Raw genomic sequence first — 57,671 nt, 5'->3', positions numbered from 1 at the left:
GCACTTTTTCAATTTGGCAGCACCTCGTGTTACGAGTTGTTGCCAAATTGGAGACTAGAGCAATTCCCCTATCAACGCCGCGTGCGACTTAAACGCTCCACTACCGACACCAATAAATCAATTTCTTCACAGGTGTTGTAGAAAGCAAAACTTGGGCGCACGGTAGTTTCCAAACCAAAGCGACGCAAAATCGGTTGTGCGCAGTGATGCCCGGAGCGTACCGCAATACCTTCGCGATTTAATTCAGTACCCACCTCTTCGGTTTTATAACCCGCCAACACAAACGATAAAACGCTGGCTTTATTCGCCGCTGTGCCCACCAACCGCACACCGGGAATCGGTTGCAAGCGCTGGGTGCCGTAGGCAAGCAAATCGTGTTCGTAACGCGCGATACGATCCATGCCGACACGCTCGACATAATCAATCGCCGCACCTAAGCCCACTGCATCGGCGATATTGCCGGTGCCCGCTTCAAAACGGTTCGGTGGATCTTGAAAGATAATGCGATCAAAAGTCACATCGGCGATCATATTGCCACCACCCTGCCAAGGCGTCATTTTTTGCAAGTGTTCGGCTTTACCGTAAACCACACCAATACCGGTAGGGCCAAAAACTTTGTGACCGGAGAACACAAAAAAATCGGCATCCAGCGCCTGCACATTCACGCGCATGTGAGATACCGATTGCGCACCATCTACAACCACTGGCACACCATTGGCGTGGGCGATATCGATAATATCTTTAATCGGCGTCACTGTACCGAGCGCATTGGATACTTGCGTCACCGATACCAATTTAGTGCGGCTATTAATTAATTTGCGGAACTCTTCCAACAAAATTTGGCCAGTATCATCAACAGGAATTACGCGCAGTGTAGCGCCTACACGTTTTGCCAGCATATGCCAAGGCACTATGTTGGCGTGATGCTCCAATTGTGAAACGATAATTTCATCACCCTCGCCCACGTGTTGTTGGCCAAAAGTATTCACCAATAAATTGATACCTTCGGTCGCACCGCGCACAAAAATAATTTCATCGGGTGATTTTGCACCGAGGAATTTTGCCACTTTATTACGCGCACCTTCATATGCATCAGTCGCACGTGCTGCCAGTTCATGCGCAGCGCGATGGATATTGGAATTTTCGTGTTCGTAAAAATAACTCACGCGATCAATAACACTTTGCGGTTTTTGGGTGGTGGCGGCGTTATCAAACCATACTAGCGGTTTGCCATTCACACGTTCTGCCAGAATTGGAAAATCGCGGCGAATCGCATGCACATCAAAACCGGAATTTTCTGCTGCAAACTGGCCAGTTTTGGGAGAATTTCCAAATACTGGTTGCGCGCCTGAATCGAGAAAATAAAAGCGCGAATCCGGTGCTGGTGATGCTGACGTTGCCGGTGCATCAAATTTGGTAAAACGAAATTCAGCTGCGAGTAACTGTTGGATATCCGGCTCACCCGGTAAATGTGCCGCACTAGGTGATACGCGATCTGAACTGGCTTGCGGCTGGTGATAATTATCCGCATTGGATTCGAGACTATGCGGCACTTTTAATTCCTGGTTTGCTGGTACTGGCGCCGGTGCTTTGGTCACAAAGCGATTATCTGCCAATAAATCGCGCAGGTCGCTTTCATCCGGCAAGCCAAATGCGTGCGGTGAAACCTGTGTCGCCAACTGATCAATCTGCAAATTTGCGAGCGGATAATTGCTGGCGTTATCCGCGAAATAATAAGTCGGTGCAGGAACAGCGGCGGCATGTTGATCAATCGTTGGCGAGGTAAACGACGGCGCTTCACTGGTGCGCCCAAGTTGTGGACGCTGTTGGCCATTCGCAAAACCTGCCGCCGGGATGCTGGGCTGCAAGCCAGATACAATCGGTAGCGCTGCCGTGGGCAGCGACTGAAATATTTCGTTGGCCATAGCGGCAAGAGATTGGAGGTCAGGCAAACCTGGATGCTCGGACATATCAGCACTCTTGTAAATGTTCGCAAGTTCGCGGTACAAAAAATCTGCACCGCACACTAGTATCGATTGTTAAACCAGCGGTTAAACTGCTTGGTGAAATCGAATTATTGTTTGTAGGTGTCTGGACTATTTATAAGTGTCGGGGTAGTCGTGATACTTACCTACTTCAACATCTTCCAATACCGCAACTGCATCTTCAGTGAGAATGGCGAGCGAGCAGTAAAGTGAAATCAAATAAGAGGCGATAGCATTGCGGCCGATGCCCATAAAACGCACGGATAAACCAGGGCTTTGCTGACCAGCCAAACCGGGTTGATAAAGACCGACCACACCCTGGCGTTTTTCACCCACGCGAATCAATAAAATTTTGGTTTTGCCATCTTCATCAATCGGTAATTTATCCGAAGGAATCAGCGGCACACCGCGCCAGGTAATAAATTGTGAGCCAAATAAACTCACAGTAGGTGGCGGCACACCACGGCGGGTGCACTCACGGCCAAATGCGGCAATTGCTAACGGATGCGCAAGGAAAAAGCCCGGCTCTTTCCACACTTTCACCAACAGTTCATCCATATCATCCGGCGTAGGTGCGCCAGTGAGTGTAGAAATGCGTTGGGTTTCATCAACGTTTGCCAACAAGCCGTATTCAGGGTTGTTGATCAGCTCACTTTCCTGGCGCTCTTTGATCGTTTCAATCGTCAGGCGCAATTGCTCTTTGATTTGGTCGTGCGGGCTGTTGTACAAATCCGATACACGCGTATGCACATCAACCACACTGGTCACTGCATTTAAAAAATATTCACGCGGCTTATCTTCGTAATCAACAAAAGTGGGTTTGATTTCCGATTCATCGCGCTGGGAGCAAGTCACAGTTACCTGGCGCGGATTTTTAACGCGGTTCAAACGAAAGATACCCGCCTCAACCGGAACCCATTGTAGAAAATGTACTAACCAGCGCGGTGAAATAGTCGATAGTTGCGGTGTGGTCTTGGTGGCATTGGCAAGCTGGCGCGCAGCATTATCACCCAGCGCCAATTGGACTTCATTTTCGGTAGACATCCCGAGGCTCCTTTATAAATTCGTGTCGGCAGGATAAAAAATAAAAACAGTAGAATAAAAATTCATATAAGAAAAAACACTAAGCTAAGATCGCATCGATCTAAGAAGCGCTCAACCGGCTATGGCCATCAAAGCCTTCCACTGCAAAAAACGAAAAAAGTATCGCTGGAAATTGCGTAGCAACTGTTGATTAAACAACAGCGGCCTGTAAGGATTTTTCTTGCGGAGTAATATGCAGTTGCTGTTGCCGCTCACTGAGGGCAATAAGTTCTGATGCGGAAATATTTAATGCACTGGCAATTTTGGCAATCGTCGCCAGCGATGGCACAGCCACGCCGCGCTCCACTTCACCGAGATAAGTGCGGTTAAGGCTGGCGCGATCAGCAAGCGCCTCTTGTGAATAGCGATGCTCTTCGCGCAATTGTTTTACCACGCGGCCAAAATAAATTCCGATACTCATAAATTAGCCTCTTGTGGAACCAGATTGCGTGAACTTGCTTGGGTAATACTGCTGCCGGCTTGCACACTGCGGGTCAGCCACACGTTGCCGCCAATGATGGATCCCTTGCCGATAGTGATGCGGCCAAGCACGGTGGCGCCGGCATAAATCACCACGTCATCTTCCACAATAGGATGACGCGGCAAGCCTTTTTGCAAATGGCCTTTTTCGTCAGTCGGAAATGTTTTTGCTCCGAGCGTAACCGCTTGATAAATACGCACCCGCTCGCCAATCACTGCCGTCTCACCAATCACCACACCTGTGCCGTGGTCAATAAAAAATCCGCTGCCGATTTCCGCCCCCGGGTGAATATCAATTCCCGTCAACGAATGCGCCAGCTCTGCAACGATACGGGCGAGCAAAGGCACATCCAGTTGATAGAGCGTGTGAGCCAACCGGTGATGGATAATGGCGAGTACGCCGGGGTAGCACAGCAACACTTCATCCACGCTGCGCGCAGCAGGATCACCCTGGTAGGCCGCCTGAATATCCACATCGAGGATGCGGCGCAAATTGGGCAGCGCCGCAGCAAATGTGCGCACAATGCTATTAGCTTGGGCTTTTAACGCAAGATCATGGCCGTTATTGCCCTGTTGGCGCGCCACATAAAATAATTCCAGTTGTACTTGTTGCAATAATTGGTTGAGCGCGGCATCCAAGGTGTGGCCAACATAATAGTCCTCACTCTCTTCGCGCAATTCTTGTGGACCGAGGCGCATCGGGAACAGTGCACCGCAGAGATCGCGAATAATTTGCTGCAGTAGATCGCGCGAAGGTAATTCGCGCAAACCCGGTTCACGGGTCCGGCCGCGCAGGCTGCGCCAATCATTGCGCGCGTTGCGCAGCTCCTGCACGATTTTATCCAACTCCCAATTCGCCGCAGTGGCCGAGTGAAATTCAGATTCACTATTGATTTTGATCGTCATTGTTATTCTCTGAGATTGCCGCATGGCCAAAGTGGTTAAATTTCAACAGCCCGGTTTTTAGTCCTGTACCCAAGGCAAACCGCGCTGGCGCCAACCGCCATTTGTGCCGCGCTGCTGGCGATCATCCAAATCCCCTTCAAATCCCTCACGCACGTTGAATACATTTTTAAAACCTGCCGTTGTTGCATTGGCGGCCGCAGCAGCTGAGCGTTTGCCACTTCTGCACAACAACAGAATCACCGCATCTTTTGGTAATTTATTTTCCAGCTCGCGTACAAAGCGCGGGTTTTTAATCAATGCCGGGCCAGTCTGCCAGGCGACATGCAGGGTGTTGGGCACATGGCCAACAAACTTGCGCTCTTCCGCCGCACGCACATCCACTAAATGTGCCTGGCCATTGATAAACAACTTCCAGGCATCGTCCGGCGCAACAATCCCTGCATAAGCTAATCCCTCTGCCTGAGCTTCATCTTTTGCGATACGCAATACATCCGGCAAGTCCACCGCAGGGTTGGGGGCGCTGCTGGTGTTCAATTGAATAACTGTCATAGACATTCCTCGATATCACTAGCTGTTTATTTTTAAACAGTTAATGTTTGCACTGCTTATGAATTGGTTGTAATCAACTGTGCAAATCACAACGTATTGAAGGCAAATATAGAGATGGCTTTAGGCAATTGGAAAGAATATATCCGTATATCCTTATAATCGATCAGAGACTCCGGCTCATTTGGCTGATGTTATAAGCTGAGAATATTTAATTCTTTTATAAAAAAAATTCTTCTCTCTATGATGCGCTGCATTAACCGTTTACTTTTATCCTATGCAAGGCCGCACCATGCCACTCACAGAATTGATGAATTATTTTAATGACCAGCTGCAAACCCAGGCGCGCACCAAGTCATTACCCAAAACCGGATTTTTTAAAGCCGACAATAGTTATTGGGGGCGCTTCGGTAATTTGATTTTAGGTAGCCGCTTCCAGGCCATCCACACCTTTGCAGACGATGCATTGATTGGTTACAACAGCGACTTGCTAGTGCGCTCAGCAACAGGCAATTCGCTCAATATTGATAGCATTTTTAATTCGCTGGATAGCACAGACCAAATCATTCACCTGGATCGGCTGGTGCGCACCCTGCACTCATTAAATTATTTGCAGCAATTTGACGGACGCAAAGATTTGTTATCGCTGCAAGTGCAACCGCGCCACATCATCAGTGTGGTGAGCGACCACGGTAAAACCTTTGAAAAAATACTCAGCGATTGCGGCCTCGGGCCCGAGCGAGTGTTATTGCATACCCGCTTGCGGGATAACGCCACTCTGCCCCATTTTCAACAGGCGCTGGCGAGTTATCGCCAACGCGGTTACAAAATTGGACTTCATTTGAGTGAAGCAGGCGATTTGGATCTATTATTAAAACTTGGCTTAACACCGGATATTATTTTTGCTGATCACCCAGCGTTAACCACACTGCTGATCGATGCACCATTACCTTCGGAATTTGATCCAAGCCTACGCATTCTGGTAGCAAAAAAGCCTGGGATAGATGCAAAGACCAGCAGTGCACTGGATGGTTATTTTTTTAATACTGAAGACACGCTTGTGTTGCCGCAATCGGCAATTTCCTAACGATGAATGAGTGATTAAAACCAGCATGTGCCAGCTATTGGGAATGAGTTGCAAAAAACCGACAAGCATTGGTTTTTCGTTTGAAGGCTTTCGCGCACGCGGTGGTTTGACCGATGAACATAAAGACGGTTGGGGTATCGCCTTCTTTAACGATAACAGCGTCGATATTTTTGTGGATCACGAACCTGCAGCCGAATCAAAATTGGCAGAACAAGTGCATCGCGCCGATATCAAATCCAAAACCATTATTGCGCACATCCGCAAAGCCACAGTCGGCGAAGTTAAACTTACCAATTGCCATCCATTCCAGCGCAACCTTTGGAATAGCGAATGGGTGTTTTGCCACAACGGTGATTTAAAAAAATTCACTCCAGAGCTTAATGGACAATTCCAGCCACAAGGTGAAACGGACAGTGAACTTGCATTCTGCTATCTGCTGCAACAACTGCAACAACATTTTCCTGCAGGAGCGACAGATGCGGCCGAGTTGTTTTCCGTATTGGATAAGCTCAGCCGTGAGATTGCAACCTATGGAACATTTAATATCATCTTGTCCAATGGTGAATGGCTTTACACCTACTGCTCAACCAGTTTGGCATATGTAGAACGTAAGTATCCCTTTACCACTGTGACATTAATTGACAGGGATTTATCGTTGGATTTAAGCCAACATACCACAAGCGAAGACAAGGTTATCCTGATTGCGACCAAACCACTGACAGTGAATGAAAACTGGAAAGTCTACGCCGAACATGAATCACGCTTGTTTAAAGATGGCGAGTTGTTATTGGAGCGAAACCAGGAGGGAATTTTGTAACGCAGTTAAATACTAAAAACCGGCGGATTTGCAGCATTGCCGTAAATACGCCGGTTTTTTATTGGATATAAAGATCAATAACCCAAATCCAAACTGGCCTCAGGCGCGGCCACTATGATCCAGGCCAGCAGCGCCGAAATAACCACAATCAACACTAATGCCAGCCAGATCCGTGAAGATTCAATCGCTGTGGCTTGGGCTAAATTATGCGCCGGTTTTTTTCCGGTGATCATAGCCTTGATCAAATTTTCGCGCTTGACGAATACATAAAAAAATACCGCGCCGACATGAATGACTACTGCGCCCAAAATCCAATAAAATAATTCTTTGTGCACGGCAGTGAGCTTTAAACTTAATTCGTGGGTAATGTAACCATACAGCGGGCCAATATTGAATATTTCGTCGTTGGCGAATAATCCGGTAACGGCTTGTAACAGCAATACCAACAACAAGGTAAGCACCATTAACGCACCCAATGGATTGTGTCCAGGATAGGATTTCGCTTTACCTCTGGTGAGATGAAGTGCGTATTTCACACTCTCTACAGGGTGACGTACAAAATTGACAAACTGCGCGTGATGGGTACCGACGACGCCCCAGACAATCCTGAAAACTAAAAGGATAACAACAAAATACCCCGCCCATAAATGATAGGCAAAATAACTGACACCTAACCAATTTGTGACATAGGCAGCAATAAAAGAAACCACTAATAACCAATGGAAAACCCGGGTAGGCAAATCCCATATTTTTAACTGGGATCTTTCAAGATTATTATCATCTTCTAGGGCAATGGTATTTTCAGCAGCTTCGACAAGTTGTTCAGTCATAGTCAGGCCTGTCAGTTATTTCAATTAACATCTCAGCTATTCAAAACAAATCGCTCTTGCTGCATAACACAGCAAGAGCGATATGATGAGCGCTATTTCAAACCGGAACCCTTACACCGCTATTACTTTGCTTTGTACGCATCGTGACAGCCTTTGCAACCTTCAGCGACGGCTTTTGCAGCTGCTTTAAACGCATCTGACGCGGTTGATTCTTTGGCAGCAATCTCGGCGAGCGCCGCAGCGTTTACCTGAAACTCTTTAATTTGTTTATCAAAGTCTGCTTTTTTCGCCCAAATTTCCGGCTTGGATTTAGTGGTAGGTTCCCCGAGGTTAGACGCATCCGGGAAAGTGCCATCCAACAATAAACTCAGGAAGGCAACGCGTTCAGAACGCTTAACAATTTCTGCCTGATTGTAAGTTGCTTTACCTTGCAACACTTCACCAATTGGCTTGAAGTTATTAGCAATCAAAACGAATGCTGCTTTGCGAACAGCAACCGCTTGTTTTGCTGCAGCAGCAGGATCAGCTGCAGGTTGTGCGGCTGCATCCGCCACGTACAAACCCGAACTCAAGGTGACCAACAATGTTGCACCCAGTAATTTCAACGATCTCGCCACTTTTGATACATGAGTCATTAACGCCTATCTCCTAATCACTATTAATTTTCGTTACGGTTAACTGGTTGTGTAAATCCGAGGTCATTATACAAGTTCTTTCAGCGGCCTCGCTATTCATTGAGGACAATGAGAACGACACATAGGCTAACAGGATAAGTGCAGATACAATCCAACGTCGCCTGCTTAATGAAATATTTTTCCCCATTAACGTATTCATACAACCCTCCAAAAAAGTCAAATCACTATCCACAGGATACACACCAATTGTTGGGAATTTCAGTATTCAACGGCTTGGGATGCACGCACATCCAGATAAATCCAGCCAGGTGAATTAACCCATGTTTTCTTGGTGGTTTCACTCTTCAGTTCGAAAGGTTTTTGTGCATCAAATTCAGCAGAAAATGCAAGATGCGCCGTAGCTGCAGTAGCACTTAAAAACCAAAGTAGACTGACCAAAAAGCCTAAGGTTTTTTTTGATGGGAGTGACATATTTATTTTCCTTCAAACAGTTAGCTTTAAATTAGAAAAATTATTTAATCTAATTTAGTAGATAGCAAACACCAGGCCAACTCATGAATAATTTAATATAACGTCATATCCACTTAAAAAGTGCTGAAATATGAACAAAAAACCATCATCCATGTTTTGTTTTACACAGGAAATCATTGTTGACAGTCAACATACAACAGCCATTACCTGTACTGAATGATAGTGAGCAAACCGATGGGTTAATTGCTGTTGATTTTTAAACAGCCAATCAACAGCAAATATACTTATTGTGGTTTTTTGAACATCTCTTTTTATAGATATCATTTCATCATACCCGCGAATGCGGATATTTATTAAAGGACAACTTAGCCAGAGTTAACGCGCGGAAAGTTGCTGAACTTTTTCAAGCGCCGTTTTTACGTTCTCTGCGGGTGTTACACCACCGATAGTAGCTGCGATTTTGCCATCAGGTGTAATGATAAAGGTAGTGCGTTCGGCAAAGCCGTGGTCAATAGCCTCACCGCGTGAATCCACCTTCCCTTCTACCGCTTCACGTACATTTAATTCGAACGCTTTGGCGATCTTGCCATCCGCATCCGAACCCACCGCGAATTTTCCAGCACAGTATTCCGGATCAGCGGAAAAATCGTTGAGACGCTCAATACTGTCGAGCGAAACACCAATGACCGTTGCACCTGCAGAAGCAAATTTTTCACTGCTGACGGAAAAAGTATGCGCCTGGATATTGCAGCCGCCGGTGTAGGCTGACGGATAAAAATACACGACCACAGGGCCTTTCTTCAGGCTTTCTGCGAGCGAAAATTGAAAGGGTTTTCCTGCCAGTGATGCTTCCAGATTAAATAGGGGAGCTTTATCCCCCTCTTTCAACGCTGCAAATGCCGGACTCATTAAACCCATAGACAAATCTGCCACAACACCGAAAGTTAATAAACGTTTCATAAACTATTTCCAATAAGGGTTAAAGACTTAAAACTGGTTAAAGACGTGAAATATAATCGGTTAATGCCTTGATCTCATCATCGCGCAAATTGGCGGTGACGTTATTCATGATGCCTTCACTGCTATTGGTGCGCTCACCACTGCGCCAATCGCGCAATTGCTGATCCAGATAGTGCCAATCCTGCCCACCGATAATGGGAATAAACTCCAAATCTAAACCTGCAACAGGCGATGGATGGTTTGGCGCAAGACCGCGACCATCGATACCGTGGCAAATGGCACAGGCTTGAATCTGTCTGGTGCCGTCACCTTCAAGGTATAACTTTTTACCTAAAAGATTATCGTCTGTACCGCTACCCCGCATAACTGGCTGTGCGGCATAGTGCGCAAATATATCTGCGGCGGTTTCATCATCCACTGTTCTGGCCATCATCGCCATGAAATCGTGGTGGCGGTCGCCGCTGCGGAAATCATTAAATTGTTTTAACAAATAGGCCGGGTGCTGCCCTGCCAGCTTGGGGATTTTACCGGCTTCGTTGTTCGCGTGAATATTGCCATCAACACCATGGCATTCCTGGCAGCGTTCATCATTGGATAATAATTTACCATTGTCCGCGCTAGCAGAATCAAGCAGTGAATAATCGGGCTCTTGTGCGCCAACCGACAGGCCGGCACACAAGCACAACAATACCAAAAGCTGCGCCAGAGCAATACGACTGCGCAATAACATATGCTTAGTCTTCTTTATAAAAATTGTGGCAGGTTTTGCAAGTGCGCGCCAAATCGGTTGCGGTATTGGCTGCACTTTCAAAATCATTCTGTCCAAGAAACGTTATTATTTCACTGGAAAATTTCACACTTTTTTTGGTTAAATCCACAGCCTCTGCAACATCCTTACCAGCTGCCAACTCTTTGGAGTAATGTTCTTCAACAACGGCAAACAGCTCGTTCAGTGTTTGTGCATCGGCAATAGCAGACTCTGCATTTTCCAGGGCGATGTTAGAGGAGAGATTATCATTGGTACTTTCAATGGTCTGCATCAGATCCATATCCATTTCAGCCTCTTGGGCAAAACTGGTAAAACTGATTAACAAACTACTCCCAATTACGACAGCAACAAAACGTAAAGCAACAACTAGATTACGCATAAGTGTAAACAACATGCCCCAAACAATAATTTATGAAACAGGGGTAGCACGGCTACCCCACAAGATTGCGGATATAAATCAAGCCAAAATATCTTTAACCACTTTACCGAACACCACTGTTGGTCGCTCAGAGCGGCCATTGTTAATGAAGGTGGTTTTCAGGTGATTCAAACCTAACAGGTGCAATACGGTTGCATGCAAATCGTAGGTGTCAACGGCGGTGTCTTTATCGGCAACCTGCACTCCCAATTCATCCGTACCGCCGTAGGTGAAGCCCGCTTTCAAGCCGCCACCCGCCATCCACTGGGTGTAACCCCATGGGTTGTGGTCGCGACCAGTACCGCTTTCACCCCAAGGCGTGCGGGAGAACTCGGAAGTCCATACCACTAATGTAGATTCCAACAAACCGCGCGATTTCAAATCTTCCAACAAACCGGCGATTGGCTTATCGACCATTTTTGCCATAAGGCCGTGGTTTTTATCCAGATCATCATGCGCATCCCAACTGGTGATTTCGGTTTCGCCATCAGGCGCACCGCTCACGACTTGAATAAAACGCACACCGCGCTCTACCAAACGGCGCGCGCGCAGTAGGCTAGTGCCATAGCTGCCGGTGATCGCATCGTCAATGCCATACAATTTTTTGGTCGCGTCGGTTTCTTTGGAGAGATCAACGGCTTCCGGTGCAGCAACTTGCATACGGTCAGCCAAATCGTAAGAGCGTAACCGCGCCTTCAATTCGGTATCTAAGGGGCGATTTTCCGCATTTAATTTATTCAAGCGATTCAACAAATCCAGTGAACTGCGTTGTTGCAATGCAGAGCGCAATTCCGGGCGATCCAGATAATAGATTGGTGAATCACCAGGACGGAATGCAGTACCTTGATAAACCGCCGGCAAGAAACCTGAGTTCCAGTTTACCGAACCTGCACGCGGTTCCGAGGCGCCGTTATACAACACAACATAGGGCGGCAAATCCGGATTGGCAGAACCCAGTGCGTAAGAAATCCAGGCACCAAGCGATGGGCGGCCGGGGTTAAGGTCACCGGTATTCAATTTCAAAATAGAAATATCGTGAGTTGCACCAATAGTTACGCTGGATTTGATAAATGTCAGCTTATCAGCGTGCTGTGCAAGGTTAGGCAACAAATTGGAGAACCATGCGCCGCTTTCGCCGTATTGTTTCCAACTTCTGTAATTGGAAACAAATAATTCATTTACGCCACCTTGCGTACTGGTCTTGATGCCTTTCAGGAATGAATCAGGTACGCCTTTGCCAGCTTGCTTTACCAACTCCGGTTTGTAGTCGTACAAGTCCAACGTACTCGGGGCACCGTTCTGATGCAGCCAGATAACCGATTTAATTTTCGCCGGAAAGTGCGGATCTTTCGGTGCAAGTGGATCGATTAGCTCAGCAGCTGATGCGGCAGAAATATTGAACCCAGGGATAGCGCCAGCCAGTGCAACACCACCCACTCCCAAACTGCTGTTCTTTAAAAAATCGCGACGTGATTTGTTGTCCATTTTTTTAATCTCTTAATAAGTTAAAAATAATAATCAGTAAGTAATTTTCTCTCACCCTACCCGCTTATGCAGGTAGGGCTAAACAAGTCATACATTAAAAGCGATACGCGAATTCGTTGGAGTTAGCCACTGCATGCACCAGATCAACAAATGCTGCCGCCTTGAATGGATCAAGATTTTTGGTGTCCTTCAATCCAGTCGGTACAGCGACTTCAAATTTGTCAGTCCAGGCTTTGCTCTCTACCAATTTCTCCTGTTCTTTGAGGAAACCTTTCAGCGCTGATTTCTCTTCGCGCGTTGGTTTACGTGAGAACAAAATTTCATAGAGCGTATCCAATTGCGCATTTTCATTTGCACCGGCTTCTGAAATGACGCGACCAGCCAGGGCTTGTGACCAACCAAAGACCACATCGCTGTTAAACAAAGTCAGCGCCTGCAATGCAGTTGTACTGACGTCGCGCTTGTGGTGCGGTTTGGATGGATCAGCCGGATCAAAGGATGCGGTTAATGGATAAGGCAAACTGCGGCGCACAAAGGTGTAAATACTGCGGCGCTTATGATCGTTAGGATCTTTCGCATCTTCCCAGAGTGCACCGCCCTGGCCATTGTTCAGCACATTTCCCGCAACCAAACTACTAGGCACTTTCGGGAACACCGCAGGGCCGCCAATGGTTTCGTCCAGCTCGCCGGATGCATAGAGCAATGAATCGCGCAGTTCTTCCGCTTCCAAACGTTTGCGTGGATAAACCGCTAACAATTTATTGGCGGGGTCAACAGCAACTACATCGGCGCGCTCTTCAGATGACTGGCGATAAACAGCCGACAAAACAATTTCACGCTGCAGTTTTTTCGGGCTCCAACCGTTTTTCACAAAATCAGCAGCGAGATAATCCAACAACTCCGGATGGGTTGGCTTTTCACCGGCGCGACCAAAGTCCTCAACAATACCGGCAATTCCCTTGGCAAATAATTGAGCCCATACACGGTTGACATACACACGGGTAGTTAATGGATTTTCTTCACTCACCAACCAATTAGCGAGAGCAGTACGGCGACCCGTTGATGTCGCAGTGGGCGTAATTTGCAACTGGGTATTATTGCCAGCCCAGAGTTTTGGCAAACCAGGTTCAACCGCTTCTAACGGACGCTCATGGATACCATTGAACCGCACATGAGTAGCAGGCGCTTCTGTACCTAACTCAGTCAATGCTGTGTAAGTTTTAGAACCGCGGCGTGGGCGCAGGTTGTCGTACTTTTTCAACTCTTCAGTGAGCTTTTCATACTCAGCCCAACGCTCAACATTCGCAGGATCATATTGCGAATGCCCCTTCTGTGATGTTTCGCGTAAATAGCCCGCAATATCGCGCTCGGACGCCACTGCATTCAAACGCGCATTGACCCACTTATCCAAGGGTGTCCACTGCTCTTTCGGTTTGAAAATTGCCTCACGGCTATCCGTTAAGTATCGTTCGTTGTGATATTTACGTCCCTTTTCACGCACTTGGTCGAGAATGGCTTTTTGTTGATCGGTAATCGGTTTGATCGCCGCTTGGTACACCGACTGCGCGGTAATAAAATCGATATCCCATTGCGTTTCACTGCCTTTCGCTAACTCAATCCGCTCATTGTTAAAGGTGTTAGCAAAAAAAGCTTGCAGCTGGAAATATTCGACCTGGCTAATCTTGTCGATTTTATGATTGTGGCATCTTGCACAACCGATAGTAGATGCGAGAAAAGTTTCGCCAACCAGATCGGTCATATCGGTAGCAATTTGGTAATGACGCTGAACCAAATCGCGCGAGTTAAAATTATCCGGGTAGCCAGCCAACAATCCGGTGGCGATTTTTGCTTCCTGGCTATCCGGCCAAATCTCATCACCGGCGATTTGCTCACGCACAAATTGATTGAATGGCTTGTCATCATTAAAAGACTTGATCACATAGTCGCGATAGCGCCAGTTATTAGGACGCGTCTGGTCATTCTGAAAACCGGCGCTGTCTGCATAGCGAGCCAAGTCCAACCAGCGGCGTGCCTGACGCTCGCCGAAGTGTGGTGATGCCAACAAACGATCCACTAATTTTTCATAGGCATCGGGGGATTTATCTTTTTCAAAGGCTTCCACTTCGGCTGGGGTTGGCAACAGCCCCAACAAATCCAAGGTGACGCGGCGGATATAAGTTGCGCGATCCGCTTCTTCCGATGGTTTTAAACCATATTCATTCAACCGCGCTAACACAAAATTATCGATCGGTGAGCGCACCCACTTGCTGTTGCCCGCATCCGGTACCGGAACGCTGGTATTGACTGGCAAATACGCCCAATCCTTAGCAGCAGTACTAGTGATGGGTTTAACAGATTCTTTTTTGGCAACCGCCGGCGATTTTTTTTCGGGTGCTGACTTGGTATCGCCCGCTGCCCAAACCGACGTAGATGCCGCAAGGATCAGCCCCCACAATAACGTTTTCTTTTTCATTAATTCACTCCTGAACTTGCACTCTAACAGGGGCAGGCGCCCTGTTTGCCGATGCCGAATTGTTTTGAATAATCAACAGTTAATAAATAACAACTGGGGAATTGCAACTAGCACGCCAAAATTCAATTACGATTAAAATATAAATTTTTAAATTGATGCAGATGATTGAATCTATTGAAAAAAATATTTCTTGGCGAAATTAAAAGAAGGTTTAATTTTTTATTTGGCACGCAAGTTGCGAAAACCACTTCTGTTGAACTACATAAACCAGGAGTTTTTTCATGAGTTATCGTCGTAACGTTTATTCGCCAACATTGGCTGCTCGATTTTCAACAGAAACACAGCGTTTTTCTATCAAACCTATCGCCCTTTTAATCGCCAGTGTATTTTTTTCATCAGCCGCTGCTGCACAATCAACAAATAGCACCAGCAACAACACTGCGCAAAATGCAGCGGCGAAAGCGACAACTGCACAAAACACAACTGCTGAAAATAAACCACTGGTGTTGGGAGTAGTCACAGTGCGCAGCCGCAATCGCATTGAAAAATTGCAGGATGTTCCGCTGTCGGTATCAGTAGTAGCAGGTAAAGAACTAGAGAAATTAAACGCGACAGATATCAGTGCCCTCACCCAGCGCCTCGCGAACATATCCTGGAACCAAGGCAACCAAAGAACCAGCAGCCTATCCATTCGCGGTATTGGCAAGCAGGGACAAACTGAAGCGCAGGATCCGGCGGTGGGTTTGATTGTGGATGGTGTTAACTACGCCTATAACGCACTCTCATCCAGTTTTGATTTCACCGATATCGAAACCGTTGAAGTTGCGCGCGGGCCACAGGGAACCTTGTTGGGTAAAAACAGCAGTATCGGTGCAATCAACGTCACGACTAAACGTCCATCGTTTGATCCGGATTTTAATTATTCGATTACGCTCGGCGAATGGGACACAGTACAAGGTCGCTTCGCAGGCGGAGGCGCGGTGATTGAAGATTTACTCGCATGGCGCGGCACACTCAGTGTGAGCAAAGGCCAGGGTGATATTAAAAATGCCTACAACAGCGACGAGAGCATTTCTAACAAAGAGCGTGTTTCCGGGCGCGTACAATTTTTGTTGACACCCACTGAGGATTTCAGCGCACGCTTTGCATTTGACGTGCAACCGCGTGCGGGTGAGCGCACTAATGGCCGCACAATTTACACGCCGACACCCACAAAATTCTCCAATGGTGCGGACAATCCGAATACTTCCGATGCCAGTGTTCGCTTAACGCGCCGCTGGTTTACACAAAGCCCCAATTACAATTACGAAGACAGCTACCTCTATGGTGGCGGTAAAAATGAATACAACACCGATGGCCGCCGCCCGCTAATCACTGGCAGCAATGGCGCTACTGCAGAATTAAACTGGAAGCTGGATACACACACCATCACCTCAATTACCGCTTATAAAGATTACCATTTCAATGCGGTAAACGATGAAGGCACGCCGTTTGATATACAGCGCAATTCCGGTGGTTTTTTTAACGACTACAAACAAGTTAGCCAGGAGCTGCGTTTAAGTTCACAGCAAGGCGAGTTTGTGGATTATCAAGCGGGTTTATTCTATTTGGATGTGAATAACGTTGCCGAGTATCAACGGGTATGGGGTAATGATGCCGGTGCCTGGTTTGCCAGTAACGCGCAATACAATACACTCGATAAAGATTCCAACGGCCGCTACCTGTTAATTAATTCGCTCTCCGGCCTGGACATGGCATGGAATAGCCCTGCTGGCTTTCAAGATATCAACAACGAAAGTTCGGCGGCATTTGCGCAAGCCAACTGGAATTTCACTGAACAGTTTGTACTGACTACAGGCTTACGTTTCACCCGTGAAGAGCGCACTAACCGCACTGGCACTTACATCAAAGATCATGGATTTGGCGCTGAGCTAAATCCGGCAGTGGTCAACAATGTCAATCTGGGTGGTTTCCACTCGGTTAATGCGGCCACCAAAATCAACGATACACTCACCATTCCTGCAGGCACATTGGGACGCGTAGTCACCAATCCAGATGGCACCAAAACGCTGGTAACCGATAACTCAACTGCACAACTGACACTGGCCGATCAACTTGCCAATGAATATTTTGCCAAAACAATTAGCGGCGCGCCCGGAGATACCTATGCCAGTTTAACCGCTGCACAAAAAGCGCAAGTGGGTGCAGCAAAAGCGCTGCGCCAATCGCAAATCGGTGTAGTGTTTGACGAATTTGATGTGGAGCCCTATGAAAAAACCCTGCCGTCTTTTGTTATCAGCCCCACTTACAAATGGAACGAAAAACTGACTACCTATGCTTCCTGGCAGCACGGTGAAAAAGCCGGTATTGCGCAGGCAACCAACGGAATTTCCAATCTGGTAACAGAAGAAAAAATTGATGCCTATGAATTGGGCATTAAATCATTACTGTTGGATAACACCCTGGTATTTAACCTGGCCCTGTTCCAAATGAATATTAAGGACTACCAACAAACCAGCCGTATATTCGACGAATACAGCACAACACTCGCCCGTCAGGCCGAGCCAAAAGCGGTAGATATTTACACCAATGCCACGGCCAACATTCCGAAGGTGGAAGCACGCGGTATTGAAATCGACGGTATTTATTCTGGCGTCCCGAATACTACCTTACGTTTTGCAGGTGCAATTACCGATGCAGAATACGTGGAGTTCACCAACTCCGCGCAACCCTCGGAAGATAGTTTCCCCGGTGCAGATCCGTACAAGGATGTGAGCGGTGAAACACTACCGGGCGCTTCGAAATACTCGTTCAACATTGGTGCTGACTACCGCTTGCCCATTGGTAATGGCAAAGAGTTCCATACCAATCTGAACGCGCAATACAACAGTAAATACAACTCGGATAACTCCTTGTCGTCTTACGGTTGGATTGAAGGCAGAACGCTGGTGGACTTTGGTATCGGTATTGGCAATTCAGACCAAACGTTTGATGTCAGCTTGATTGTCAAAAATTTGTTTGATGACGACACACCCAGCACGCGCACCTGGAATAGTTATACGCCTGCCAACCCGCGTTGGGCAGCTATCAGTTTCAGCGGGAGGTTTTGATTATCTGATTAGCTAACTTTTAATTCTTATCGTTAACTCGTAGCCCGTCTGGAACCTAGCGAAATACGGGGATTTTATAAAAATAAAATCCCCGTACCCGTACTACTTTTTACAGACAACTTTCTCAGTGCACATTATCGATATTCTCCTTCAGACTTTTCAACAAAACATTTCCTAAATGAGTTAAGCTTCATAAATAATTCAACCTCTTCAATTGAGGATTCTGACTTTGGTCCGATCACTATTTTTTGTATTGACTCCACATCATTTCCAGCCAACTTAATCGCTGAATAGGCTTTTATTCCATTTTGCGTAGCCATGAAATCAATTTTTAGCTTTGACTCAAAAATCAGATCAGATTGATATATTGAAGGTGAGTGCCATAGTGATGCAAAAATTCTCACCTCCTCTTCCTCTTTATAAAATTTACTCTTTAATAGACAAGCATCCGAGATAAGCTCTGAGTAAAAATTAATATGACTCAACTTAGTAGGCTCGCCACTTGATTTTTCGAAAGGAACTCCATATTCATTTATAAACTTTGTAAGCTTTTCACTTATGTAAAATCGAAAACTTTCTTCATTATAAAAAACATCTTGCATCTTAAATGGGGGAGGAAATCGAACTATAGAAGCTTCAGAATCATTTCCTGATGAAACCAATATATTTTTACTGAACGAATTTGAGTTCAATAAATCAAGCTCGGATACCCCTATAGCAAACCCAGCTCCATTACCCCCATATGATCGCCATTGACTTAATAAGTCACAATTCTTAGAGAACGATGCTGCCAGATAGAAAAACCGATCATGCTCCAAATCATTAGATGTAAACTTCCCTTTCTGGCTTGGCACCATTTCGTCCCAAAGGCTTCTAACAATTTCAAATCCGGGCGTCAATTCAGATGGATCATTCATTTTTTTTAAATCACAAACCCACATAGTTTTACTTTTAACAATGCTAACAAAACTAGCTGGATTACAATAATGATAGATCATGATATTCCTATAGATATTAGTACCCAGCTGTTGGCATTTATATGCTCACCAAAAACCTAATGAGGTACATATTTTAAATATTGAGTGCTCATTTCCATTTACGTATGATGATTTTTCCGTAAGAGATACCTACAAAAGTTACACTCACCTCAACTCTAAATGTTGATTAATCAACTCCCATCACCAACACATGCTTCTTTTTCAACACAAAAACCCAATCCCAACCTTACCCAACCCGCATAAATCCTGCAACCACCAAATGGCGCGGTTATTGCTGATGGCTGTTGAATGCCCTTTTAACTGTTGAATTTACTTCTATAGAAATCTCCCTGCCATGTGGATTGTTCAAATTGCGTTACGTCGCCCTTACACATTTATTGTGGCGGCACTGCTGATTGTATTAACCATGCCGTTTGTGTTGAGCAAAATGGCGACGGATATTTTTCCGCAGATTAATATTCCGGTGGTCGCCGAGCTGTGGGAATACAAAGGGCTTACAGCGAAGGAGATGTCGGAGCGGGTTACCTCCGCTGCGGAGCGGGAGCTTGGGCAGGCGGTGGATAATATTGAGCACACCGAATCGTTTTCCGCAGCGGGTCTGGGAATCGTAAAAGTATTTTTCCAGCCGGGTACCGATATCAATACGGCACTGAGCCAAACTACCATGAGTGCAAATGGCGCAGCGCGTGGTATGCCGCAGGGAACGCAGGCGGGGCGAGTGCGCGCCTGGTCTGCATCGGAATTGCCGGTGGTACAGCTGAGTATTTCCAGCGATACCTTATCGGATATTGAAATTGGCGATGCAGCGGGCACGGTGTTGCGGCCAATCGTATCGAGTAAAAAAGGTTTATCGCTCACCTTCCCTTACGGTTCGCGTTCACGCCAGGTAGCGGTGGATCTGGATGCAGGTGCCCTGCTCGCCAATAACCTCACACCGGCAGATATTGTGGCGGCTATGGGTGTGCAAAATTTAATTTTACCCACCGGCACTATGAAGGTGGGCGATAGCGAATTTGATGTAAAACTCAACGGCGCTATTGCGACAATTGATGAGATCGGTTCTATACCGATTCGCACCGACAAAGGCCGCACATTGTTGTTGCGCGATGTGGCTAACGTTCACGATGGTTTTACGCCGGGCACTACTATCGCGCGGCAAAATGGTTCGCGCAGTGTATTGAATTCGGTGTTGGCGTTTGGTGGTGTATCTACCATTGAAGCGGTAGAACATATTAAAAATTCCATTCCGGAAATGCTGGCCAAAATGCCGGAGGGAATTGATATCAAACTTATGTTTGACCAATCGATTTTCGTAAAGGCGGCAATTAGCAATGTGGTACATGAAGGGTTGATTGCCGCTGCGCTCACTGCCACGTTAATTCTGCTTTTCCTCGGCAACTGGCGCAGCACCTTGATTATTGCGGTATCGATTCCACTCTCCATTATGGTGTCATTGATTTGCCTGCATTTAATTGGCCAGACCATTAACCTGATGACTCTCGGTGGCCTTGCGCTGGCAGTCGGTATTCTGGTGGATGATGCCACGGTAGAAATTGAAAATATTGAACGGCAAATGGCGATGGGTAAGGACCCGCTGCAAGCCATTCTGGATGGCGCGCAGGAAATCGCAGTGCCGGCTTTCGTCTCTACCCTGTGTATTTGTATTGTATTTTTGCCGATGTTTTTCCTCAGCGGAATTGCGCGTTATTTGTTTGTACCACTGGCCGAAGCGGTGATATTTGCAATGATCGCGTCTTATATTATCTCGCGCACCCTGGTGCCTACGCTGGTAATGTTTATGATGAAGAATCATCACCAAACCAAACCCGTCGCTAAAAATCCGCTGGTCATTGCCTGTATCAATTTGCACCACCGTTTTAATGATCGCTTTGAAAAATTCCGTCATCACTTTTCGCTATTTCTGGCAGTGCTATTACATAAACGCAAACAATTTATGGCGGCTTTTTTTGGCTTTTGTTTATTGTCATTAGGTATTTACCCGATGCTGGGGCAGGATTTATTTCCGGTGGTAGATAGCGGTCAATTGCGCCTGCATATCCGCGCGCCTTCCGGCACACGCCTCGAACAAATGCCACAATTGGTGGATGAAATTCATAAGCAAATTCGCGCAACCGTACCTGCAGAGCAGATGGGCGATATCCTCGATATTATCGGCGGGCCATACAGCACCATTAACACCCTGAACGGTAATTCAGGCACAGCAGAATCTGCAGATTCAGAAATTATGTTCAGTTTCACTCCGGGAAAACTTAACAGCGCCGACATTATGAAAAGTTTGCGCCTGAGTTTGCCGGAGCGTTTTCCACATGTTGAGTTCTTTTTTCAACCCTCTGACCAAATCAGCCAGACGTTAAACTTTGGCATACCCGCGCCGATTGATGTGCAGTTTATTGGTGGTAAACCGGCCGACATCATTCCCCTCGCGACCGCACTGAATAACGAGCTGCGAAAAATTCCCGGTATCGTAGATGCGCATGTTTACCAACGCTGGAGTAAACCGACACTCTCGCTGGAAATGAACCGCACACAATTGCAGCAGCTGGGCTTAAACGCACGCAATGTGGCGGAAAATATGATGATAGCCCTGAGCGGCAGCATGCAAACCACCCCTACCTATTGGTTGAATGAAACCAACGGCAACACCTACAACATAGGCGCGCGCAGCCTGGAAATCGATATGGACAGTATCGACGAACTTATGGGCATTCCCATCGGTAAAGGCAGCGATGGCAAACAACAATTGTTGGGCAATGTCGTCACCTACAAACGCACGGCGCAAACGTCAGCGGTTAATCGCTACAACAACGTCAACATGATTAATATTCACGCCAACATTCAAGGGCGCGATTTAGGTTCTGTGAGCCGCGATATTAATAAACTAATTGAACAGGCACGCTCCACATTACCGCGCGGTGTAGATTTAAAAGTCCGCGGCCAAATCGAAACATTGGAAACCGCTTTTGTCGGGTTAGGCTTGGGCATTATTGTGGCAATTGCTTTAGTGTATTTATTAGTGGTGGTGAATTTCCAAAGCTGGCTCGACCCGTTAATTATTATCAGTGCCCTGCCCGCTGCGCTCGCCGGTATCGCCTGGATGTTATTTTTATCCGGCACAACACTCAGCGTGCCTGCATTGACCGGCACCATCATGACCATGGGTGTTGCAACCGCCAACAGCATTCTATTGATGTCATTTGCACGCACGCGTTTACAAGAAGGTATTCCACCGCTCACTGCCGCGCTTGAAGCAGCATCAACGCGTTTGCGTCCGGTTCTGATGACGGCTTTCGCAATGATTATGGGTATGTTGCCTATGGCGCTCGGCCTTGGCCAAGGTGGTGAACAAAATGCACCACTCGGCCGCGCTGTTATCGGCGGACTATTGTTCGCCACTGTATCGACACTGATTTTTGTTCCCGTGGTATTTGCCAGCCTGCATAAACGTTTAGCTGACCGCCCGGCCACGAAGTCTTTTAACAGTATTTATATCAATTCTCACTGAGTAGTATTTGCATGAATGATTTTCACCCGCTCCCGGTTGATCTTCCCGCACCCCAGGAACAACAAAGCCAGGCACAACAGAGCCAGATTTATGCGAAGCGCGCAATCTGGGCTGTTGTTGCGTTGCTCATCGTGGGTGGCAGTACGCGCGCATTAGTGAATAGCCAGGAGGCAAAAGCGCTGGAAGCTTATACCAGCGCAACGCTGGAACGCACCGTACTCACCACCAAAGCAACACCCGGAAAACTTGAGCAAACGTTGCGCTTGCCCACCACATTACGCGGCAATAGCGAATCCGTAATTTATGCGCGCACCAGCGGTTACATTGCTGCATGGCACAAAGGGATTGGCGATTACGTCAAGCAGGGTGAACTACTCGCGATTATCGATACACCCGAACAAGAGCATCAATTGGCAGAAGCGCGCGCTGAGCGCGAACAAATTGCCGCACGCAGCCAGCTAGCCAAAACAACATTGGCGCGCTGGGAGGCATTGAGCCAAAGTGAAAGCGCAATCTCACAACAGGATCTGGATGAAAAACGCAGCGCACTGCGCCAGAGCGAAGCGGATTTGAATGCGGCACAGGCGAATGTGAAACGGCTGGAAAACCTGGAAAACTATCGCAATATTGTTGCCCCCTTTACCGGCATCATTACGCGACGCAGTATTGAAGTGGGCGATTACATTACAGTGGGCAGCAAAGAATTATTTGCACTGACACAGACCGATCCACTCAGGGCAACAATTTGGATTCCGCAGGCCTATGCCGATAATTTGGCAACAGGTACCAGCATTGCCATTAATTTGCGTGAACAACAAGGACAAAACCTTAACGCACTAATTGAACGTATTGCTGGTGGTATAGACCCCAGTACCCGCTCGCGCCAAGTGGATTTAATTTTACCCAATCCCGGCGCAACTATTTTACCTGGAGCCTATGCCGAAGTTTCCATTTCTGTTACCAGCAGCATAGAGACATTGGTTACACCTGCTGCGACTTTAATTATCCGCGACCAAAACCAGCGCATTGCGGTAGTTGAAAGCGATAACACGATTAGTTTCCGCACGATAAAATTAGGCCGCGATCTCGGACGCGATGTCGAAGTATTGGAAGGTATATCCAAAGATGATTTATTGGTAGTGAGCCCACCGGATCAATTAGTGGAAAATGAATTGGTGAGAACCAGAGAGTGGAAACCGGCTGCCTCAGCGGGCAGATAAGAATTCATAAAAATAAAAAGCCAGAAAAAATCTGGCCTTTTTTGCTCAACCATCTGGACAAGAAATATCAGTTAGCTACAAAACAATAAAATAATCCTGCACCACCAGTACCAACCAGGTTTTCCTGGCTGCAACCACGGCTAGCGTGTGCAGAGTTCCAGGATGCATTGCCGCCGCCAGTGCGATCAAAGTGCCCCACTTGTACTGAGCCATCGGTTGCAGTACTCGTATAGTTTTTACAGGTGTGATCCGCAGCATCGGTAAATGCAGTACCGTCGGTTTTTGAACCGGTGAGGATATCGTGTTGGTTAGGCGTATCACCTGCACCTAGAACACGTTCACCTTTTTCATTCAATGCCTGATTGCGTGTAAGGTTGCTGCCCAAACGTGCCTGTTCCAAGGTATCGCCATGTAAATGCGCTACATCGTTGGCAATCAACGCGCCTTTCACGTTATACCAAGGGCCTTTACCAATACGGTCGCGCGCATTAATCGCGGGCTTGCCTCCTGCGGCTTGTGTACTTAAATAAGCGCGCCAGATTTTATTGCCTGCACCAGCTGTTTTCGCCAATGTTTGGCAATGTGCATCGGCACCGGCCAAACCACCCAGATCAGCGCCTTTGCCTACACCCGTACTGGTTACAAAAAAACTGAATTTTTGCAGCGCTTCTTCCGGGCTAATAACCGGACGTTGTTGCGCCGGTGCGGGCGCCGCACTTTGTGCAAATCCAGGCAAACTGGAAATGGTGATGCTGGCACCGAGCAAACCGGTGCAGATAGCAAGAGCTTTCAATTTCATTGATGATTCTCTTTTGTAGATTAGATAAATGATTAAATGGATTGGATGTTAAATAAAAACCAGCATTTTCTGATTAGCTCTTAGGAGCCGGAGCAACGATTTTGCTCAGTGTACCGCCTTCAGCTTCGTAGTCCTGCACACCTGCAGCACCCGCTACTTTGAAGCCTTTATCGGCCAATATATCGGCGCCACGCAAAGCGCGGCCAGCGTGGTTTGATACGGTGATAATGGTGCGGTCTTTAGGAATGAACGCCAGGCTTTTTCCCAGATCCGCCAATTGAATGCTGAGATAAACCGGGAAGCCGCCGATTTTGGTGAGTTCATCAGGGCGGCGTAAATCAATAAATATCAGCTGCTCCGGTTTGGCCAATAACTTATCAATTTGTGCGCGGTTCAATTTCGGGCTTTTGGCTTCATATTTAACAGCCGGTGCAGGTTTGGCAGCCTCTGTCTGCGCAAATGCCAGATGTGTAAATGACAGAGGTGCAACAAAGACAAACACCAGCGACAATAATTTAGCAATGGATTTCATAATGCAATGTCCTTCAACAAAACGGGATTCCTCAGTGCAAACCGGGACGCCCAGAAACACTCTGGGATAAATGCACTAGAGCAACATACATACCATTGGTTTGGCGCCGGTTACATTTTCTTAACACAAGGTTATTATTTTTTTAGTTAATTGATTTTTAATGGATTTTTTTCATAGCCCACTGCTGGGTTGGAGAAATCAAATAATTTGGCAGGCGAATTGTTTCTATCTCAGCAGTTTGATTTTATTTATCTGTTTGATAACAAGCAGACAACTGCTGTTTTTTGCAGCTATAAAAAATCCCTGCATGATTACCCATGCAGGGATTTTTAAATTTATTACCGAATACACTTAATAGCCGGTTCGCTAACGGGGATTAATTACCCACGCAAATGTTTATTGAAGAAATCGATTGTGCGCTTCCACGCAAGGGCAGCTGCTTTCTCATCAAAACGCGGAGTCGTGTCGTTATTAAAACCGTGCTGGGCATTGGCATAAATATGGGCTTCATATTTTGTGCCCGCCGATTTAAGCGCAGTTTCATACGCAGGCCAACCCGCATTAATACGCTCATCTACCCCAGCATAATGAATTAACAAGGGCGCTTTGATTTTAGGTACATCTGCTACTTCTGGTTGACGACCATAAAACGGAACTGCAGCATCCAGATCCGGCAAACGAGTGGCAAGGAAATTGGAAATACCACCACCGTAACAGAAACCTACCACACCTACTTTGCCATTACCTGCAGGCAATTTTTGCAGGTACTGCGCCGCCGTCACAAAGTCTTCCTGGGTTTTAGTTTGGTCGAGTTTTTGGAACAACTCGCGCGCTTTGTCTTCATCGCCAGGGTAACCACCCAGAGTAAACAGCGCATCAGGTGCAAAGGCAATAAAATTATCCAGCGCCAGGCGACGGGCAATATCTTCGATATGCGGATTCAATCCACGATTTTCATGCACTACCAACACCGTTGGTAGTTTACCTTTGGCGTTTGCAGGGCTCACTAAATAACCGCGAATTTTGCCATTGCCATTGGGCGAATCAATCTCTACATAAGTTGCTTTAATACGCGCGTCATCGGGCTTTACTTGCTGGGCTTCCGCGAATTGCGGGCTGAGTGCAGTCAGCAATCCCGTCGCGGTTACACCCGCTAGTGCGGCATACTTTGCTGCGCCGGTTAAAAAATCGCGGCGCGATGCCTGACCATGTACATATTGGTCAAACAGTTTTAATACTTCCGGATGAAAATCATCAGCTGTTTTGCGTGTCATGAATTGCTCCCTGAAACGGGTGGAGGCTGGCGGCTGCCAGCCCATGAACTAGTGGTAAGTTATTTAACGCGACCGGCAAAACCCGGTGTGAGTACCGCTACTTTATACGCTGCACCGCGGCCAACAATGTAGAGGGTTTTCTTATCTTTACCGGCAAAGGCGACGTTTTGTGGCTTATGTGGCACAGGAATGCCGCCGAGGAATTTGCCCTGCTCATCAAACACGTCAACCCCCGCGTTTGAAGTCACATACAAACGCCCTTCGGCATCAATTGCTAAACCATCTTGTCCACTGGATGACACACCCTGCTCATTTTTTTGCAATCCACCAGGAATTTTTGCAAAGTTTTTACCTTCGCCTAAGGTGCCATCAGACTTAATCGGATAAGACAAAACATACTCACCGTTAGTGTTAGCAACATATAAGGTTTTTTCATCACGACTTAATTGAATACCGTTAGGACGGGCAATTTTATTAATATCCACTACCCGCTTGGTTTTGCCTTCAGGGCTAATGTAATAAACCCCGGTACGCGGCGCTGCTTTTACATCAGCACTTGGGCCACTGTCGGTAAAATAGATACCGCCATTTTTCGCCAACACCAAAACGTTAGTACGTTGGAATGGCTGACCTTCGTAATCCTTAACAAATACTTTTTCTTTGCCCTTGGGATAGATAATACCCACTTGGTTATTGTTAACCTGCACTGTGATCAGCTCGCCTTTGTCATTAAAAGCCAGGCCATTGGAGCCATTTGAATTTTCCAAAAAGGTGGAAATACTGTTATCGGTTGCGATTTTAGTAATGCGATTAGCGCGCGTTTCAGTAAACAAAAAACTGCCATCCGGCGCGGCGATAGGACCTTCAGTGCCCTCAAAACCTTCGCGGATGAACTCTACTTTTGTACCCGCCGCAGTAACGCCGGGAATCGTCGGAGCCGTCGCATCGGCAGCAGAAGCGCTTAATGAAAATAGTGCGGAACCTGAAATGGCAGCTACGGCAATTCCATTAATAACTTTAGCCAGGGTTGCTGGCAAAAATGCCACAGAGTGTTTCATTAATATATTTCCTCAAGAGATCAGTTGAATTGCCAGTAATCTAAAAACCGAAAAAAGACCGGCGCAGGTGTTGTGAGCCTTTGCCGGTCAAGATTAGCGTTCGGCGTCGTCACGCATCCTTGTGCCCGTAAAACGTAATCGAACCACAAGTGCAACCGGCTTTACGGGCAAAGGCGTGTTAGTGTTCGCCTTGCCGGTCATTAATCGGCATAGGCACTTCGCAAAAGTCGCGCCAGATTTTAGACACAGAGGAAATTAGTACTGATAAAAAATAAGTTATTGATTAGTGGGAAATTTTTATTGTTATTAGCGCCAAGGCTAAAATTGCGAGAGGACGAGACATGTAGCAAGACTGATTGAAAAGAAACAGAAGCATTTTTTCTTGTTGTTAAATAAGCAGAGATGGTTGATTTAATGTTATGCCCGGTATTGCTTTTTACATCAGGGAAATAAAAAACGGGCCGCATGCGACCCGTTTCTAGTAGCTAGCAAAAGCGGCTTTACTTAACCCGCATATTTAATAGAGCAACCGTATGGCGCAGTGCTTGGGTTAGGGATTTTCTTACCGGCGGCCAGAGCTTCCAGCGCTTCTTTCACGTAGGGAGTTGCCTTTGAAATATCGGCAGGATCGGCGGTTTTAATACTGTCGATGCCACCTTTATATACCAACACCCCCTCGGGATTGATAACAAACATATGAGGTGTAGTTTTGGCGTTGTACAGCTTTCCGATAGTACCGTCTGCATCCAAAATAGTATTGGTCGGTGCTGCGCCGCGCTTTTCATTCAAGCTAATTGCAGTTGCACCATCAACATTACCCTGCTTGCCGGGTGCAGAAGAAATCACTTGCAACCAAACAACATCCTTACCAGTTGCATCTTTCTGCAGGCTCGGGATGTTACTGCTTTTATCATAATGTTTAACAACATAAGGGCAATCGTGGTTGGTCCACTCCAGCACAACCGTTTTGCCTTTTAAATCGGCGAGATTAATGGTTGAACCATCAGCCGCTTTACCAGAAAAAGTGGGCGCGGCTTTATCGATAATCGGTTCAGCCATTACATGCGAACTAACAAAGGCAAGTGCAAGACTTGCGGCGGCGATTTTTAAGAATGACATAAAAGACTCCTATCAAAGTTATTAAGGTTAGAGATTAAATTGACAACGGACTGTGTTTTTTATGGCAATTACTCCTTTAGCAAGTTAATGAGATGATGAATCAGTCACCGCCGAAATAACCATGTCCGGCGTAAGAATTTGCGGCAGCTCTGCCGGTTGGTCTGACTTCCCTGCTGGATAGAACACATAGAGCGGTACACCACTGCGATTAAATTTTTGCAGGAATTGGGTAATTGCCAGATCGCGATTGGTCCAATCGCCTTTTAAATAGGTAATGCCTTCTTGCATGAAGGTTTCCTTTACTCTGGCATCACTCAGCGCGACACGTTCATTCACCAAACAACTAATGCACCAGGATGCAGTGAAATTCAGGAACACTGGTTTTCCCTCGCGCAATAATTCATTCAAGCGCGCTTCGCTATAGGGTTCCCAATTTTGCTCTGCTGATTTTTCCGAGCCATTTTTTGTTGCATTTACAACACTGGCAGTGCTGGAATTGATACCCGCATAACTTATTCCCAAAGTGAGCAAGAGCAATGCCAATGCAAACACAGTTCCTGCATTGCGCGCGCGCGTGCTGGATAACAAGGTGGTGTTATACAACCAGGCTGCAAAAGCGATCAACAACATGCCGCCCAATGCAATCACAATTGAATTAACTCCTGCCTGCTGTACCAATACCCACACCAACCAAATAGCAGCGGCATACATTGGAAAAGCCAATACTTGTTTGGCACGCTCCATCCACATACCGGGGCGCGGCAACCAGCGCTGTAAGCGAGGCCAACAGGTGAGCAATAAATACGGCAGCGCCAAACCCAAACCGAGGCTTAAAAAAATTGCCAACAATTTTTCTGCAGGCTGCGCAAGTGCATAACCTAGTGCCGCCGCCATAAAAGGTGCCGTACAAGGTGTTGCAACAATAGTGGCAAGCACGCCGGTAAAAAAACTGCCGCTATAACCGGGCTTTTCGGTAAGCGACGAGCCAACACCCGCCACTGAACCACCAACATAAAATACGCCGGATAAACTCAACCCCACCGCAAACATTAAATAGGCAACGGCTAAAACAAATAGCGGCGATTGAAATTGGAAACCCCAACCAATTTGTGCACCACCGGCTTTCAGTACAATCAGCAGCAGCGCCAGCAACGCAAAGCTCGCCAACACACCCAGGGTATAGACAACGCCGTGGGCGCGAATTTGCGCTGCACCTTGGTTGCTGTGACTTACCAGTGATAAGGCTTTAATCGATAACACCGGAAACACGCAGGGCATAAGATTTAAAATAATGCCGCCGATCAGCGCGAGAAATAGCGCCGTGAAAAAACCAAGAGCAGTATCGGACGTGGTGTTGCTTGCAAGTTGCAACACACTATCCACTTCAAATCCGCGCGCGATTTTTTGTGTTGTAACCTCACCTGACTGCTCGGTAATCACTAACACGCCGGTTACTGCATCGCCAATCTTCAGCGGTGCCTCACCGGTTTTAATGCGCAACTCAATTCCGCCATCAACCGGTTTGCGCAACTGCTCACTGCTTTGTTGGATAGGCCCCCAGTCATAGGGATAAAACCAGATGTCCTTTACCTGCGCGAGTTGCGCCTCTGATAAAGGAATATGCAGAGTTAATTCACCTTGGGCAGTTGCAGGATCGATTTCAGTTTGTGTTGCGCGGATTTCCCAAGGGCTGGCGACCGGCAAGCGCGCCAAGGCATCATCGATACGCGGATCGCCAGCACCAGCTGATTCGCCGACTGCAACAATCGGTAAACTTAACGCCAACTCAACCGTCTGCGGAATGCATTCTTCTTCACACACCAACCAATCAACCAATGCCTGCGCGGTAAATTGTTCACCGGGTTGTGCATCGGCGGGAATTTTTATTTTGGTCAGCAGGGTGACATCATTTTCATAGGCGTAATTGGTAATGGGGCCCATCGAAAAACGGCTGGGAGCGGGCCAGATAATATCGCTCGCTGTCGCGCCTTCTGGCAACGTCCATTCAATAGTGGTGGCATTACCTGAATCACCAGGATTGGTCCAATAGGTATGCCAATGGGGAATAATTTTTTGGTTAACACCCAGATAAATTTCCATACCGGGCTGCACACCAGCCACTGATGCGATGAGCTGAGCTTCCACTTGGGGTGTTGCTGCGCGATCAGAAATCGCCAATGCATTTGGGGAAAATAAAAAAGTTACCAGCGCACTCAACCAGAGCGCTCTTACACAAAGCACATTGGCGGTTAAATATCGTTTCCCTCTCTGTAACAGATTGATCATTCATCACCGCAACAAAAGCAAGAGTTAATAAAGTAACAGCAGCGACTAGCTACCCCGCTACTGCTGATGGGATTAATGAACCAGTATGTGACTCATAACATAACGCTAAAGTTTCTCAGTTGCGGATCACTTTACCTTTCTTTAACTAAGACGTGCACATAACCTTACTAAAGATATGGGCATTCTCGATAAAAAACGCCGACTGAAATTTGCTTATATTTAAACAATCCGAAAACCTGAATTGCTTTTAATGCAACAAAGAACATCCACCAAAAAGCTCATTTTTGAACACTAACAATAATCATTTGTTCAAAAAATGAAAAAACAAAATAATTATTAATGGATTAATTTGTAAAAAAATAATCCATTATTTTCGAGAAAAATTACGGGACACGCTGCCGCTTTTACTTATACCAATTTGTTCGTCGCTTAAAACAAAGTGTTTTGAAACAAGCAGATTATTTTTCAAAAAAACTCTGGCATAGATCTGGCTTTAGCGGTGTTACACAGGATTTTTCACTGAACACGTGAAACACATGGATGTACCTGATATTAAAAAAACACCGGACATTAATTTGTAGATCTACCACTCCAAAGGAAACACTATGAAATTGTTAAGTAAACGCGCCGCGCTTTTTGCAGCAACTGTTTTGATCACATCGGCCAGCTGGGCAAAAGACGTTACGTTATTAAACGTATCCTACGATCCGACTCGCGAACTCTATCGCGAATTCAATACTGCTTTCGCCAAGCATTGGAAAGCCAAAACCGGGGACGATGTAAAAGTGGAACAATCTCACGGCGGTTCTGGCAGCCAGGCGCGCGCGGTATTGGATGGATTAAAAGCTGATGTAGTGACACTCGCACTCGCTGGCGATATAGATCCGCTCGCCAAAGGCCAATTGCTCGCAGACAACTGGGCATCACTTCTTCCGAACAACAGTGCACCTTATACATCGACTATCGTGTTTTTGGTGCGCAAGGGAAATCCAAAATCGATTAAGGATTGGAACGATTTGGTCAAGAGCGGTGTGGAAGTGATTACTCCCAACCCTAAAACCTCAGGAGGTGCGCGCTGGAATTATTTGGCTGCATGGTCCTACGCCAAAAAACACGAAGGCACTGATACCGCCGCACAAGAGTTTGTCAAAAAGCTGTACAAAAATGTTCCCGTTCTCGATTCAGGTGCGCGTGGCTCAACCACCACCTTCGTACAGCGCGGAATTGGTGATGTACTGCTAGCCTGGGAAAATGAAGCGCACCTGGCGATCCAGGAAGCAGGGACTGACGATATCGAAATTGTTTATCCTTCTTATTCAATCCTCGCTGAACCACCCGTTGCAGTAGTGACAAAAAACGCAACCGCTAAAGGCACCACAGGTGTTGCAGAGGCGTACTTGAATTATCTCTACACCAAAGAGGGCCAAACAATCGCCGCGAAAAATTTCTACCGTCCACGCGATCCACAAGTTGCCAAGGAATTTGCGAAAAACTTCCCTACCATTGAATTTGCAACCATCAGTGACTTTGGCGGCTGGAGCAAGGCGCAACCCGAACACTTTGGCGACGGCGGCATTTTCGACAAAATTTATGCAAAACCCTGATGATTAAACCGGTATAAAAAGCAACCAAAAACAACACTCGCCGCGCGCGAGTGTTGTTTTTTGAGCAGAAAAAAATGAATTTGCTGAATTCCAAGCAGATAAGTGTTGGCAAATAAACTTTCCTCATAAGGCTTATAAACTTCGTTATAAGCTAATAAAAAATCAGTATTTTTCGTTTTAAAACATCAACCCTATGATTGCGCCGACTTCAGGAAAAAGTACCTGTACCCCCACCTGAATAACGCATTATTAATTCCTGTGAGGTTAGTTATGGGAACCCATCGTCCAGAGATAGAAAGCACCACCGACGAAGTGCTGGCTGAAATCAAACGCCAGCTAGCGCATATCCGTTACGGCTCAGTGGAGATCCAGATTCACAACGGCCATATAGTGCAATTGGAAAGCAGAGAAAAAAAACGTTGGGACAAAGGCGTCAACGCCAGATAAGTCGCTGCGGTTAAAAAGTAGTACGCCTTGTTTTAATAACACTGAATATTGATTTACATAACCTAAATAAAACACTGACCGGACCACCGGAGGTGATATGTCTTTTTTTGGAGATTAGCATGTCATTAGCACGTACCCGGTCAGTTACTGGCTCACAACACACCAAAAATTCTTTCACCCGCACCGCACTGGGTGCCGCCGTAGGCGTGGCACTTTCTGCCAATGCATTGGCTGGCTTCCCTACCCTTTACGGCAAATTGCAATTGACTGCAGGCCAATACGATTTTGAAAAAATTGCGTTCGCACCCACCGCTGCCGGTGCTACTACCTATCGCCATATTGGCGCAACCGATGTCACTACCGAACTGGACAGCTTCACCGTTGAAAGTATTGGCTCACGCCTGGGCGTACAAGGCGATTTTGATGCGGCCGCCGGTGTGAATGTGTTCTACCGCGTTGAATACGGCGTGGATGCAGACAACGGTACCAACAGCAATGGCCGAGAATTGGTACAGCGCAATATTTTTGGTGGCCTGCGCGGCGAATGGGGCGCGCTGCTCGCCGGTAAAAACGATACGCCGCTGCGCTCACTCGCTGGCCGCAACGGCACCATCGTGAAAAATGGTTATGTTCCTGCAGTACAACGTACCGACATTGACCGTTTTAACGAAGCGCCACTGGCGGATATTGGTACTTACCTGGTGGGCGAAAACCGCGTCGATAACGTTATCCAATACACCTCGCCCATCCTGCTTGGCGGTTTGGAAATTAACCTGGCCGCAGTCCAAGGCGAGGAGACCGGTGTATCACAGGGCGCAACCAACCAACAGGACGACAACAATTTCGCCTCCGGCCAATCTGTGTCTGTCGGCTACGGCAAGACTGGCTGGTTCATTGGTGCTGCCTATGAAAGCAATGTGGTTAACAGCGATACCTTGCGCGCGATTGGTGAAGTCACTGTCGGCCCGGTAAAACTCGGCGCCATCTACCAAACTGCAAAGCGCCATGAAGACTACGACACCCTTGGCGGCTTCGGCACTTTCGTCAACGCCACACCGACGACTGTGGGTGCACAAAACGGCTTGAACCCACTCTCCGAATGGGATGGCGCCTCAGGTACAGCCTACAAAGAGCAAGACGGTTATGTATTGAACGGTGTGTGGAAAATTGCCGGCCCATGGTCAGCCAAATTCCAATATGCCAACAGCACTTCAACCCCCAGCAATGCTACCTACGGCGAGGTTGATCTTGATGCATTGGCCCTTGGCCTGGATTACGCATTAAATGATGCAACCCGTTTATTCAGTTACTACGCCGAAGTAGAAACCCAGGGCGATGCGGCAATCAGCACCAAAGCCACTACCGACAATGTATTAACTGTCGGACTGGATTTCCGTTTCTAAATTTGATCACCACACTTTTGGATGCATCCCAAAAAACTTGACGGCTATAGCCATCAATTCGACGTTATAAGCTAATAAATAATCAGTCTTTTTAGTTTTAACAACAGTTGAATATGATGGCGACACCAAGCAGGACTTTTTGTAAATACTTAACAATAGGCCTGAAAAATATTTAGCAATAGAGATGTCGTTATGGAAACTTACCGCACCGGGCAGGCAGCTATTCCAGAAGATGTATTGGAAGAGATCAAGCAACAACTGGCACTCATTCAATTCGGCTCATTGGAAATACAAATTCACAATGGCCAGGTAGTGCAGATTGAACGCCGCGAAAAAAGACGCTGGGAAAAAGGTGTAAGCACCAAGTAGTCAGCAAAGTTTTAAGTAAAAATTAACAACAAACAATCAAAAACGCCACTGACCGGACCACCGGAGGTGATATGTGAATTTTTGGAGATTAGCATGTCATTTCAAACACCCTGGTCGGTTGTGCGATCACACGTTGCAAGAAAAATTTTTCAGCGCAATGCATTAACCGCTGCTGTAGGTATTGCACTGTCAGCCAATGCATTCGCCGGTTTTCCAACGCTCTACGGGAAAATCCATTTAACTGCCAATCAATATGATTTGGAAAAAATTAATTTCGACCCTACCGCTGCAGGCGCCACTACCTATAAACATGTTGGTGCAACCGGTGTAACAACAGAATTAGATACATTTGCATTGGAAAGCACAGGTTCACGCTTGGGGATTCAAGGCGATTTTGATGCGTCATCCAGCGTAACTGTGTTCTACCGTTTGGAATACGGTGTGGATGTAGACAACGGCACCAACAGCAATGGCCGCGAATTAAGCCAGCGTAATATTTTTGGTGGCCTGCGCGGCGATTGGGGTTCAATCCTTGTGGGTAAAAATGATACCCCATTAAAAACCCTGCAAACCAACACGGTACTGCGCACGGATGTTGATCGTTTCAACGATTCACCATTAGGCGATATAGGGACTTATATCGTCGGTGAAAACCGCCCGGACAATGTTATCCAATACACCTCACCTATTTGGTTTGGCGGATTGGAAGTAAACCTCGCGGCAATTCAAGCGGAAGAAACTGGTGTTCCGGTCAGTGCAACCAACCAGCAAGACGACAATGATTTTGCTTCGGGTAAATCAGTCTCAGTGACTTACGGTAAAGCCAAATGGTTTGTTGGTGTTGGTTATGACAACAACGTTGTAACCACTGATGCGCTACGCGCAGTAGGTGAAGTTACACTCGGTGCGGTAAAACTCGGCGCAATTTACCAAACCGCTGAGCGTCACGAAGATGTTGATAGCCTCGGTGGCTTGTCCACTTTTGTTGGCAGCAACGGCACCACCCTCGGTGCGCAAAACGGTTTAAACCCACTCTCTGAATGGGACGGCGCCTCCGGCAACGCATTTAAAGAACAAGACGGTTATGTATTGAATGCGCAATGGAAAATTGCCGGTCCATGGCTCGCCAAAATTCAATACGCGAGTTCAACCACGACTCCAACCAACGCGCTTTATGCCGATGCTGAATTGGAGGGTATTGCCGTCGGTTTGGATTACAACTTCAACGCAGGCACACGTGTATTTGGTTATTTCGCCAGTGTAGAAGTAGATGGTGATGACAAGATCAGCACCAAAGCCACAACGGATAGCACAGCAGCGCTGGGTTTTGATTTCCGCTTTTAAAACGAATTTAATTCTTGAGAGAGATATATTATGAAATTAATTATTAAATCCGCTGCGTTCATCGCCGCCAGTTTGATTGCAGGCAGTGTGTTTGCAAAAGATATTACCCTGTTAAACGTGTCTTACGACCCAACCCGCGAACTCTATCGCGATTTCAATGCTGCCTTTGCAAAGCACTGGAAAGAAAAAACCGGTGACAACGTCAGTGTGGATCAATCACATGGTGGTTCAGGTGCACAGTCGCGCGCGGTAATCGATGGCTTGCGCGCTGATGTGGTAACACTTGCCCTTGCAGGCGATATCGATCCTATCGCCAGCATTGGCAATCTTTTGCCTAAAGATTGGGTGACCAAACTGCCGCAAAATAGCGCCCCCTATACCTCGACCATCGTATTTTTAGTCCGCAAAGGCAATCCAAAAAATATTAAAGATTGGGATGATTTGACCAAAAAAGGCGTTGAAGTGATTACCCCTAATCCAAAAACGTCTGGCGGCGCACGCTGGAACTACCTGGCTGCCTGGGCATTCGCCAAAAAACAAGGTAAGGACGATGCAGGTGCACAAGAATTTGTGCGCGCATTGTTTAAAAATGTTCCCGTGCTGGATACCGGTGCGCGCGGATCGACTACTACTTTCGTACAACGCGGCATTGGTGACATTTTAATTACCTGGGAAAACGAAGCGTTTTTGGCAGTTAACGAACTAGGCGCAGATGAAGTTGAAATTGTGGTGCCTAGCCTGTCAATTTTGGCTGAACCTTCTGTTGCAGTGGTCGATGAAAATGCAAAAGCCAACGGCAACTATGAAGTAGCTAAAGCCTACCTTGAATATCTCTACACCAAAGAAGGCCAAAACATCGCGGCAAAACATTATTACCGCCCACGCGATGCACAGGTTGCCGAAGCCCACGCAAAAACATTTCCAAAATTGGAGCTGGTGACAATCGACGATTTTGGTGGCTGGTCTAAAGCACAACCGTTCCACTTTGGCGACGGCGGTATTTTTGATCAGATTTATCAATAATTATTTTTAAATCCCTCCCCGACCCTCCGGCTACGCGCCCCGCTTAAAGGGAGGGAGATTGACTCCCCTCCGCTTATATCCTAGGAGAGTAGCTCCTCCCCTTTGAAAAAGGGGAGGCCGGGAGGGGATTAAAAATCATCAGTTTCCTGACCACAGGTACTCAAAGAGAGTTGTACATGAGTGAGATAGCTTCTGCGGTGTTCGACACAACATCGCCCGTCCCCAAGCCCAAAAAACCCTGGGTAAAAAAATCGGTGCTACCCGGTTTTGGTTTATCCATCGGCCTCGCCGCACTCTACGCCAGTTTAATTGTATTTATTCCACTGGCAGGCCTGGTACTTAAATCCCTTGAACTGAGTTGGCCTGAATTATGGGCCGTGGTCAGTAATCCCCGTGCAGTCGCCAGTTACCAATTAACCTTTGGTGCATCGCTTGCGGCCGCCAGTATTAATTTGGTTTTCGGTTTAATCGTCGCCTGGGTGTTAGTGCGTTACGATTTTTTTGGCAAACGCGTGATCGATGCATTGGTAGATTTACCCTTTGCTTTGCCCACCGCCGTAGCCGGTATTGCACTCACCGCGCTTTACACCACCAAAGGTTGGGTTGGCCAATGGTTTTGGTTGGCCGATATCAAAGTCGCCTATACCTGGCTGGGTGTAACGGTTGCGCTCACGTTTATCGGATTGCCGTTTGTCGTGCGCACTGTGCAACCCGTACTTGCTGATCTGGAAGCAGAAGTGGAAGAAGCCGCCGCCAGTTTAGGTGCATCGCGCTGGCAAACATTTAGCCGCGTGTTATTGCCTGCACTTTTGCCATCACTCTTGACCGGATTTGCCTTGGCATTTGCGCGCGCGATTGGCGAATACGGCTCTGTGGTATTTATCAGCGGCAATATGCCCTACAAAACTGAAATCACACCGCTGTTGATTATGACCAAACTCGAACAATTTGATTACGCCGGTGCCGCTGCACTCGGTACTGTCATGTTGATATTTTCCTTCGTGTTATTACTGCTCATTAACTTGCTCCAGCATTGGAGCCATAAGCGCACAGGAGGTTAATCATGGCCGGTGCTGTTTCATCACTGAATTCACGCAAAACTGGCGCTGCGCATGCAGCCACCAGTGAAGCAACCTGGGTGCGCGTAGTGTTAATTAGCGTTGCATTAACCTTTCTCGCCTTATTTTTATTCTTACCTTTGGTGATTGTGTTTACCGAAGCCTTTGCCAAAGGCGCAGAAGTCTATTTCGCTGCGATTACTGAACCCGCGGCTGCCCATGCGATAAAACTGACATTGATTGCAGCCGCGATCGCGGTGCCCTGTAATGTTATTTTTGGTTTGGCGGCAGCATGGGCTATCGCCAAATTTGATTTCCGCGGCAAACAATTTGTGATCACGCTGATTGATTTACCTTTTGCAGTATCGCCTGTTATTGCCGGTTTGATTTATATGTTGCTGTTTGGTCGCCAGGGATTTTTTGGCCCCTGGTTGGGCGATCACGATATTCAAATTATGTTTGCCGTACCGGGCATAGTGCTCGCCACTGTGTTTATTACCTTTCCATTTGTAGCGCGGGAATTAATCCCACTGATGCAAGAGCAAGGTAAGGAGCAAGAAGAAGCGGCGATTACCCTGGGTGCCAGCGGTTGGAAAATGTTTTGGCGCGTGACCTTGCCATCAGTTAAGTGGGCGCTGCTATACGGCATGATTTTGTGTAATGCGCGTGCGATGGGCGAGTTTGGCGCGGTGAGTGTGGTCTCGGGAAAAATCCGCGAGCAAACCAATACCCTGCCGCTACACATTGAAATTCTGTACAACGAATATCAATTTGCCGCCGCGTTTGCCGTTGCATCGCTGCTGGCCTTATTGGCATTAGTGACACTGGTATTAAAAAGTTTGCTGGAGTGGAAAGCCGCCCGCGAACATGAACTGGCCGTGCGTGCGGCAAGTGCACAGTAATTAACTAATTTGCGAGAACAACTGTATGAGCATCCAAGTCCGCAATCTGCATAAAACCTTTGGCAATTTTACTGCCTTGAATAATGTGTCACTGGATTTCCCCACCGGTGAATTAGTCGCCCTGCTCGGCCCATCCGGCTGTGGTAAAACTACCCTGCTGCGTATTATCGCCGGGCTGGAAAACCCCGACGCAGGCAGTGTGCACTTCCATGGTGAAGACGCCACTAATGTGCATGTGCGTGAACGCAATGTGGGTTTTGTATTTCAACACTATGCATTGTTCCGCCACATGACGGTATTCGACAATGTTGCATTTGGTTTGACGGTGCGCCCGAAAGAGACGCGCCCCACTAACGAATCCATTAAAAAACGTGTGCATGAATTATTGGAGCTGGTGCAACTGGATTGGTTGGCTGATCGCTATCCACATCAACTGTCCGGTGGCCAACGCCAACGTATTGCCTTGGCACGCGCGCTGGCAGTTGAACCAAAAGTATTATTGCTCGATGAACCTTTCGGTGCACTCGACGCTAAAGTGCGTAAAGACTTGCGCCGCTGGTTGCGCCGCTTGCACGATGAACTGCACATCACCTCCATTTTTGTAACCCACGACCAGGAAGAAGCAATGGAAGTGGCCGATAAAATTGTGGTGTTAAACAAAGGTAATATCGAACAAATAGGTTCACCGGATGATATTTACAACAATCCCGCCAGCCCGTTTGTTTACGATTTTATTGGCCAGGTAAATTTATTCCACAGCCGTGTCGATAACGGTTGGGCACATATTGGCGATTACAAACTGCCCGCACCGGAACACAACAGCGTGCAGGATCAGGCCGCTATCGCCTATGTGCGCCCACACGACATTGAATTGAGTGAATCCGATAGCGAAGGTGCCATCGCGGCGCGTGTTGCCCATGTCAGCACAGCAGGCTCGGTCTTGCGTATTGAGCTGTTACATCAACTCAGCAAAGATGCACTGCATGTGGAATTGCCGCGCGCGCAGGAACGCAATTTGAATTTGTCGGTAGGTGCGTCGGTGTACGCTAAACCCACCAATTCAAAAATATTTTTGCAAAAGTAAATCTTTAAACGACAAAACATCGTGGTGGGAAGTTCCCACCACGAATTCTTATTCTGCAATGCTGCCCTCTTCCCCCCACAAAATTCATCATCCAAATGAACACTCACAAACCACTTTTTCAACAACATCACAAATCCATTATACCACTGCTTAATTAGCGATTAATTTGCGCAAAAACCATCACTGGTTGTTATTTTTTAAGCATGTTTTTATTTGTAAATTGGTTATAAGTTTATAGATTTAAATTCCTTATTAAGGTCAGGCATTAACGACTAGAATGCGCTCATTAATACGCAATTTCTCGCACTCTATTAATTTGAGGAACCATCGTGATTCAGGAAAATAAACAACCGGTTCTCTTATCCCTGGAAGGAGGTAATGCGCAACCGCTCTCGGTAAGGGCAAAAGCGTTAGTATTCTCCGATCCTATTTCGGCAACTTTATTAGAATATATCGAGCGAATCGCACCTAGCGATGCTCCGGTATTAATTGGTGGCGAAACAGGCACAGGCAAGGAATTAGTCGCGCGTCATATCCATTTACTCAGCGGACGCAAAGGCCCTTTTCTGGCAGTTAATTGCGGCGCGATTAGCGATCAATTAGCCGAGAGCGAACTATTTGGCCACGAAGCAGGTTCATTCACCGGCGCTGTGGGCAAACGCGAAGGCTGGTTTGAAGCCGCCAACGAAGGCACTCTATTTCTCGATGAGATTGGTGATCTTCCCCTGCCCTTACAAGTAAAACTCCTGCGTGTATTGCAAGAAAAAGAAGTGGTACGGATTGGCTCGCGCAAAAGCATTCCAGTGAATGTACGCTTGGTTGTCGCAACCAACGTTGATCTGGATTACGCCGTGTCTGCCGGACATTTTCGCCGCGACCTGCTTTACCGGATCAATATCGCACAAGTAAAACTGCCGCCACTGCGTGAAAGACCAGGCGATGTGTTACCACTTGCCGAACATTTCTTAAAAACCTATAGCCAGCGTATGGGTTATCGCCAGCCACAATTTTCTGCCGGCGCAGTGGAATTACTGCTGACCTATTCCTGGCCGGGCAATATTCGCGAATTGGAAAATGTGGTGCATTTTGCATTGCTGGTTTCCAGTGGCGACAAAATCGAACCCGCACATTTAAAAGTAACCGGTGGCTGGAATACTGGTACGCAGCACCAACAAGTGCCACAACCAGTACATCAACCATTGCACAGTGCAAACACCCAAGCACACACGTTCAACCATTCAGGTTTTGCTGCGCAGCAGGGACCATTAAATGGTTCGGATAATAATTCCGGTAATGGTTCAGGCAATAGCGATGATCCCATGACAGCAATTGCCAAACAATTGCGCCGCCTGTTTGCCGAGCAAGGTGATAGCGACCACTTTGACAAACTGGAAAGTTTGATTGTGCATGAAGCCTTTGCGCACGTGCGCTCCAATCAGGTTCACGGTGCTGCGTTACTGGGGATTTCACGCAACGTCATGCGCACTCTGTTAAAGCGCCATGGACTGCTTGCCGATGCGGGCTTTACCCGTGCAGGTGATAATTCTGATCAGGAAGATCAACTACAAAATTTGAATCCCAGTTTTGCGGGCTAATCAATTTTATAGCGCCATTCATGATGACGGGCGTGCTCTTAGTTGATCAACAAAGCAGAGATAGCAGCGCTAATCGCATTAGCCTGCTGTCTTGTCTCATGCAAAGCAGTGGTTTCAAATAACAAACCCGACAAAGCAGGACCTAAGGCAAAAATGTTATGCGTAGCAGAGATTGAAAAAGTAGTATCGCTTTTCACCAACGACTGACGCAGATGATCATCAGCAGCCAGTAATTTTTCGCCAATATTTTTTATCCGATTAACACCCGGTGCGTAACCACTGCAAATAACGACTTTATCGGCGCTAATAGTCAGCACCTTATCTACATCTAATGGACAACTGGATCGCAGCTGAAATCCGTTGTTGAGCGGCTCAATAGCCGTTACCGGACAACGAGTAATAGTTAGGCGATCTTGTTCACGCAATTGCTGCAGGTTTGCATAGGCATGGGGTGGAATGCGATGGCGATGAATATTCCACCAAGGTAATGCCTTGGTTAAACGGCGCTGCTCGACGGCCGTTAGCTTCGCCCATAAATAGCTGACATGTGGGCGTATTTTATTAATGCTCTCCTGCCATTCAAAACCAGCACGGCAATTGGATTCAACATAAAAACGCATTGCGCGCACAACTTGACGCGCGGTATTGCCCACACCACTTAAATCAAGCGGTGGAGCTGCAGCCATAGGCTGCTCATTACTGTGCGGCAAAGGCAGCAGGCCATGACGGGAAAAAATCTGGAACTTTCCGGTAAAACCCTGACTGGAAATAAATTGCACCGCATCAATCATACTTAAGCCTGCGCCCACAATCGCAATATGGTGCAAGCTAGACCAATCCTGGTTTAAAAAGGCTGCCGTGTAAGGCGAATCGAAACAGCATGTGCTGGCTATATGCTGTGCAGGGTTATTGCCTGTTGCAAACACCACTATGTCTGCCTGAATTTTTTGCTGCTGGGTGCTAACGCAAACCTGTACGTCAGCCTCATCTGCCAAGGGCGCAACCGCAGCCACCGGTTCTTTTAGTTGGATAATACGAATATTTTTTTGTTCCAATAAGGATACAGAGCGTGAAAATACCTTCCGCAGATATGCGGCATAAATCATGCGAGGAACAAAATCATCTGGCGCAAAATTAACGTCTGCAAAATCGGGATGCAGACCGCGCCAGTGCATTGGCTCCTGCAATAACCATTGATAAAAATCATCAGGTTTGGTGGTATAAGCCCCCATACGCTTTGCAGCAACGTTTAAAACAAATGCAGGGTGATTAACGGAGTAAGCGAGACCTAAAGGTGCAGAGGGATTATTATCGATAAGATAAATTTCAAGCGGGGAATCAAGGGTTTCAGCTAATTCGGCTAATAACAAGGTTGCCGCAGCACCGCAACCAACGATAACCAATTTTTTCCTGTACAGGGTATTTGGCAAAATGCACTCACTTAATTTACAAAAAGGGGGCATCCAAGGAAGTTACAATAGGATACTAAAAATGATACTACCAACATCCTTGTTGATATTTTCTAGTCAAAAACGACGAAATCATTGTCGCTTCGATTTAAGTCTGCTTTTCAGTTATAAAAGATAGGCGTTGTATACCTGCCTTTTCGATAAGCACCATCAATTTTGCAACCGTACCGTAGGGAACGGTTTCATCGGCATTCAAATTCAAACGAATTTCCGGATCCAATGCTTTTCGGCTGGCCAATTCGCTCTCAATCACATCCAGCGAATATTCATCTTCATCAAGATAAATCCTACCCTGCTCATCCACACTGACAACGACCGGTTTTTTCGGCTCCTCAATTTGCACTGTAACATCCGTATCCGGCAGGTTTACTTTTATTGCATTGGTCATTAGCGGTGCGGTGATAATAAACACCACCAGCAACACCAACATTACATCCACCATGGGCGTAATATTGATTTCACTTAATACTTCATCGCTATCGCCACCGCCACTGGAAATTGCCATTATGCAAATACCTCTTTGCCGTTTTCAGTTTTGCCAGCATCGCCACGCGCAGGTTGTACTTGGCCGGCTTTAATAACTGGCGCAGTTGCTTTGATACGGAAACCGGCTTTTTGGACAAGGCTAACAAAATCAGTTGCAAAATCATCTAAATCGGCCGAAATTAATTTTAAACGGCGCAAGAAAAAGTTATACGCAAGCACTGAAGGAACTGCGACCGCAATACCAATACCGGTTGCAATCAACGCCTCACCAATCGGGCCGGCAACCACTTCAATACTGGCAGATTTGCTCGCGGTAATTGCAGTAAGCGCTTGAATAATGCCGAACACTGTACCGAACAACCCTACGAAAGGCGCAGTGTTGCCGATAGATGCGAGGATCGCCAAACCATTTTCCAATGAGCGGCGCTCTTTCTGGATTTGCTGGCGCAAATGACGCTCCAGTAAATCCTGGCGATCCCAACTGTGCTCCAAATCATTTGCGGGGCTTGCGTCCGCATTGCGCAAGGTTTGGAAACCAATCGCGGCAACCCGGGCAGTAGCACCTACATATTTTTCTAATGATGCTGCCTCATACAAATCCGGTGCGCTCCAAAACGTTTTGATAAAACTACGGTTCTGGCGCGACAGCAATATGTGTTGAACCGCTTTGATTACAATCAGCGTCCAGGTAATTATTGAAAAAGCGATCAGCGCCCACAGGGTCCATTCAACGATATGTTGGTACAACTCAGACATAATAAATACACCTTAAAAAATAACGAATAAATAAAAATTTCTACAACTACATCTCCGTCATACCTGTGCACACTGGTATCCATTAAAACTTGCTGGACTCCTGCTTTCGCAGGAGTGACAAACATGCAATCAGGTATTGGAAAGTTTGAAATCAATCGGCACTTCAACCCAGGAATCGATGGGTGTTTCACCCTGTTTGGCTGGGACAAATGACCAGCGTTTTACGGTTTGAATCGCGGCGGTATCCAACACTTTACGGCCACTGGATGTTTTGATTTCCACACTGGATGGTTTGCCGTTACCCAATACATGCACATTTAAAATCACTGTACCTTCCCAACCGCGCTCTACTGCTTGCTCTGGATATTCCGGTGCAGGGTTACGCAAGTAACCCGGATTAGCCGTTGCAGGAGTCACTGGCGGTGGCGGTGGCGGAGCAACAGGTGGCGGTGGCTCAACGACTTTCTCAACCACAGGAACCGGTGTTGGTTCTACTGGTTTCGGTTTTGGTTTTTCTACCGGTTTGGGTTTTTCCACTTTTGGTGGTGGAGGTGGAAGCTCTTCCTTGGGCGGTGGAGGTGGCGGCTCAACCGGAGGGCGATATAACTCCACCGTCATAGGTGGAATTTCCGCTTGGGTAATGGGCGCTTCCGGTTTGAAATAAAAATACGCAAACGTTGCAAAGTGCAATCCAACAATTAACAACAGCGCAAGCGTGCTTAATGCACCTTTGTATTTTGGTGGATAAACCAATTCGATTTGTTTGTCGCGGTTAAATTCGCGCGGTATCAGCGTAATAATTTCCGCTGATCTACGTGCGACCGGTGCAGGCACGGTGTTACGCAACAAGTTGCGCGCATGGCGGCGATCATAATGATGCGGTTCAGAGTATGCACGGGCACTCATAAATTTCTCCCTACCCTTATCGGGTCAACAGAAGCCGCTTGTGGCGACAGAAATTACAACGATGAGCGAGCCATTAATCAGCATTGTGTACTGCAGCAATGGCTCTTTGTTAAGAGCTATTTAGCAGCATCTATGCCAGAGTGATGCAATCGTTTTATTTTTTATAAACTGTTGAAATCAATAGAAATATTGAACGGAGAATTACAGGTTTTTGTTGCATGAAAAAAACAGGTGCGCCGTGCTGTTAAATAAGCAACCACTCTGTTGATTTCTCAGCAGGCGGTTTTTTTGCGTAGCTGGCGGGATTGTGGAAAAGTAAACAGGCAAGCGATCGCATTAGCTATGTGTTATCCGGCAAGCCAACAGCCTTAATTGCCACCGGCTTGCCCGGAAATAAATTTATTTATCCTGCAGTTCCGGTTTGTAACTCCAGTGCGGTGTCACTAACAAAATAACCAGTGAAATAACCGCGATGGCAATCGACAACCAGAGCGCAAGCGGTGTCTCTGCAATGCGCTCGGGATAAATTTTAACAACTGCACCCAAGCCAATGACATTTCCCCCTGCCACCAGAACCGCACTGGCGTAATCGTGAAAGCGCCGCGCCTTGTTAGCGCCCTGCGCCCAGGTTGGGTGAGTGTTATAACTGGGCAATTCATCGTGCGCGTTATTTAATTGCTCCAGCGCCGAGAGAAAGCGGCGCAAATTGGTAATCGCCCGCTCGGCTTTATAATTTAAAAAAGCCAGGCAGATCGAGGCAACCGGAAACCCGGCGATCAACCATTCAACCGGTACATCTGCCCCACCCGCGCCGGGTTTAAGTGCGACTAACGCCGCCAACAAACTTACGACTAGCGTGACGTACAACGCCAGCGCTTGTTGACGCTGGTTAATGCGCGCATTGACCTCTTGATAAGCCGCGATAAAACGGTAATTGGCATCAACGATATATTTTGTTGTCATAATTTTGCGCAACCCAAGAAAATTGGAAAAATAAAATACAAAAACGACAAAGGCGCTTCCAGCGCCTTTGTCGTTGTATTGGTTGCCCGTCGCGGAGCTTTGACCAGATGAATTACGCACGCGGATCCGGCGTTAACCGCAAATAGGGTTTAACAACTTTATAGCCTTTGGGGAAACGGCGCGCGATTTCTTCCGGATCTTGCAGTGCAGGAACAATCACCACATCGTCACCGGATTTCCAATTACCCGGCGTTGCCACTTTGTGATGCTCAGTCAATTGCAATGAATCTATCACACGCAAAATTTCATCAAAATTTCTACCGGTGCTTGCTGGATAAGTAATGATCAAACGGATTTTTTTCGCCGGATCAATAATAAACAATGAACGCACAGTTAATGTCGCGTTAGCGTTGGGATGGATCATGTCGTACAGGGTTGCGACCTTGCGATCAGCGTCAGCCAGAATCGGAAAATTCACTTGGGTTAATTGGGTTTCGTTGATGTCGTTAATCCAGCGGTTGTGTGAATCTACCGGATCAACACTCAATGCGATGGCCTTGACATTGCGCTTGGCAAAATCCTCTTTCAATTTTGCCGTCAATCCTAACTCGGTTGTGCACACGGGAGTGAAATCTGCCGGATGTGAAAACAACACGCCCCAGCTATTGCCCAGCCACTGGTGCAAACTAATAGGACCCTGGGTGGATTCCTGGGTAAAGTCCGGTGCTTCATCGCCTAAACGTAAACTCATTATTACCTCCTTTGGGTTGCTGATAAGTATGTAGCTATAGATGACTCACGTGAGCTGGATTTAATACTAGAAGGCAGACTGAAAATCTAAAAAGATTATTTTGGTCTTTGCTTAGAACCAAACATGTACGCACAGAAAGTTATAAGCACATAAGAACTTGGTATTTCCCAGATTAGATATGACTGGATAGGATGCAGCCACTTTCGCAAAGCGATCAATAGCTCCATCGTGACCAACCAGACAACTGGAAAATATAATGAAAATCCGCAACCTTGATTTATCTGATAGCCCCGTCAATCAGGAACATGAGGCACTGGGCATACCTCCAGTAGAAAAAAATCATCCCGTTATTCGTACTGCAGTCTGGTTTGCGATACTGACCTTAATCAGTCTGGTTGGGTTTGGTGTGGCGCAAGTATTTGGCAACAGTTGGGATGACGGTGTTACCACCATTAAAACCACACTGGATGATTCCATGTTCTGGAATGCATTACTGGTCGGTCTGCTGGCGCAAATTGTCGATGGCGCATTAGGTATGGCTTATGGCTTGACCTCTACCAGTTTTTTATTAGCGACTGGAGCGTCCCCTGCGCTTGCTACCGCATCTGTTCACATGGCAGAGGTATTTACCACCGGCATATCGGGAATTACCCACGCAAAATTCGGCAATGTGAATAAAAAGCTTTTTGTACGCCTGTTGGTGCCCGGCATTATCGGCGGCCTACTGGGCGCACTGCTGGTTACACAAGTGGATGGCAAAATCCTCAAACCCTTTATCACCGTATATTTATTGTTGATGGGCGTTTACGTATTGAGCAAAGCCTTCCGTAAACACATAGCCACCCGCAAAGAAGAACCTAAACACGTTGCCAAATTGGCGCTGGTAGGTGGATTTGTAGATACCTCGGGCGGCGGCGGCTGGGGACCTGTGGTTACCACCACACTGGTCGGAACAGGCCATGACCCACGCACCACGATTGGCTCGGTAAACTTTGCTGAATTCTTCCTCACCCTTACAAGCGCCGCATCGCTGTTTATTTTGGTCGATGAAACTATCTGGCATGTGGTTGCAGGCCTGATTGTAGGCGGGTTATTCGCAGCACCTTTTGCGGCCTATGCGTGCAAAAAGTTTTCGACCAGAACCCTGCTGATTTTGGTAGGCCTACTGATTAGCGGGATATCAGTGTTCAATCTATATAAGGCGCTTATCGGTTGATAAACACGCTCAAAAAACCAACAAACGGCAGGTTGTTGTATAACCCTGCCGTTTTTGTTTAGGGTTTTGATAGACCAGCGAATCCCGTAGAATGCCCGCCAGTTTTCCACTTCCAGCGGTCACCTCCATGTCCAATACCATCGAAGCCAACGATAATCACACACCTATGATGCAGCAATATCTGCGCATCAAAGCCCAGCATAAAGACGAGATGGTGTTTTATCGCATGGGGGATTTTTACGAGCTGTTTTTTGACGATGCCAAACGCGCTTCGGAGATTCTGGATATCACCCTCACTGCACGCGGAAAGTCCAATGGCGAACCGATTCCCATGGCAGGCATTCCGTTTCATTCTGCTGATGGCTACCTCGCCAAACTGGTGAAAGAAGGTGTGTCTGTCGCTGTGTGCGAACAAATTGGCGACCCCGCAACCAGCAAGGGACCCGTTGAACGCAAAGTGATGCGCATTGTGACTCCGGGTACCGTGAGCGATGAGGCGCTGCTGGATTCACGGCGCGATAATTTGTTAGTGGCGTTGCATCAATCTGGTGAGACGTTCGGAATCGCATCACTGGATATGGCCAGCGGTCGTTTTCTGGTCTTGGAAGTTGAAGGTTTGGAATCGGCGCTGGGGGAATTGCAGCGTTTGAGTCCCGCGGAATTATTGATTAGCGATCACATCACAACGCCTGCATTGGTAGAAAATCGCAAAGGTTTACGTCGCCGCGGCCCTTGGGAATTTGATTTGGAAACCGCCGAGCGGTTGTTAATTCAACAATTTTCCACCAAAGATTTAGCGGGGTTTGGTTGCGACCATTTAAAAACTGCACTCTGTGCTGCCGGTTGTTTATTAAGTTACGCGCGCGAAACCCAGCGCACTGCCCTGCCCCATGTGCGCAGCCTTGCGCATGAGAACCGCGATGAAGCGGTCATTATGGATGCAGCAACTCGTCGCAATTTGGAGCTCGATATCAATTTAACGGGCGGCGATGAACACACTTTATTTTCTGTATTAAATCGCGCCGCGACCAGCATGGGTAGCCGTTTATTGCGCCGCTGGTTGAATCGCCCACTGCGCGATCTGGATTTATTAATTGGCCGGCAGGATGCGATCGCTGAGTTACAACACAATTATGCGTTTGAAATTTTTAATGGCATTTTAAAACGTGTCGGTGATATGGAGCGCATCCTTGGTCGCCTTGCATTGCGCTCAGCGCGCCCGCGCGATTTATCGCGCTTGTTGATGTCGATAGGCACCTATCCTGAATTACAGAATGAGTTAGCTCATAAAAATTCATCGCAGTTAAAAAATCTCGCGCGGCAAATTTCTGCGTTCCCCGACCTGGTGGAATTGTTATCGCGCGCGATTATTGAAAACCCGCCAGTGGTGATTCGCGATGGCGGTGTTATCGCTGAAGGTTACGATGCCGAGTTGGATGACCTGCGCAATATCAGCACGAATGCTGGCCAGTATTTATTGGATTTGGAAACACGTGAACGCGAGCGCACGGGTATCCCGACATTAAAAGTCGGCTACAACCGTGTGCACGGTTATTTTATTGAATTGACCACGGCGCAATCGGAAAAAGCACCGGCGGATTATATTCGTCGCCAAACCTTAAAAAATGCCGAGCGTTACATCACTCCCGAATTAAAAGAATTTGAGGATAAAGCGCTGTCAGCGCAAAGCCGCGCACTCGCACGCGAAAAAGCGCTCTACGAAGAATTGATTGATATTTTGAATGTGCAATTAATTCCATTGCAGGATTCAGCTGCTGCTGTTGCCGAGTTGGATGTGCTCGCCACACTCGCAGAACGCGCCGATGCACTCGGTTTTTGCAAGCCGGAATTATCCTTGCGTGCCGGCATTAATATTATCGGCGGGCGCCATCCGGTGGTTGAGCAAGTGACGTCGGCGCCTTTTGTGCCGAACGATCTGGAATTTAATCCGCAGCGCCACATGCTCATCATCACGGGCCCGAATATGGGTGGTAAATCGACTTATATGCGGCAGGCAGCGTTGATCACACTGCTCGCACACATCGGCAGTTTTGTGCCTGCGCAAAAAGCGACAATTGGAATTGTTGACCGCATTTTTACCCGCATTGGTTCAGCCGATGATTTGGCTGGTGGTCGCTCTACCTTTATGGTGGAGATGACCGAAACCGCCAATATTTTGCATAACGCCACCGAGCGCAGTTTGGTGTTGATGGATGAAATCGGGCGCGGTACCAGCACCTTTGATGGTCTGTCACTCGCCTGGGCTTGCGCCAAACACCTCGCCGAAAAAGTGCGAGCTTTTACATTATTCTCTACACATTATTTTGAAATCACCACGCTGCCGGAAACCGTGACGGGTATAGCCAACGTGCATTTGAATGCAACCGAACACAAAGACAATATTGTGTTCCTGCATAAAGTACAGGAAGGGCCTGCCAGCAAAAGTTATGGTTTGCAGGTGGCAAAACTTGCAGGTATTCCTGCACAAGTATTGGCGGAAGCGCAGCAACAGTTGCATCTGCTGGAAAATGGCGAACATCCGCATTCGATTAAATCAGCACCTGCACCGGTGTTATTGACTGATCCGGTTAACGTGGGTGCATCTGCATCGGTGCTGGTCGATTCTCCCGCGCAGTCCGGTTTATTTGATGCGTTACCCAACCCAGTGTTGGATGCACTCAAGAAAATTAACCCGGACAACCTGACTCCACGCGAAGCACTGGAGCATTTATACCGATTAAAAGAACTTTATTCGCGCGGAAAATAACAGCGTGGGTATAGATACGCTCAATATGCGTTATCACCCAAATCGGTATTCAAAAAGAACGATTCTCAACTACGCTTTTTCGAGCATAAATGATGGTTTTTCGAGGGTGATTCAAAGCAAAAAGCCTACCCAAACCGGATTTGGCTGTTTAGAATGCGCGCTCTTGCGTTGCGTCAGATTGAGCTGGCGCATTGACTATCGAATTCTGTTACTTGTGGGAGTCTCCTATGACGTTTGTAGTTGGGGAAAATTGCATCAAATGTAAGCACACAGACTGCGTTGAAGTCTGCCCGGTTGATTGCTTTTACGAAGGCCCCAATTTTTTGGTGATTCACCCGGACGAGTGTATCGATTGTGCATTGTGTGAACCTGAATGCCCAGTTGGCGCCATCTTCTCGGAAGATGAATTACCAGAAGACCAAGCGGTATTCCTGGAGCTGAACGCCGAGCTGGCACAGGTCTGGCCAAATATTACCGAGATCAAAGACTCTCCCGCTGATGCGGAAGAATGGGATGGAGTGCCAGGCAAACTCCAGTACCTTGAGCGTTAATTGCACAGAGTCCAAACCAGTAGCTATAAAAAACCGCGCCCTGCGCGGTTTTTTTTCGCCGCTTGTTTGTAACACTGTTAGCACGCAGAAATCCCTCACTGAACTCTGGCTATTTGGGGGGCTGTGCTACACTCAGTTGTGTTTAGGTTAGACCATCGCCACAAGCAGTGGGATTTGGATTTCTTCAGATCAAACAACCCACCAGTACCAATAACGAACACAACAACCAATAACGAGGAACAAGCTATGGGGATTAACGATAAGCCTTACAGCGAAAAGCGCGATTTCATCCGTATGAAAATCGGCGCGCCCTTGAATGCCAAATTGGCTGCTTCATCGGACATCATAGAGGGTCTATGCCTTGACTTAAGTGGCGGCGGACTGCAGGTGGAGACTAAAAAAAGTCTTGAAGTTGGTACCGAGGCAGAGGTGGAGGTTTCTTCTGACCATGGCCACAGCCCAACCTTGAAAGCAAAAACAAGAGTAGCTCGGGTAACGACTAATGAGGCTGGGGGTTATGTAATAGGATTGGAAATACTCCAGATCCTTCCCTAAGACAGCTAGTTCACATGACAGCCCAATACAAAAACGGCTACTCTACAGTAGCCGTCCGGTTAAAACTCCCCTTCAAAATCTTCTTCATCAAACTCTTCCGTGCCGAAGTCGTCCTCAATTTCACCGTTGTTGATCAAGTAATCGCGACGTTGCAAATAAACATCACGGACAAAAACGTACCGGTCGCCGGTTATACCGTTCTCAAGCTCCAATAGCCTCGCGCGGGTACTAGTCAATGAAACAGCCATCACCGTGTTATCAGTAGGGACATGATCGATGTAGGTAGTGGGATTGGTGTAATAGTCTACCGGTTTGCCAAAACCATCTCTCACCGTACTTGGCCCGAACAGGGGTAATACCAAATAGGGCCCTTGCCCCACGCCCCAAACCGCCAGAGTTTGTCCAAAATCCTCCGGGGTATCTGCCGGCAGATTCATATACTGCGCAACATCCAGCAAACCACCGATACCGAGAGTGGTATTTACCAGCAAGCGGCCCGTATCGTGTGCGGCACCTTTTAAATCCCCTTGCAATACACCGTTAATCGTATTGGGCACTTCCATAATATTGCTGAAAATATTGCTTACACCTATCTCCAACGGATCAGGCATCACGAACTTATAGGTTTTAGCCAGGGGCTTCAGGGTCCAACGGTCAACCGTATCGTTAAACGTAAACACTGCACGATTAAACCCCTGCCAAGGGTCCGGATTCTGTTCGGTTTGCGCCAAGCTGGTATAAGGGGTGGCAAAACCAAGAGAGAGAAGAGCAAACAAAGATTTGACGATGGATTTCATAATGTCCCTGAGACGCAGTAATGCGCAATTGAAGCGTTTCATAAAGTAACGCTTTAAGGAAGCGCCACTTTAGCGAATCGCCATAGCTTGAACAACCCAATTTAGTGCAATCCACACCCTGCCGTTACAATTTGCAACATTTCAATGTGTTTCAAACCAACCTGCCAAATGAGGGGTTTAGCTGCCATTTGAAACATTAACGACACATATCAGCAATAAATCTTTCACAAATCTGTCGTTTAAATTTCATATTTGTCACTGAAGATAGCGCCACAAACGCGAAACAACACTGCGTTCACATTTTCCTTACACCCCTTGTGAAACTGAGAAGAGAGTGACCTCATGAAACTGAAAAATCTATTTGCATTGAATGTATTGGCTGCAACTTTGGCGGCTTGCGGCGGTGGCGGCGATATCAATCTGAATCCAAGCAATACTGTGACTGATTCAAACAACAACACCACAAACAACAATGGTGCGAGCAGCTCTTCAGTAGCAACCAATCCCTGTGCATCGTACGAGCTGGGCGGACAAAAAGTTCAAGGCGTGCTAAGCGGCAACAACTGCACTTACGGAGTAACCTTTGTGAGTGATACACGCCCGCTGACGACAGACCTTGAAATCCCCGCACTGGCAAATGGTGGCGTACATGTTTTCCAAGACAGCCTTTTTGTTGGTGAAGACGTAGACACCAACGCTATTGCCGCCGGTACAAAAGTTCCAGCTGCAGGTGCTGGCCCCATTTTGACTATCAAAGCAGGTGCCAAAATAGCCTTCAGTAACCCGGTTGATTACTTGCGTATTGCACGCGGCTCACAGATTTTCGCTGAGGGCACTAAAGAAGCGCCTATCGTATTGAGCGCAACCAAAGACCTGATCGAAAAAACAGCAACTGAAGCTGACCGTGGCCTTTGGGGTGGTGTACAAATTCTCGGTCAAGGCCTTACCAATAAATGTACCGATGTAAACAACTGCCATGTAACTTCGGAAGGTCGTCCGGGTACTTACGGTGGTAATAACAACAATGAATCCTCTGGTACATTGCGTTACGTTGTAATCAAACACGCCGGCTACGAAGTTGTTGATGGCAATGAATTGAACGGTTTGACTATGTACGCAGTTGGCTCAGGTACGATTGTTGACTATGTACAAACCTACTCTACTCGAGACGATGGTTTCGAAATGTTTGGTGGTGCGGTAAACCTGAAGCATGTGGTAGCTGTTAACGTTGCAGATGACTCATTCGACTTTGCCGATGGCTATGTAGGCAATATCCAATTTGCCTTGGCAATTCACACCTCTGGCGCCAACCGCTGTATCGAAGGTGACAACACAGGTGAAGGCCGTGCCGATGGCATTCTGCCGATGACCCACCCACGTATCTCTAACCACACTTGTATCACCAGCGCAGTTGATACCAACCAAGGCACCATCCCAACGTCTAAAGGGGATTCTGAAGGCCCTCTGTTACGCGAAGGTGTGCAGTTCGAACTTTACAACTCCATCATCACATCTAATGCAACCGGCATGTCATCAAACGAGTGCTTTGAGCAAGACGATACTGAAGGACCAGAAACTATCGATGCAATGGAAGCTGGAATCTCTGTTGTGAAAAGCACTCTGGTAGCCTGTACCGAAGCAATCAAAACCGGCAAGGTTGATCCAAGTAACGCTGGCTTCAGTGCAAAAACCTGGTTCACTGCAGCGAGCAACAACAATGTCGTGATCGACTCATCTGTTACTGGTGGCCTACCTGCAACCATCATCAAAGATTTGGCGACCAAACCACGTTCTTACATTACTGCAGCAGCTATGACTGATGGCAACGCAGCAGCAATTAACGTAGCAGTTACTGATGTAACCAAACTCTCTGAAAAACCTTCCACCACCACTGCGCCTGTTGCCGGTAGCAACGACTTCTTTGAAGCCGTGAATTTTATCGGCGCTGTTAGCGAGAGCAACGATTGGGTCTCAGGCTGGACTGTAGGCATGACTAGCAACTAATTCAGGGCACACAACACGCCTTGTTGCTGACAACGAAAAGAGGCGCCTATGGGCGCCTCTCTTCTTGATAGCCCTCAGATCAGATCAATGCATACAAGAAGGTTACTATCATGCAAAAACTTTTCACTAATCGACACAAGCTGTTTGTTGCAATCTCTGCAGCTTCATTTTCGATGTTATCACCTGTGTCAGTCGCTCAAGACGACACCGAGCAACCAGCAATCCCAATGCCGGCCATTGAAGCCCCAGTGCTGGAAGAAATGATGGTCGTAGGTCGCCAACAAAGCGGGGCGCAAACTATTTCCCAAGAGCGTATGGAAGATGCTTTCGCCGCAGACCTTATGGGCTCTGATCAAATTTCTCGCACAGGTGATTCCAACGTTGCAGTCGCTTTAACCCGCGTTACCGGTGTAACGCTGAACCAAGGTAAATATGTATACGTTCGCGGCCTTGGCGAACGCTATTCCAGCGTACAGCTAAATGGCGCCCAGGTGCCCTCACCTGAATTAACCCGCAATGTATTGCCGCTGGATATTATTCCAGCATCTATCGTAGATAGCCTGAAAGTTCAAAAATCCTATTCGCCGGATTTACCTGCCCATTTTGGCGGCGGTAACGTTGATATCCGGACCAAAAGTGTACCTGACGAGTTTGTGTTCAACATTACTCTCGGTACCGGTCAAAACACGGGTAGTGGCAGTGATGATCTTACCTACTCCGGCGGCGGAAAAAGTGATGGTCTACCTGCTAGCATCGACAAGGCCTTGGACACTTATCAAGGCAACATCGATATCAACGGTATTAGACGTATCCTCAGTACCGAGGTCGATGACAGTGTTACTCCCGCACAAGCGTTGGAATCAATTCTTATCAATCGCGACCTAATGCTCGCGATCAATCGCGATGTAGACATCCGCAAGGACAAATCACCACTGGACCAAAACGGCGCAGTCGCCTTGGGCAACTCATGGGATCTGGGTGACGACTGGACGATTGGCAGCATCCTCAACTGGTCAGAGAAAACTGAATGGCGCAATAAAGACCAGGAACGCAGAGGTGTAGGCGCTCCCGATGTCACCTATTCATCCATCAAACGTACCGTTGAAGACACCAAAGAACTTGGCTCCGTAGGTGTTGGCATCAACTATCAAGATACGCATAAAGTTGAAGCTAGCTACATGTTGATTGGCAACGAAACTGATGAAGCCGCTCTGACATTTGCCCAAAACAGCAATAACAACCTCGCCGATGGCAACCAAAAAGTGACCTACGAAACCCGCTATCAAGACCGCGAGTTGGAGGTCACCCAAGCCACAGGCAAACATAGTTTTGATCAGCTATCCGGTGACATTCTGGGCAATGTGGAAATTGACTGGTTTTACTCTGACTCCAGTGTAGAAACCAATATTCCCGGCGCAGCAACTATCGGCGGAGACAACACAGTTGACCCTGCCACCGGAGAAATCTTGAGTACGCGCATTACATCAAACTCGTCAGCGCAGTTTGCCTTCCTGAATTTGAAAGATGACGTCATTAGCAATGGCTGGAACGCAAAATTACCGCTCGCTTTTGATAATGCTGAAGTCACCTTGAGCGGTGGCTACAGCTACAACGATAAGTCCCGCGAATACTACGGCTACACAGCACTGATTGATGTTGGCGGCGGCGACTTTCTGGTAGGCACTCCCGGCGATGTTTTTACCGACAGCAAAATCAATGACCTGAATAATGATTTCACCCTGACCATGAGCCGCGGTTTTGGTACTGAAAGCTATGTAGCAGCGCAAATGACTGATGCGTTTTACGGCATGATCGATGCAACCTTTAACGATGCATGGCGACTGACCGCAGGTGCACGTTACGAGGATTTCCGCACCGCCGTATTGCCCATTGATTTACTCGATTACACGGGTGTCACACTGCAACAATTAATCGACAAGCTCGATGACGAGAACCAAACCTACGCGCGCCGCAACGATGATGTGTATCCGTCGATGGCATTGACCTTCATGAATGACGGTTTTATGTGGACTGAAACATTCCAATTACGTTTAAGCTATGCCAAAACAGTGGTACGGCCAGACCTGCGCGAATTGTCGGATGTTGTTTATATAGATCCAGAGTTAAATATCCGCGTAAAAGGTAATCCCAATCTGCTCGACTCCGAATTGGATAACTTTGACATCCGTGGAGAATGGTATTTTGATGGCGGCAATAACCTGACAGCGTCACTGTTTTATAAAGACATCGCCGGTGCGATTGAACAGAAATTAGAACCTGCCTCAGACAGTGATATTTTGATGAGCTTTTATAACGCTGAGTCAGGCGAAATTTATGGCTTGGAAATAGAAGGACTATTAAACCTGGATTACGGTTTCTTCTTCTCCAGCAACCTGACCCTGAGCGATTCAGAAGTCGTATCACTGAAAAATGCTGGCTTCACCAATGCTGTTCGTCCAATGACAGGACAATCAGCGTACGTGCTCAACGCACAATTGGGCTATGACTCAGATGATGGAAAACATGGTGCAGCGCTCGCCTATAACATCGCTGATGAAAAATTGGCCTTTGCTGCTGTATTGACCGGTCACGATGACGCCTTTGAACAACCATTTAGCTCGCTGGATTTTACCTACTCTTACTATCCAATTGAACAGTTAACCTTCAAGGCTAAATTGCGCAATCTGTTGGATGAGGATCGTGAAATTACTCAAACCAATTTGAGCGGACAAAACGTTACTATCCTTACTCAAGAAG

The 57,671-nt window shown here is 47.2% G+C and carries 49 protein-coding genes (2 of these 49 running past the window's edge); 22 read left to right on the top strand and 27 right to left on the bottom strand.

The window, feature by feature from the left end:
- Nucleotide 1: a 1-nt sliver of a hypothetical protein gene (locus tag J2X05_RS10290; protein WP_310072115.1), read on the top strand. Its footprint begins 1,730 nt before the window's first position; only 1 of the gene's 1,731 nt is visible here; its start codon lies beyond the left edge, outside the window; only part of the stop codon is in view: it crosses the left edge, with 1 base visible at nt 1.
- A 70-nt stretch (nt 2-71) separates the two neighbouring features.
- Here the strand turns inward: J2X05_RS10290 and J2X05_RS10285 are convergent, their stop codons facing one another.
- From J2X05_RS10285 to J2X05_RS10265, 5 genes are all read right to left on the bottom strand, one after another.
- On the bottom strand, nt 72-1,970 hold the full coding sequence (locus J2X05_RS10285; protein ID WP_310072113.1) for a family 2A encapsulin nanocompartment cargo protein cysteine desulfurase: 1,899 nt from the start codon (nt 1,968-1,970) through the stop codon (nt 72-74).
- A gap of 126 nt (nt 1,971-2,096) precedes the next feature.
- A complete protein-coding gene (locus J2X05_RS10280) occupies nt 2,097-3,029 on the bottom strand; it encodes a family 2A encapsulin nanocompartment shell protein (RefSeq protein WP_310072111.1) in 933 nt (310 codons plus the stop codon).
- 190 nt (nt 3,030-3,219) lie between these two features.
- Nucleotides 3,220-3,489: a helix-turn-helix domain-containing protein gene (locus J2X05_RS10275; protein ID WP_310072109.1), complete on the bottom strand. Its 270-nt coding sequence runs from the start codon at nt 3,487-3,489 to the stop codon at nt 3,220-3,222.
- Complete coding sequence (gene epsC / locus J2X05_RS10270) at nt 3,486-4,454, bottom strand: serine O-acetyltransferase EpsC (protein WP_310072107.1); 969 nt, start codon at nt 4,452-4,454, stop codon at nt 3,486-3,488. The genes J2X05_RS10275 and epsC overlap by 4 nt, the downstream gene beginning before the upstream one ends.
- A 57-nt stretch (nt 4,455-4,511) precedes the next feature.
- Nucleotides 4,512-5,003 carry a rhodanese-like domain-containing protein gene (locus J2X05_RS10265; protein WP_310072105.1) on the bottom strand — a complete coding sequence of 164 codons (492 nt, stop codon included), beginning with the start codon at nt 5,001-5,003 and terminating at the stop codon, nt 4,512-4,514.
- Between the two features lie 289 nt (nt 5,004-5,292).
- Between J2X05_RS10265 and J2X05_RS10260 the strand changes: the two genes are divergently transcribed.
- Together J2X05_RS10260 and J2X05_RS10255 are read left to right on the top strand one after the other, a co-directional pair.
- Nucleotides 5,293-6,087: a hypothetical protein gene (locus J2X05_RS10260; RefSeq protein ID WP_310072103.1), complete on the top strand. Its 795-nt coding sequence runs from the start codon at nt 5,293-5,295 to the stop codon at nt 6,085-6,087.
- Between the two features lie 25 nt (nt 6,088-6,112).
- On the top strand, nt 6,113-6,904 hold the full coding sequence (locus tag J2X05_RS10255) for a class II glutamine amidotransferase (RefSeq protein WP_310072532.1): 792 nt from the start codon (nt 6,113-6,115) through the stop codon (nt 6,902-6,904).
- 74 nt (nt 6,905-6,978) lie between these two features.
- Here the strand turns inward: J2X05_RS10255 and J2X05_RS10250 are convergent, their stop codons facing one another.
- The 8 genes from J2X05_RS10250 to J2X05_RS10215 all read right to left on the bottom strand — a co-directional run bounded on the left by J2X05_RS10250 (nt 6,979) and on the right by J2X05_RS10215 (nt 14,945).
- A complete protein-coding gene (locus J2X05_RS10250; RefSeq protein ID WP_310072101.1) occupies nt 6,979-7,734 on the bottom strand; it encodes a cytochrome b/b6 domain-containing protein in 756 nt (251 codons plus the stop codon).
- Between the two features lie 122 nt (nt 7,735-7,856).
- A complete protein-coding gene (locus J2X05_RS10245) occupies nt 7,857-8,369 on the bottom strand; it encodes a c-type cytochrome (RefSeq protein WP_310072099.1) in 513 nt (170 codons plus the stop codon).
- A 258-nt stretch (nt 8,370-8,627) separates the two neighbouring features.
- Nucleotides 8,628-8,840, bottom strand: a complete 213-nt coding sequence (locus J2X05_RS10240) for a DUF6152 family protein (RefSeq protein ID WP_310072096.1) — start codon at nt 8,838-8,840, stop codon at nt 8,628-8,630.
- Nucleotides 8,841-9,215: 375 nt separating this feature from the next.
- Nucleotides 9,216-9,800 carry a peroxiredoxin gene (locus tag J2X05_RS10235; protein WP_310072094.1) on the bottom strand — a complete coding sequence of 195 codons (585 nt, stop codon included), beginning with the start codon at nt 9,798-9,800 and terminating at the stop codon, nt 9,216-9,218.
- Nucleotides 9,801-9,837: 37 nt separating this feature from the next.
- On the bottom strand, nt 9,838-10,530 hold the full coding sequence (locus tag J2X05_RS10230; protein ID WP_310072093.1) for a c-type cytochrome: 693 nt from the start codon (nt 10,528-10,530) through the stop codon (nt 9,838-9,840).
- Between the two features lie 4 nt (nt 10,531-10,534).
- On the bottom strand, nt 10,535-10,948 hold the full coding sequence (locus J2X05_RS10225) for a hypothetical protein (RefSeq protein WP_310072092.1): 414 nt from the start codon (nt 10,946-10,948) through the stop codon (nt 10,535-10,537).
- Nucleotides 10,949-11,026: 78 nt separating this feature from the next.
- Nucleotides 11,027-12,472: a DUF1501 domain-containing protein gene (locus J2X05_RS10220; RefSeq protein ID WP_310072091.1), complete on the bottom strand. Its 1,446-nt coding sequence runs from the start codon at nt 12,470-12,472 to the stop codon at nt 11,027-11,029.
- A gap of 94 nt (nt 12,473-12,566) precedes the next feature.
- On the bottom strand, nt 12,567-14,945 hold the full coding sequence (locus tag J2X05_RS10215; RefSeq protein WP_310072090.1) for a DUF1553 domain-containing protein: 2,379 nt from the start codon (nt 14,943-14,945) through the stop codon (nt 12,567-12,569).
- 281 nt (nt 14,946-15,226) lie between these two features.
- On the opposite strand from J2X05_RS10215, the gene J2X05_RS10210 reads away from it, so the two are divergent.
- Nucleotides 15,227-18,055 carry a TonB-dependent receptor gene (locus J2X05_RS10210; protein ID WP_310072088.1) on the top strand — a complete coding sequence of 943 codons (2,829 nt, stop codon included), beginning with the start codon at nt 15,227-15,229 and terminating at the stop codon, nt 18,053-18,055.
- A gap of 134 nt (nt 18,056-18,189) precedes the next feature.
- Here the strand turns inward: J2X05_RS10210 and J2X05_RS10205 are convergent, their stop codons facing one another.
- Nucleotides 18,190-19,053, bottom strand: a complete 864-nt coding sequence (locus J2X05_RS10205; RefSeq protein ID WP_310072087.1) for a DUF2971 domain-containing protein — start codon at nt 19,051-19,053, stop codon at nt 18,190-18,192.
- Between the two features lie 334 nt (nt 19,054-19,387).
- Here J2X05_RS10205 and J2X05_RS10200 point away from each other — a divergent pair, with 334 nt between their 5' ends.
- Together J2X05_RS10200 and J2X05_RS10195 are read left to right on the top strand one after the other, a co-directional pair.
- Nucleotides 19,388-22,576 (top strand): efflux RND transporter permease subunit, encoded by a 3,189-nt coding sequence (locus tag J2X05_RS10200; RefSeq protein WP_310072085.1) that lies wholly within the window; start codon nt 19,388-19,390, stop codon nt 22,574-22,576.
- Nucleotides 22,577-22,587: 11 nt separating this feature from the next.
- Nucleotides 22,588-23,796, top strand: coding sequence for an efflux RND transporter periplasmic adaptor subunit (locus tag J2X05_RS10195; RefSeq protein ID WP_310072083.1), 1,209 nt, complete (start codon nt 22,588-22,590; stop codon nt 23,794-23,796).
- Between the two features lie 67 nt (nt 23,797-23,863).
- Here the strand turns inward: J2X05_RS10195 and J2X05_RS10190 are convergent, their stop codons facing one another.
- The 6 genes from J2X05_RS10190 to J2X05_RS10165 all read right to left on the bottom strand — a co-directional run bounded on the left by J2X05_RS10190 (nt 23,864) and on the right by J2X05_RS10165 (nt 30,864).
- Nucleotides 23,864-24,595: a hypothetical protein gene (locus tag J2X05_RS10190; RefSeq protein ID WP_310072081.1), complete on the bottom strand. Its 732-nt coding sequence runs from the start codon at nt 24,593-24,595 to the stop codon at nt 23,864-23,866.
- A 73-nt stretch (nt 24,596-24,668) separates the two neighbouring features.
- Nucleotides 24,669-25,127, bottom strand: a complete 459-nt coding sequence (locus J2X05_RS10185; RefSeq protein WP_310072079.1) for a rhodanese-like domain-containing protein — start codon at nt 25,125-25,127, stop codon at nt 24,669-24,671.
- A 380-nt stretch (nt 25,128-25,507) separates the two neighbouring features.
- Nucleotides 25,508-26,401, bottom strand: coding sequence for a dienelactone hydrolase family protein (locus tag J2X05_RS10180; protein ID WP_310072078.1), 894 nt, complete (start codon nt 26,399-26,401; stop codon nt 25,508-25,510).
- Nucleotides 26,402-26,460: 59 nt separating this feature from the next.
- Nucleotides 26,461-27,459, bottom strand: a complete 999-nt coding sequence (locus J2X05_RS10175; RefSeq protein WP_310072076.1) for an SMP-30/gluconolactonase/LRE family protein — start codon at nt 27,457-27,459, stop codon at nt 26,461-26,463.
- Between the two features lie 504 nt (nt 27,460-27,963).
- Nucleotides 27,964-28,578 (bottom strand): redoxin domain-containing protein, encoded by a 615-nt coding sequence (locus tag J2X05_RS10170; RefSeq protein WP_310072073.1) that lies wholly within the window; start codon nt 28,576-28,578, stop codon nt 27,964-27,966.
- Between the two features lie 84 nt (nt 28,579-28,662).
- Entirely contained in the window at nt 28,663-30,864 is a 2,202-nt protein-coding gene (locus tag J2X05_RS10165; protein WP_310072071.1) for a protein-disulfide reductase DsbD family protein, read from the bottom strand.
- Between the two features lie 605 nt (nt 30,865-31,469).
- Between J2X05_RS10165 and J2X05_RS10160 the strand changes: the two genes are divergently transcribed.
- The 10 genes from J2X05_RS10160 to J2X05_RS10115 all read left to right on the top strand — a co-directional run bounded on the left by J2X05_RS10160 (nt 31,470) and on the right by J2X05_RS10115 (nt 41,693).
- Complete coding sequence (locus J2X05_RS10160; RefSeq protein ID WP_310072068.1) at nt 31,470-32,468, top strand: sulfate ABC transporter substrate-binding protein; 999 nt, start codon at nt 31,470-31,472, stop codon at nt 32,466-32,468.
- 270 nt (nt 32,469-32,738) lie between these two features.
- Nucleotides 32,739-32,915, top strand: coding sequence for a YezD family protein (locus J2X05_RS10155; protein ID WP_310072066.1), 177 nt, complete (start codon nt 32,739-32,741; stop codon nt 32,913-32,915).
- 119 nt (nt 32,916-33,034) lie between these two features.
- Nucleotides 33,035-34,318, top strand: a complete 1,284-nt coding sequence (locus J2X05_RS10150) for a porin (RefSeq protein ID WP_310072064.1) — start codon at nt 33,035-33,037, stop codon at nt 34,316-34,318.
- A 192-nt stretch (nt 34,319-34,510) separates the two neighbouring features.
- Complete coding sequence (locus J2X05_RS10145) at nt 34,511-34,687, top strand: YezD family protein (protein WP_310072063.1); 177 nt, start codon at nt 34,511-34,513, stop codon at nt 34,685-34,687.
- Nucleotides 34,688-34,780: 93 nt separating this feature from the next.
- The gene (locus tag J2X05_RS10140) at nt 34,781-36,031 is read left to right on the top strand and encodes a porin (protein WP_310072060.1); all 1,251 of its coding nucleotides are present in this window, start codon (nt 34,781-34,783) and stop codon (nt 36,029-36,031) included.
- A 30-nt stretch (nt 36,032-36,061) separates the two neighbouring features.
- Nucleotides 36,062-37,054, top strand: a complete 993-nt coding sequence (locus J2X05_RS10135; RefSeq protein ID WP_310072058.1) for a sulfate ABC transporter substrate-binding protein — start codon at nt 36,062-36,064, stop codon at nt 37,052-37,054.
- Between the two features lie 176 nt (nt 37,055-37,230).
- Nucleotides 37,231-38,115, top strand: coding sequence for a sulfate ABC transporter permease subunit CysT (gene cysT, locus J2X05_RS10130; protein WP_310072057.1), 885 nt, complete (start codon nt 37,231-37,233; stop codon nt 38,113-38,115).
- A 2-nt stretch (nt 38,116-38,117) separates the two neighbouring features.
- Nucleotides 38,118-39,014, top strand: coding sequence for a sulfate ABC transporter permease subunit CysW (gene cysW, locus J2X05_RS10125; RefSeq protein WP_310072055.1), 897 nt, complete (start codon nt 38,118-38,120; stop codon nt 39,012-39,014).
- Between the two features lie 25 nt (nt 39,015-39,039).
- Entirely contained in the window at nt 39,040-40,098 is a 1,059-nt protein-coding gene (locus tag J2X05_RS10120) for a sulfate/molybdate ABC transporter ATP-binding protein (RefSeq protein ID WP_310072053.1), read from the top strand.
- Between the two features lie 329 nt (nt 40,099-40,427).
- A complete protein-coding gene (locus J2X05_RS10115) occupies nt 40,428-41,693 on the top strand; it encodes a sigma-54 interaction domain-containing protein (RefSeq protein WP_310072050.1) in 1,266 nt (421 codons plus the stop codon).
- Between the two features lie 38 nt (nt 41,694-41,731).
- Here J2X05_RS10115 and J2X05_RS10110 read toward each other — a convergent pair whose 3' ends face one another.
- The 6 genes from J2X05_RS10110 to J2X05_RS10085 form a co-directional block, all read right to left on the bottom strand.
- Complete coding sequence (locus tag J2X05_RS10110) at nt 41,732-43,123, bottom strand: FAD/NAD(P)-binding protein (RefSeq protein ID WP_310072048.1); 1,392 nt, start codon at nt 43,121-43,123, stop codon at nt 41,732-41,734.
- Between the two features lie 127 nt (nt 43,124-43,250).
- Nucleotides 43,251-43,667, bottom strand: a complete 417-nt coding sequence (locus J2X05_RS10105) for a biopolymer transporter ExbD (protein WP_310072045.1) — start codon at nt 43,665-43,667, stop codon at nt 43,251-43,253.
- Nucleotides 43,667-44,404: a MotA/TolQ/ExbB proton channel family protein gene (locus J2X05_RS10100; RefSeq protein WP_310072043.1), complete on the bottom strand. Its 738-nt coding sequence runs from the start codon at nt 44,402-44,404 to the stop codon at nt 43,667-43,669. Before J2X05_RS10100 ends, J2X05_RS10105 begins: the two co-directional genes overlap by 1 nt.
- A gap of 129 nt (nt 44,405-44,533) precedes the next feature.
- The gene (locus tag J2X05_RS10095) at nt 44,534-45,310 is read right to left on the bottom strand and encodes an energy transducer TonB (protein ID WP_310072040.1); all 777 of its coding nucleotides are present in this window, start codon (nt 45,308-45,310) and stop codon (nt 44,534-44,536) included.
- 399 nt (nt 45,311-45,709) lie between these two features.
- Nucleotides 45,710-46,393 (bottom strand): hypothetical protein, encoded by a 684-nt coding sequence (locus J2X05_RS10090; protein ID WP_310072037.1) that lies wholly within the window; start codon nt 46,391-46,393, stop codon nt 45,710-45,712.
- Entirely contained in the window at nt 46,386-47,024 is a 639-nt protein-coding gene (locus J2X05_RS10085; protein WP_310072034.1) for a peroxiredoxin, read from the bottom strand. The genes J2X05_RS10090 and J2X05_RS10085 overlap by 8 nt, the downstream gene beginning before the upstream one ends.
- A 256-nt stretch (nt 47,025-47,280) precedes the next feature.
- Here J2X05_RS10085 and J2X05_RS10080 point away from each other — a divergent pair, with 256 nt between their 5' ends.
- The 4 genes from J2X05_RS10080 (at nt 47,281) to J2X05_RS10065 (ending at nt 52,113) form a co-directional block, all read left to right on the top strand.
- Nucleotides 47,281-48,240 (top strand): sulfite exporter TauE/SafE family protein, encoded by a 960-nt coding sequence (locus tag J2X05_RS10080; protein ID WP_310072031.1) that lies wholly within the window; start codon nt 47,281-47,283, stop codon nt 48,238-48,240.
- 127 nt (nt 48,241-48,367) lie between these two features.
- On the top strand, nt 48,368-51,007 hold the full coding sequence (gene mutS / locus J2X05_RS10075) for a DNA mismatch repair protein MutS (RefSeq protein WP_310072029.1): 2,640 nt from the start codon (nt 48,368-48,370) through the stop codon (nt 51,005-51,007).
- A gap of 227 nt (nt 51,008-51,234) precedes the next feature.
- A complete protein-coding gene (fdxA, locus tag J2X05_RS10070) occupies nt 51,235-51,558 on the top strand; it encodes a ferredoxin FdxA (RefSeq protein ID WP_040391760.1) in 324 nt (107 codons plus the stop codon).
- Between the two features lie 246 nt (nt 51,559-51,804).
- Nucleotides 51,805-52,113 (top strand): PilZ domain-containing protein, encoded by a 309-nt coding sequence (locus J2X05_RS10065; protein WP_310072025.1) that lies wholly within the window; start codon nt 51,805-51,807, stop codon nt 52,111-52,113.
- Nucleotides 52,114-52,172: 59 nt separating this feature from the next.
- On the opposite strand, the gene J2X05_RS10060 is transcribed toward J2X05_RS10065, so the two are convergent.
- A complete protein-coding gene (locus J2X05_RS10060; protein WP_310072023.1) occupies nt 52,173-52,910 on the bottom strand; it encodes an MlaA family lipoprotein in 738 nt (245 codons plus the stop codon).
- Between the two features lie 342 nt (nt 52,911-53,252).
- Here J2X05_RS10060 and J2X05_RS10055 point away from each other — a divergent pair, with 342 nt between their 5' ends.
- Together J2X05_RS10055 and J2X05_RS10050 are read left to right on the top strand one after the other, a co-directional pair.
- On the top strand, nt 53,253-54,914 hold the full coding sequence (locus J2X05_RS10055) for a beta-helix domain-containing protein (protein ID WP_310072021.1): 1,662 nt from the start codon (nt 53,253-53,255) through the stop codon (nt 54,912-54,914).
- Between the two features lie 110 nt (nt 54,915-55,024).
- Nucleotides 55,025-57,671, top strand: the 5' portion of a protein-coding gene (locus J2X05_RS10050; RefSeq protein ID WP_310072019.1) for a TonB-dependent receptor domain-containing protein. Its footprint extends 41 nt past the window's final position; 2,647 of the gene's 2,688 nt are visible here — the first part of the coding sequence; its start codon is at nt 55,025-55,027; its stop codon lies off the right edge, out of view.

Source organism: Cellvibrio fibrivorans, from assembly GCF_031457055.1.
Lineage (GTDB): Bacteria > Pseudomonadota > Gammaproteobacteria > Pseudomonadales > Cellvibrionaceae > Cellvibrio > Cellvibrio fibrivorans.
This window is presented reverse-complemented; position numbering and strand designations above follow the sequence as displayed.

Bases quoted from the DNA above. Each gene is read 5' to 3' on its own strand.
- J2X05_RS10285 (WP_310072113.1), bottom strand. From the start codon at position 1,970: ATGTCCGAGCATCCAGGTTTGCCTGACCTCCAATCTCTTGCCGCTATG.
- J2X05_RS10280 (WP_310072111.1), bottom strand. From the start codon at position 3,029: ATGTCTACCGAAAATGAAGTCCAATTGGCGCTGGGTGATAATGCTGCG.
- J2X05_RS10275 (WP_310072109.1), bottom strand. From the start codon at position 3,489: ATGAGTATCGGAATTTATTTTGGCCGCGTGGTAAAACAATTGCGCGAA.
- epsC (WP_310072107.1), bottom strand. From the start codon at position 4,454: ATGACGATCAAAATCAATAGTGAATCTGAATTTCACTCGGCCACTGCG.
- J2X05_RS10265 (WP_310072105.1), bottom strand. From the start codon at position 5,003: ATGACAGTTATTCAATTGAACACCAGCAGCGCCCCCAACCCTGCGGTG.
- J2X05_RS10260 (WP_310072103.1), top strand. From the start codon at position 5,293: ATGCCACTCACAGAATTGATGAATTATTTTAATGACCAGCTGCAAACC.
- J2X05_RS10255 (WP_310072532.1), top strand. From the start codon at position 6,113: ATGTGCCAGCTATTGGGAATGAGTTGCAAAAAACCGACAAGCATTGGT.
- J2X05_RS10250 (WP_310072101.1), bottom strand. From the start codon at position 7,734: ATGACTGAACAACTTGTCGAAGCTGCTGAAAATACCATTGCCCTAGAA.
- J2X05_RS10245 (WP_310072099.1), bottom strand. From the start codon at position 8,369: ATGACTCATGTATCAAAAGTGGCGAGATCGTTGAAATTACTGGGTGCA.
- J2X05_RS10240 (WP_310072096.1), bottom strand. From the start codon at position 8,840: ATGTCACTCCCATCAAAAAAAACCTTAGGCTTTTTGGTCAGTCTACTT.
- J2X05_RS10235 (WP_310072094.1), bottom strand. From the start codon at position 9,800: ATGAAACGTTTATTAACTTTCGGTGTTGTGGCAGATTTGTCTATGGGT.
- J2X05_RS10230 (WP_310072093.1), bottom strand. From the start codon at position 10,530: ATGTTATTGCGCAGTCGTATTGCTCTGGCGCAGCTTTTGGTATTGTTG.
- J2X05_RS10225 (WP_310072092.1), bottom strand. From the start codon at position 10,948: ATGCGTAATCTAGTTGTTGCTTTACGTTTTGTTGCTGTCGTAATTGGG.
- J2X05_RS10220 (WP_310072091.1), bottom strand. From the start codon at position 12,472: ATGGACAACAAATCACGTCGCGATTTTTTAAAGAACAGCAGTTTGGGA.
- J2X05_RS10215 (WP_310072090.1), bottom strand. From the start codon at position 14,945: ATGAAAAAGAAAACGTTATTGTGGGGGCTGATCCTTGCGGCATCTACG.
- J2X05_RS10210 (WP_310072088.1), top strand. From the start codon at position 15,227: ATGAGTTATCGTCGTAACGTTTATTCGCCAACATTGGCTGCTCGATTT.
- J2X05_RS10205 (WP_310072087.1), bottom strand. From the start codon at position 19,053: ATGATCTATCATTATTGTAATCCAGCTAGTTTTGTTAGCATTGTTAAA.
- J2X05_RS10200 (WP_310072085.1), top strand. From the start codon at position 19,388: ATGTGGATTGTTCAAATTGCGTTACGTCGCCCTTACACATTTATTGTG.
- J2X05_RS10195 (WP_310072083.1), top strand. From the start codon at position 22,588: ATGAATGATTTTCACCCGCTCCCGGTTGATCTTCCCGCACCCCAGGAA.
- J2X05_RS10190 (WP_310072081.1), bottom strand. From the start codon at position 24,595: ATGAAATTGAAAGCTCTTGCTATCTGCACCGGTTTGCTCGGTGCCAGC.
- J2X05_RS10185 (WP_310072079.1), bottom strand. From the start codon at position 25,127: ATGAAATCCATTGCTAAATTATTGTCGCTGGTGTTTGTCTTTGTTGCA.
- J2X05_RS10180 (WP_310072078.1), bottom strand. From the start codon at position 26,401: ATGACACGCAAAACAGCTGATGATTTTCATCCGGAAGTATTAAAACTG.
- J2X05_RS10175 (WP_310072076.1), bottom strand. From the start codon at position 27,459: ATGAAACACTCTGTGGCATTTTTGCCAGCAACCCTGGCTAAAGTTATT.
- J2X05_RS10170 (WP_310072073.1), bottom strand. From the start codon at position 28,578: ATGTCATTCTTAAAAATCGCCGCCGCAAGTCTTGCACTTGCCTTTGTT.
- J2X05_RS10165 (WP_310072071.1), bottom strand. From the start codon at position 30,864: ATGATCAATCTGTTACAGAGAGGGAAACGATATTTAACCGCCAATGTG.
- J2X05_RS10160 (WP_310072068.1), top strand. From the start codon at position 31,470: ATGAAATTGTTAAGTAAACGCGCCGCGCTTTTTGCAGCAACTGTTTTG.
- J2X05_RS10155 (WP_310072066.1), top strand. From the start codon at position 32,739: ATGGGAACCCATCGTCCAGAGATAGAAAGCACCACCGACGAAGTGCTG.
- J2X05_RS10150 (WP_310072064.1), top strand. From the start codon at position 33,035: ATGTCATTAGCACGTACCCGGTCAGTTACTGGCTCACAACACACCAAA.
- J2X05_RS10145 (WP_310072063.1), top strand. From the start codon at position 34,511: ATGGAAACTTACCGCACCGGGCAGGCAGCTATTCCAGAAGATGTATTG.
- J2X05_RS10140 (WP_310072060.1), top strand. From the start codon at position 34,781: ATGTCATTTCAAACACCCTGGTCGGTTGTGCGATCACACGTTGCAAGA.
- J2X05_RS10135 (WP_310072058.1), top strand. From the start codon at position 36,062: ATGAAATTAATTATTAAATCCGCTGCGTTCATCGCCGCCAGTTTGATT.
- cysT (WP_310072057.1), top strand. From the start codon at position 37,231: ATGAGTGAGATAGCTTCTGCGGTGTTCGACACAACATCGCCCGTCCCC.
- cysW (WP_310072055.1), top strand. From the start codon at position 38,118: ATGGCCGGTGCTGTTTCATCACTGAATTCACGCAAAACTGGCGCTGCG.
- J2X05_RS10120 (WP_310072053.1), top strand. From the start codon at position 39,040: ATGAGCATCCAAGTCCGCAATCTGCATAAAACCTTTGGCAATTTTACT.
- J2X05_RS10105 (WP_310072045.1), bottom strand. From the start codon at position 43,667: ATGGCAATTTCCAGTGGCGGTGGCGATAGCGATGAAGTATTAAGTGAA.
- J2X05_RS10100 (WP_310072043.1), bottom strand. From the start codon at position 44,404: ATGTCTGAGTTGTACCAACATATCGTTGAATGGACCCTGTGGGCGCTG.
- J2X05_RS10095 (WP_310072040.1), bottom strand. From the start codon at position 45,310: ATGAGTGCCCGTGCATACTCTGAACCGCATCATTATGATCGCCGCCAT.
- J2X05_RS10085 (WP_310072034.1), bottom strand. From the start codon at position 47,024: ATGAGTTTACGTTTAGGCGATGAAGCACCGGACTTTACCCAGGAATCC.
- J2X05_RS10080 (WP_310072031.1), top strand. From the start codon at position 47,281: ATGAAAATCCGCAACCTTGATTTATCTGATAGCCCCGTCAATCAGGAA.
- mutS (WP_310072029.1), top strand. From the start codon at position 48,368: ATGTCCAATACCATCGAAGCCAACGATAATCACACACCTATGATGCAG.
- fdxA (WP_040391760.1), top strand. From the start codon at position 51,235: ATGACGTTTGTAGTTGGGGAAAATTGCATCAAATGTAAGCACACAGAC.
- J2X05_RS10065 (WP_310072025.1), top strand. From the start codon at position 51,805: ATGGGGATTAACGATAAGCCTTACAGCGAAAAGCGCGATTTCATCCGT.
- J2X05_RS10060 (WP_310072023.1), bottom strand. From the start codon at position 52,910: ATGAAATCCATCGTCAAATCTTTGTTTGCTCTTCTCTCTCTTGGTTTT.
- J2X05_RS10055 (WP_310072021.1), top strand. From the start codon at position 53,253: ATGAAACTGAAAAATCTATTTGCATTGAATGTATTGGCTGCAACTTTG.